The organism is Cellulomonas sp. T2.31MG-18, assembly GCF_964266755.1.
Classification (GTDB): Bacteria; Actinomycetota; Actinomycetes; order Actinomycetales; family Cellulomonadaceae; genus Cellulomonas.
The window spans coordinates 280,680-335,816 of sequence record NZ_CAXWGW010000002.1 but is presented as its reverse complement, the minus strand read 5'-3'; the positions used below and the strand labels follow the sequence as shown (position 1 = coordinate 335,816).

General features: G+C 73.2%; 58 protein-coding genes and 1 tRNA gene (2 of these 59 running past the window's edge). 37 read left to right on the top strand and 22 right to left on the bottom strand.

The features are described 5' to 3' along the window. From ACFQTY_RS09460 to ACFQTY_RS09445, 4 genes are all read left to right on the top strand, one after another. Positions 1–652: the 3' portion of a metalloregulator ArsR/SmtB family transcription factor gene (locus ACFQTY_RS09460; protein ID WP_378099722.1), read on the top strand. 23 nt of this gene lie to the left of the window's left edge; 652 of the gene's 675 nt are visible here — the last part of the coding sequence; the start codon falls outside the window, past its left edge; the stop codon is at positions 650–652. 19 nt (positions 653–671) lie between these two features. Continuing rightward, positions 672–1,088 carry an arsenate reductase ArsC gene (locus tag ACFQTY_RS09455; RefSeq protein ID WP_378099720.1) on the top strand — a complete coding sequence of 139 codons (417 nt, stop codon included), beginning with the start codon at positions 672–674 and terminating at the stop codon, positions 1,086–1,088. 99 nt (positions 1,089–1,187) lie between these two features. Continuing rightward, entirely contained in the window at positions 1,188–1,571 is a 384-nt protein-coding gene (locus tag ACFQTY_RS09450; RefSeq protein ID WP_378099718.1) for a hypothetical protein, read from the top strand. Between the two features lie 60 nt (positions 1,572–1,631). Then, positions 1,632–2,369, top strand: a complete 738-nt coding sequence (locus tag ACFQTY_RS09445) for a class I SAM-dependent methyltransferase (RefSeq protein ID WP_378099716.1) — start codon at positions 1,632–1,634, stop codon at positions 2,367–2,369. Between the two features lie 30 nt (positions 2,370–2,399). On the opposite strand, the gene ACFQTY_RS09440 is transcribed toward ACFQTY_RS09445, so the two are convergent. Genes ACFQTY_RS09440 through ACFQTY_RS09425 form a run of 4 tightly spaced genes read right to left on the bottom strand, consistent with a single transcriptional unit; the run spans position 2,400 to position 5,239 of the window. Further along, the gene (locus tag ACFQTY_RS09440) at positions 2,400–3,563 is read right to left on the bottom strand and encodes a hypothetical protein (RefSeq protein WP_378099714.1); all 1,164 of its coding nucleotides are present in this window, start codon (positions 3,561–3,563) and stop codon (positions 2,400–2,402) included. A 27-nt stretch (positions 3,564–3,590) separates the two neighbouring features. Then, positions 3,591–3,833: a thioredoxin family protein gene (locus ACFQTY_RS09435; RefSeq protein ID WP_337974501.1), complete on the bottom strand. Its 243-nt coding sequence runs from the start codon at positions 3,831–3,833 to the stop codon at positions 3,591–3,593. A gap of 33 nt (positions 3,834–3,866) precedes the next feature. Further along, positions 3,867–4,922: a permease gene (locus tag ACFQTY_RS09430; protein ID WP_378099712.1), complete on the bottom strand. Its 1,056-nt coding sequence runs from the start codon at positions 4,920–4,922 to the stop codon at positions 3,867–3,869. Then, positions 4,919–5,239 (bottom strand): ArsR/SmtB family transcription factor, encoded by a 321-nt coding sequence (locus ACFQTY_RS09425; protein ID WP_378099710.1) that lies wholly within the window; start codon positions 5,237–5,239, stop codon positions 4,919–4,921. The genes ACFQTY_RS09430 and ACFQTY_RS09425 overlap by 4 nt, the downstream gene beginning before the upstream one ends. A gap of 296 nt (positions 5,240–5,535) precedes the next feature. Between ACFQTY_RS09425 and ACFQTY_RS09420 the strand changes: the two genes are divergently transcribed. The 7 genes from ACFQTY_RS09420 to ACFQTY_RS09390 are packed head-to-tail and all read left to right on the top strand — an operon-like array spanning position 5,536 to position 12,727. Next, positions 5,536–5,799 (top strand): sulfurtransferase TusA family protein, encoded by a 264-nt coding sequence (locus ACFQTY_RS09420; protein ID WP_337974498.1) that lies wholly within the window; start codon positions 5,536–5,538, stop codon positions 5,797–5,799. A gap of 7 nt (positions 5,800–5,806) precedes the next feature. Further along, on the top strand, positions 5,807–6,235 hold the full coding sequence (locus ACFQTY_RS09415; protein WP_337974497.1) for a hydrogenase iron-sulfur subunit: 429 nt from the start codon (positions 5,807–5,809) through the stop codon (positions 6,233–6,235). Between the two features lie 53 nt (positions 6,236–6,288). Beyond that, a complete protein-coding gene (locus tag ACFQTY_RS09410; protein WP_378099707.1) occupies positions 6,289–6,768 on the top strand; it encodes a DsrE/DsrF/DrsH-like family protein in 480 nt (159 codons plus the stop codon). Between the two features lie 43 nt (positions 6,769–6,811). Continuing rightward, positions 6,812–9,544, top strand: a complete 2,733-nt coding sequence (locus ACFQTY_RS09405; protein ID WP_378099705.1) for an FAD-dependent oxidoreductase — start codon at positions 6,812–6,814, stop codon at positions 9,542–9,544. Beyond that, positions 9,541–11,307 (top strand): CoB--CoM heterodisulfide reductase iron-sulfur subunit A family protein, encoded by a 1,767-nt coding sequence (locus ACFQTY_RS09400; protein ID WP_378099703.1) that lies wholly within the window; start codon positions 9,541–9,543, stop codon positions 11,305–11,307. Before ACFQTY_RS09405 ends, ACFQTY_RS09400 begins: the two co-directional genes overlap by 4 nt. Next, positions 11,304–11,549, top strand: coding sequence for a hypothetical protein (locus ACFQTY_RS09395; RefSeq protein WP_378099701.1), 246 nt, complete (start codon positions 11,304–11,306; stop codon positions 11,547–11,549). The genes ACFQTY_RS09400 and ACFQTY_RS09395 overlap by 4 nt, the downstream gene beginning before the upstream one ends. Continuing rightward, complete coding sequence (locus ACFQTY_RS09390) at positions 11,546–12,727, top strand: 4Fe-4S dicluster domain-containing protein (protein ID WP_378099699.1); 1,182 nt, start codon at positions 11,546–11,548, stop codon at positions 12,725–12,727. The genes ACFQTY_RS09395 and ACFQTY_RS09390 overlap by 4 nt, the downstream gene beginning before the upstream one ends. A gap of 29 nt (positions 12,728–12,756) precedes the next feature. Here the strand turns inward: ACFQTY_RS09390 and ACFQTY_RS09385 are convergent, their stop codons facing one another. The 3 genes from ACFQTY_RS09385 to ACFQTY_RS09375 all read right to left on the bottom strand — a co-directional run bounded on the left by ACFQTY_RS09385 (position 12,757) and on the right by ACFQTY_RS09375 (position 15,367). Continuing rightward, positions 12,757–13,161 carry a hypothetical protein gene (locus ACFQTY_RS09385; RefSeq protein WP_378099697.1) on the bottom strand — a complete coding sequence of 135 codons (405 nt, stop codon included), beginning with the start codon at positions 13,159–13,161 and terminating at the stop codon, positions 12,757–12,759. Then, complete coding sequence (locus ACFQTY_RS09380; protein ID WP_378099695.1) at positions 13,158–14,462, bottom strand: serine/threonine-protein kinase; 1,305 nt, start codon at positions 14,460–14,462, stop codon at positions 13,158–13,160. The genes ACFQTY_RS09385 and ACFQTY_RS09380 overlap by 4 nt, the downstream gene beginning before the upstream one ends. 140 nt (positions 14,463–14,602) lie before the next feature. Beyond that, positions 14,603–15,367 (bottom strand): DUF2202 domain-containing protein, encoded by a 765-nt coding sequence (locus ACFQTY_RS09375; RefSeq protein ID WP_378099693.1) that lies wholly within the window; start codon positions 15,365–15,367, stop codon positions 14,603–14,605. Between the two features lie 169 nt (positions 15,368–15,536). On the opposite strand from ACFQTY_RS09375, the gene ACFQTY_RS09370 reads away from it, so the two are divergent. Next, entirely contained in the window at positions 15,537–16,229 is a 693-nt protein-coding gene (locus ACFQTY_RS09370) for a response regulator transcription factor (protein ID WP_378099691.1), read from the top strand. Further along, positions 16,226–17,647 (top strand): ATP-binding protein, encoded by a 1,422-nt coding sequence (locus ACFQTY_RS09365; protein WP_378099689.1) that lies wholly within the window; start codon positions 16,226–16,228, stop codon positions 17,645–17,647. Before ACFQTY_RS09370 ends, ACFQTY_RS09365 begins: the two co-directional genes overlap by 4 nt. On the opposite strand, the gene ACFQTY_RS09360 is transcribed toward ACFQTY_RS09365, so the two are convergent. Then, the gene (locus tag ACFQTY_RS09360; protein ID WP_378099687.1) at positions 17,632–18,207 is read right to left on the bottom strand and encodes a hypothetical protein; all 576 of its coding nucleotides are present in this window, start codon (positions 18,205–18,207) and stop codon (positions 17,632–17,634) included. The genes ACFQTY_RS09365 and ACFQTY_RS09360 overlap by 16 nt on opposite strands. A gap of 81 nt (positions 18,208–18,288) precedes the next feature. Next, the gene (locus ACFQTY_RS09355) at positions 18,289–19,215 is read right to left on the bottom strand and encodes an alpha/beta hydrolase (RefSeq protein ID WP_378099685.1); all 927 of its coding nucleotides are present in this window, start codon (positions 19,213–19,215) and stop codon (positions 18,289–18,291) included. A gap of 67 nt (positions 19,216–19,282) precedes the next feature. Between ACFQTY_RS09355 and ACFQTY_RS09350 the strand changes: the two genes are divergently transcribed. The 3 genes from ACFQTY_RS09350 to ACFQTY_RS09340 all read left to right on the top strand — a co-directional run bounded on the left by ACFQTY_RS09350 (position 19,283) and on the right by ACFQTY_RS09340 (position 22,371). After that, positions 19,283–19,753 carry a MarR family winged helix-turn-helix transcriptional regulator gene (locus ACFQTY_RS09350; RefSeq protein ID WP_378099683.1) on the top strand — a complete coding sequence of 157 codons (471 nt, stop codon included), beginning with the start codon at positions 19,283–19,285 and terminating at the stop codon, positions 19,751–19,753. Between the two features lie 44 nt (positions 19,754–19,797). Continuing rightward, on the top strand, positions 19,798–20,721 hold the full coding sequence (locus tag ACFQTY_RS09345) for a pseudouridine synthase (protein ID WP_378099681.1): 924 nt from the start codon (positions 19,798–19,800) through the stop codon (positions 20,719–20,721). Between the two features lie 93 nt (positions 20,722–20,814). Then, on the top strand, positions 20,815–22,371 hold the full coding sequence (locus tag ACFQTY_RS09340) for a methyl-accepting chemotaxis protein (RefSeq protein WP_378099679.1): 1,557 nt from the start codon (positions 20,815–20,817) through the stop codon (positions 22,369–22,371). Positions 22,372–22,427: 56 nt separating this feature from the next. On the opposite strand, the gene ACFQTY_RS09335 is transcribed toward ACFQTY_RS09340, so the two are convergent. Beyond that, positions 22,428–23,033, bottom strand: a complete 606-nt coding sequence (locus ACFQTY_RS09335) for a sugar O-acetyltransferase (RefSeq protein ID WP_378099677.1) — start codon at positions 23,031–23,033, stop codon at positions 22,428–22,430. 297 nt (positions 23,034–23,330) lie between these two features. Here ACFQTY_RS09335 and ACFQTY_RS09330 point away from each other — a divergent pair, with 297 nt between their 5' ends. The 5 genes from ACFQTY_RS09330 (at position 23,331) to ACFQTY_RS09310 (ending at position 29,230) form a co-directional block, all read left to right on the top strand. Beyond that, positions 23,331–24,617, top strand: coding sequence for an extracellular solute-binding protein (locus ACFQTY_RS09330; protein WP_378099675.1), 1,287 nt, complete (start codon positions 23,331–23,333; stop codon positions 24,615–24,617). Positions 24,618–24,702: 85 nt separating this feature from the next. Further along, positions 24,703–25,581 carry a carbohydrate ABC transporter permease gene (locus tag ACFQTY_RS09325; RefSeq protein ID WP_378099673.1) on the top strand — a complete coding sequence of 293 codons (879 nt, stop codon included), beginning with the start codon at positions 24,703–24,705 and terminating at the stop codon, positions 25,579–25,581. Further along, positions 25,568–26,443, top strand: a complete 876-nt coding sequence (locus tag ACFQTY_RS09320) for a carbohydrate ABC transporter permease (protein WP_378099671.1) — start codon at positions 25,568–25,570, stop codon at positions 26,441–26,443. The genes ACFQTY_RS09325 and ACFQTY_RS09320 overlap by 14 nt, the downstream gene beginning before the upstream one ends. A gap of 25 nt (positions 26,444–26,468) precedes the next feature. After that, positions 26,469–28,019 carry a glycoside hydrolase family 5 protein gene (locus ACFQTY_RS09315; protein ID WP_378099669.1) on the top strand — a complete coding sequence of 517 codons (1,551 nt, stop codon included), beginning with the start codon at positions 26,469–26,471 and terminating at the stop codon, positions 28,017–28,019. Continuing rightward, complete coding sequence (locus ACFQTY_RS09310) at positions 28,016–29,230, top strand: ROK family protein (protein WP_378099667.1); 1,215 nt, start codon at positions 28,016–28,018, stop codon at positions 29,228–29,230. The genes ACFQTY_RS09315 and ACFQTY_RS09310 overlap by 4 nt, the downstream gene beginning before the upstream one ends. A 74-nt stretch (positions 29,231–29,304) precedes the next feature. Here the strand turns inward: ACFQTY_RS09310 and ACFQTY_RS09305 are convergent, their stop codons facing one another. Next, positions 29,305–30,306 (bottom strand): adenosine deaminase, encoded by a 1,002-nt coding sequence (locus ACFQTY_RS09305; protein WP_378099665.1) that lies wholly within the window; start codon positions 30,304–30,306, stop codon positions 29,305–29,307. A gap of 145 nt (positions 30,307–30,451) precedes the next feature. On the opposite strand from ACFQTY_RS09305, the gene ACFQTY_RS09300 reads away from it, so the two are divergent. Then, positions 30,452–31,207 (top strand): RDD family protein, encoded by a 756-nt coding sequence (locus ACFQTY_RS09300; protein ID WP_378099663.1) that lies wholly within the window; start codon positions 30,452–30,454, stop codon positions 31,205–31,207. A 116-nt stretch (positions 31,208–31,323) separates the two neighbouring features. Then, positions 31,324–31,396 (top strand) — tRNA-Lys (locus ACFQTY_RS09295). A gap of 75 nt (positions 31,397–31,471) precedes the next feature. On the opposite strand, the gene ACFQTY_RS09290 is transcribed toward ACFQTY_RS09295, so the two are convergent. The 3 genes from ACFQTY_RS09290 to ACFQTY_RS09280 all read right to left on the bottom strand — a co-directional run bounded on the left by ACFQTY_RS09290 (position 31,472) and on the right by ACFQTY_RS09280 (position 34,200). After that, positions 31,472–31,741, bottom strand: a complete 270-nt coding sequence (locus ACFQTY_RS09290) for a hypothetical protein (RefSeq protein WP_378099661.1) — start codon at positions 31,739–31,741, stop codon at positions 31,472–31,474. 291 nt (positions 31,742–32,032) lie between these two features. Beyond that, positions 32,033–32,920: a PQQ-binding-like beta-propeller repeat protein gene (locus ACFQTY_RS09285; protein WP_378099659.1), complete on the bottom strand. Its 888-nt coding sequence runs from the start codon at positions 32,918–32,920 to the stop codon at positions 32,033–32,035. Positions 32,921–33,585: 665 nt separating this feature from the next. After that, positions 33,586–34,200 carry a hypothetical protein gene (locus ACFQTY_RS09280; protein ID WP_378099657.1) on the bottom strand — a complete coding sequence of 205 codons (615 nt, stop codon included), beginning with the start codon at positions 34,198–34,200 and terminating at the stop codon, positions 33,586–33,588. A 140-nt stretch (positions 34,201–34,340) separates the two neighbouring features. On the opposite strand from ACFQTY_RS09280, the gene ACFQTY_RS09275 reads away from it, so the two are divergent. Beyond that, a complete protein-coding gene (locus ACFQTY_RS09275; RefSeq protein WP_378099655.1) occupies positions 34,341–34,709 on the top strand; it encodes a hypothetical protein in 369 nt (122 codons plus the stop codon). A gap of 26 nt (positions 34,710–34,735) precedes the next feature. Here the strand turns inward: ACFQTY_RS09275 and gtfA are convergent, their stop codons facing one another. Continuing rightward, positions 34,736–36,217, bottom strand: a complete 1,482-nt coding sequence (gene gtfA, locus ACFQTY_RS09270) for a sucrose phosphorylase (protein WP_378099652.1) — start codon at positions 36,215–36,217, stop codon at positions 34,736–34,738. Between the two features lie 43 nt (positions 36,218–36,260). Beyond that, the gene (locus ACFQTY_RS09265; RefSeq protein WP_378099650.1) at positions 36,261–36,800 is read right to left on the bottom strand and encodes a TetR/AcrR family transcriptional regulator; all 540 of its coding nucleotides are present in this window, start codon (positions 36,798–36,800) and stop codon (positions 36,261–36,263) included. A 96-nt stretch (positions 36,801–36,896) separates the two neighbouring features. On the opposite strand from ACFQTY_RS09265, the gene ACFQTY_RS09260 reads away from it, so the two are divergent. The 3 genes from ACFQTY_RS09260 to ACFQTY_RS09250 all read left to right on the top strand — a co-directional run bounded on the left by ACFQTY_RS09260 (position 36,897) and on the right by ACFQTY_RS09250 (position 39,389). Beyond that, a complete protein-coding gene (locus tag ACFQTY_RS09260) occupies positions 36,897–37,826 on the top strand; it encodes an SDR family NAD(P)-dependent oxidoreductase (protein WP_378099648.1) in 930 nt (309 codons plus the stop codon). Between the two features lie 100 nt (positions 37,827–37,926). After that, positions 37,927–38,640, top strand: a complete 714-nt coding sequence (locus tag ACFQTY_RS09255; protein ID WP_378099646.1) for a hypothetical protein — start codon at positions 37,927–37,929, stop codon at positions 38,638–38,640. Between the two features lie 80 nt (positions 38,641–38,720). After that, a complete protein-coding gene (locus ACFQTY_RS09250) occupies positions 38,721–39,389 on the top strand; it encodes a 4a-hydroxytetrahydrobiopterin dehydratase (protein ID WP_378099644.1) in 669 nt (222 codons plus the stop codon). Between the two features lie 4 nt (positions 39,390–39,393). Here ACFQTY_RS09250 and ACFQTY_RS09245 read toward each other — a convergent pair whose 3' ends face one another. Both ACFQTY_RS09245 and ACFQTY_RS09240 read right to left on the bottom strand, forming a co-directional pair. Then, the gene (locus ACFQTY_RS09245) at positions 39,394–40,653 is read right to left on the bottom strand and encodes an RNA polymerase sigma factor (protein WP_378100714.1); all 1,260 of its coding nucleotides are present in this window, start codon (positions 40,651–40,653) and stop codon (positions 39,394–39,396) included. 92 nt (positions 40,654–40,745) lie between these two features. Then, positions 40,746–41,162: a YciI family protein gene (locus tag ACFQTY_RS09240; RefSeq protein WP_378099642.1), complete on the bottom strand. Its 417-nt coding sequence runs from the start codon at positions 41,160–41,162 to the stop codon at positions 40,746–40,748. A gap of 134 nt (positions 41,163–41,296) precedes the next feature. On the opposite strand from ACFQTY_RS09240, the gene ACFQTY_RS09235 reads away from it, so the two are divergent. From ACFQTY_RS09235 to ACFQTY_RS09225, 3 genes are all read left to right on the top strand, one after another. Beyond that, positions 41,297–42,151 carry an HNH endonuclease family protein gene (locus ACFQTY_RS09235; protein ID WP_378099639.1) on the top strand — a complete coding sequence of 285 codons (855 nt, stop codon included), beginning with the start codon at positions 41,297–41,299 and terminating at the stop codon, positions 42,149–42,151. A 91-nt stretch (positions 42,152–42,242) separates the two neighbouring features. Then, on the top strand, positions 42,243–42,872 hold the full coding sequence (locus ACFQTY_RS09230) for a LysE family translocator (protein ID WP_378099637.1): 630 nt from the start codon (positions 42,243–42,245) through the stop codon (positions 42,870–42,872). A 186-nt stretch (positions 42,873–43,058) separates the two neighbouring features. Further along, complete coding sequence (locus ACFQTY_RS09225; RefSeq protein ID WP_378099636.1) at positions 43,059–44,135, top strand: 2,3-butanediol dehydrogenase; 1,077 nt, start codon at positions 43,059–43,061, stop codon at positions 44,133–44,135. A gap of 183 nt (positions 44,136–44,318) precedes the next feature. Here ACFQTY_RS09225 and ACFQTY_RS09220 read toward each other — a convergent pair whose 3' ends face one another. From ACFQTY_RS09220 to ACFQTY_RS09210, 3 genes are all read right to left on the bottom strand, one after another. Then, positions 44,319–44,843 carry a hypothetical protein gene (locus ACFQTY_RS09220; protein ID WP_378099634.1) on the bottom strand — a complete coding sequence of 175 codons (525 nt, stop codon included), beginning with the start codon at positions 44,841–44,843 and terminating at the stop codon, positions 44,319–44,321. A 158-nt stretch (positions 44,844–45,001) separates the two neighbouring features. Further along, a complete protein-coding gene (locus ACFQTY_RS09215) occupies positions 45,002–45,841 on the bottom strand; it encodes a hypothetical protein (protein WP_378099632.1) in 840 nt (279 codons plus the stop codon). A 49-nt stretch (positions 45,842–45,890) separates the two neighbouring features. Further along, positions 45,891–46,412 carry an RNA polymerase sigma factor gene (locus tag ACFQTY_RS09210; RefSeq protein ID WP_378099630.1) on the bottom strand — a complete coding sequence of 174 codons (522 nt, stop codon included), beginning with the start codon at positions 46,410–46,412 and terminating at the stop codon, positions 45,891–45,893. A gap of 159 nt (positions 46,413–46,571) precedes the next feature. On the opposite strand from ACFQTY_RS09210, the gene ACFQTY_RS09205 reads away from it, so the two are divergent. From ACFQTY_RS09205 to ACFQTY_RS09175, 7 genes are all read left to right on the top strand, one after another. Beyond that, the gene (locus tag ACFQTY_RS09205; RefSeq protein ID WP_378099629.1) at positions 46,572–46,778 is read left to right on the top strand and encodes a hypothetical protein; all 207 of its coding nucleotides are present in this window, start codon (positions 46,572–46,574) and stop codon (positions 46,776–46,778) included. Between the two features lie 83 nt (positions 46,779–46,861). After that, positions 46,862–48,466, top strand: a complete 1,605-nt coding sequence (locus ACFQTY_RS09200; RefSeq protein WP_378099627.1) for an AlkA N-terminal domain-containing protein — start codon at positions 46,862–46,864, stop codon at positions 48,464–48,466. After that, positions 48,466–48,996: a methylated-DNA--[protein]-cysteine S-methyltransferase gene (locus ACFQTY_RS09195; protein ID WP_378099625.1), complete on the top strand. Its 531-nt coding sequence runs from the start codon at positions 48,466–48,468 to the stop codon at positions 48,994–48,996. The genes ACFQTY_RS09200 and ACFQTY_RS09195 overlap by 1 nt, the downstream gene beginning before the upstream one ends. A 164-nt stretch (positions 48,997–49,160) precedes the next feature. After that, positions 49,161–50,810, top strand: coding sequence for an ABC transporter substrate-binding protein (locus ACFQTY_RS09190; protein ID WP_378099623.1), 1,650 nt, complete (start codon positions 49,161–49,163; stop codon positions 50,808–50,810). Between the two features lie 129 nt (positions 50,811–50,939). Further along, positions 50,940–52,022 (top strand): ABC transporter permease, encoded by a 1,083-nt coding sequence (locus tag ACFQTY_RS09185; RefSeq protein ID WP_378100712.1) that lies wholly within the window; start codon positions 50,940–50,942, stop codon positions 52,020–52,022. Continuing rightward, entirely contained in the window at positions 52,022–53,152 is a 1,131-nt protein-coding gene (locus ACFQTY_RS09180; protein ID WP_378099621.1) for an ABC transporter permease, read from the top strand. Before ACFQTY_RS09185 ends, ACFQTY_RS09180 begins: the two co-directional genes overlap by 1 nt. Beyond that, positions 53,149–54,855: an ABC transporter ATP-binding protein gene (locus ACFQTY_RS09175; protein WP_378099619.1), complete on the top strand. Its 1,707-nt coding sequence runs from the start codon at positions 53,149–53,151 to the stop codon at positions 54,853–54,855. The genes ACFQTY_RS09180 and ACFQTY_RS09175 overlap by 4 nt, the downstream gene beginning before the upstream one ends. A gap of 36 nt (positions 54,856–54,891) precedes the next feature. On the opposite strand, the gene ACFQTY_RS09170 is transcribed toward ACFQTY_RS09175, so the two are convergent. Continuing rightward, positions 54,892–55,137, bottom strand: partial view of an LLM class flavin-dependent oxidoreductase gene (locus tag ACFQTY_RS09170; protein WP_378099617.1) — the 3' end only. 663 nt of this gene lie beyond the right edge of the window; the window shows 246 of its 909 coding nt (coding positions 664–909); its start codon lies beyond the right edge, outside the window; it ends in the stop codon at positions 54,892–54,894.

The following is a 55,137-nucleotide window of genomic DNA, read 5'->3' as shown; positions in this document are numbered from 1 at the left end:
AGTGACGCGCCGCGCCGCCGTGCACGCGGCGCTCGCCGACCCCGCCCGGCTGCAGGTGGTCGACACCCTCGCCCTCGGCGACGCCTCGCCGTCCGAGCTGGCGCACCTGCTGGCCATGCCGTCCAACCTGGTGGCGCACCATCTCGGCGTGCTGGAGCAGGCGGGGCTGGTGAGCCGCCACCGGTCCGAGGGTGACGGCCGCCGCACGTACGTCCGCCTGGTGCCGGGGGCGCTGGCGGGTCTGGTACCCGGCGCCGTCCGTCCCGCGCACCGGGTGCTGTTCGTGTGCACCGCGAACTCCGCGCGTTCGCACCTGGCCGCCGCACTGTGGCGGCAGGCGTCGGACGTCCCCGCCGCCTCGGCCGGCACCCATCCGGCTGACCGGCTGGCCCCTGGCGCGGTCGCCGCGGCGGCCCGCCACCACCTGCCGATGCGCCGGCTGCGGCCGCGAGCGCTGGCCGACGTGCACCGCGACGGCGACCTCGTGGTCACGGTGTGCGACCGGGCGCACGAGGAGCTCCCCGTGCCGGCCGACGTGCACTGGTCCGTACCGGACCCCGTCCGCACCGGCACGAGCGATGCCTTCGACGCCGCCCTGGCGGAGCTGACCGACCGCGTGGAGCACCTGGCACCCCTCGTCGTCCCTGCCTGACCCGACCCTGGAGAGACCGATGTCCGCGAGCACCACCGGCAACCCGTCCGTCATGTTCGTCTGCGTGCACAACGCCGGCCGCTCCCAGATGGCCGCCGGCTTCATGACCGCCCTGTCCGGCGGCCGGGTCGAGGTCCGCTCGGCCGGGTCCGTGCCCGCCGACCAGGTCAACCCGGTCGCGGTCGAGGCGATGGCCGAGGTCGGCATCGACATCGCCGCCGAGCGGCCCAAGATCCTCACCGGCGACGCCGTGCAGGCGTCGGACGTGGTGATCACCATGGGCTGCGGCGACACCTGCCCCTTCTTCCCCGGCGTCCGGTACGAGGACTGGGAGCTGGAGGACCCGGCCGGCAAGGACCTCGAGACGGTCCGCCGCGTGCGCGACGAGATCCGCGGCCGGGTCGAGACGCTGCTGGGCGAGCTCCTGCCGGCCTGACCGGCCGTACGGGAAACAGGTGGCGGGAGCCGGGGGCCGGCGGGTTACGGTCCGGCCCATGTTCACGACCCTGCGCACGCACCGACAGGCGGTGCGACCGTGACCGCCACGCCCACCGACTGGATCGAGCACCGCCGGGCGGGCGACCGAGAGCTGCTCGGCTGGCTGCGCCTGGAGGACGACGGCGCCGTCGCGATCGACCGGCTCGGCCGGACGGCGTCCGGCGTGCTGCCCTGGGACGAGGCGGAGGCGGTGCTCGACGAGCGCGGCATCGGCTGGCTCGCCGACCTGTGGGAGCTGGAGCTGGACGGGCGGCCGGTACGCGTGCGCCTGCGCGAGGTGTCCACCGAGCGGGTCGTCGTGACCTACGACGACCACGGCGACGTGCACACCAAGGTGGACTCCATCGAGCTGCCGTTCCCGGCCCCGGCGGCGCTCCAGCCCTTCAGCGGCGACCGGCACGTGCTCGACCCCACCGGCTGAGGTGGTCCACCGCGGCCGGCGCCGCGATCATGGCGGGGGCCGGAGACCGGAGGGACGGACGTGGACGGCACGACGAGGCACGCGCTGTCGTTCGACGCCGCCGCGGACGTGTACGAGCGGTCGCGCCCCGGCTACCCCGACCCGGTGGTCGACTGGCTCCTCGCCGGCCGGCCGCGGGACGTGCTCGACCTCGGCGCCGGTACCGGGAAGCTGACCCGCAGCCTCGTCGGGCGGGCCGAGCACGTCACCGCGGTCGACCCGTCACCGCGGATGCTCGACCAGCTGAGGCAGGTCGTCCCCGGGGTGACCGCCCTGGTCGGCACCGCCGAGGCCATCCCCCTGCCGGACGCCAGCGTCGACGCGGTGGTGGTCGCCCAGGCCTGGCACTGGGTTGACCCGGCCCGCGCGGTGCCGGAGGTGGCCCGCGTGCTGCGGCCCGGTGGTGTGCTCGGCCTCGTCTGGAACACCCGCGACGAGTCGGTGCCGTGGGTGCGCGCGCTCGGTGCGCTGCTCGCCGCCGATGCCGCGGGCCGCGGAGCCACCGCCGAGGAGCACGTGCCACCGACCACCCTCGGCGCGGTCGAGTCGATGACGCACCGCTGGTCGCAGCCGGTGGACCGCGAGCGCCTGCACGCGCTGGTGCTGTCGCGCAGCTACGTGATCACGGCGTCCGACGAGCGGCGCCGGCAGCTGCTGGCGCAGGTCGACGGGCTGCTGGGCGAGGACCCGGCGCTCGCCGGACCGCCGCCGTGGCCGCTGCCCTACGTCACGCAGGCGTGGCGGGTGCTGCGCCCCTGAGGCCCTGCGTGCCGGCCTCGCGACCCGGGCTCACCGCCGCCAGACCACGCCGCTGCGCGTCCCCGCGACCGTCCGGACCGTGACGGTGACCCAGGTCGCGACCAGCAGCAGGTACAGCGCGGCCCCCAGCACCTCGAGCACCGGCGTCTGCCAGGCCCGGCCGATCGTCAGCGTGGCCACGGTGAAGGCGCCGAGCGGGAAGGTGAACGCCCACCAGCCGAGGTGGAACCCGAACCCGCCGGCTCGCAGGTACCGGACCAGCAACGCTGCGGCGATGCCCAGCCACCACAGGCCGAACCCCCACAGCGCCGAGGCGAACAGGAGCGACACCGTGCCGACCGCCCCGGCGGTCGCGCCGTTCGCCACCGGCATCTGCCGTGCCAGGCCGAGGGCCGCCAGCGCACCGACCCCGACCGGGCCGAGCGCGATCCACACGGTCGGCGCGAGTGCCGCCGGCGGCAGCGGGTGCAGCACCAGCCGGGCGAACAGCAGGCCGAGCGTGAGCAGGAACAGCACGAACCCCATGCCGAACGTCGCGTAGCCCAGCACCAGCAGCAGCCGTGCGTCGCGCGCACCGACGTGCGGCACGAGCGCCGCCGTGGCGACCGGGACGATGATCGTGACTACCGGCGGGATGAACCAGCCGCCGTTCACCGACCCCGCGGCCACCTCACCCGTGAACAGCGTGTACGTGAACGCCACGCCCAGCACCAGCCCGACCACCGCGCCGACCGCCAGCAGCGCACCGGCCAGCGGCACCGTCACCCCGGACGGCAGGAACCGCGGGCCGACGGCGGTGGTCATCACCGACAGCACCAGCAGCCCCGCCGGGAGGGTGGCGTGCATCGCGCCGAGCACGGGATGCCGCAGGTCGGCACGGCACGCGTCCGTGTGCCGCACCCAGCGCACCACGTAGGCCACCAGCAGCACCGCGCCGAGCAGGTACGTGAGCACGGCGAACGCCACGCCGACGGCGTGCGCGGCCGGCTGCAACGCACTCAGGCTGCCTGGGTTGCCGTCGCTGGCCACCGCGACGATGCCGGTGCCCATCACGGCGGCGAACCACCCGGGGTGCAGGTCACGCATCCGCGACGCACGGTCGGTGGGCACGGGTGGCGACATCGGTGCCGAGGTGGCCTCCCGGGCCGCCTCGACCGGCGGCACGGCCGGACCGGCCGGGCTCTGGGTCGTCATGACGAGGCGCCTTCCTCGGCCCGGCGGTCAGGAGGCGAGGGGCGCGAGGAGCTCGCGCACCTGGGCCGCCGTGGGGACCCGACCGGACATGACCACCTGCTCGTCCACCACCAGCCCGGGCGTGCGCATGACGCCGTAGCCGGCGATCTCCCCGTAGTCGGTGACCTTCTCGAACTGTGCGTCCAGGCCCAGCTCCGTGGCGGCCTCGCGCGTGACGCGCTCGAGGTTGACGCAGTTGGCGCAGCCGGAGCCGAGGATCTTGATGATCATGGTCTGTCTCTCCTGTGGTGAGCGGTGCCGGCGTCAGGCCGGCAGGACGGCGTTGAACAGGTAGCCGACGGCGACGATGCCGAGGGCGGTCACCGCGACGAACGCGGCGATGAGCGGTGGCTTGAGCACGCGGCGCAGCAGGATCAGCTCGGGCAGGCTGAGCGCGACGACGGCCATCATGAAGGCGAGCAGGGTGCCCATCGGCAGCCCCTTGTCGTGCAGGGCCTGCACCAGCGGCGTCACGCCGGCGGCGTTGGAGTACAGCGGCACGCCGAGGGCGACGGCGATCAGCACGGCGAACGGGTTGCCCGCACCGGCGTACCGGGCGAACAGGTCGGCCGGGGCCCAACCGTGGATCGCGGCGCCGAGCCCGATGCCCACCAGCAGGTACGGCCAGATGCGCCGCAGGATGCTGCGGACCTCCTCCAGGCCCATCTGGATCCGGTCGTCCCAGCTCAGCCCGACGCTCGGGTCCACCACCTGGCCGCGCAGGCGCGTCTCGAAGACGAACGGCTCCACCCACCGCTCGACGTGCAGGCGGCCCAGCGTGAAGCCGGCGACGACGGCGATCACCAGGCCGGCGACGACGTACAGCGCCGTCGGGCCGATGCCGAACATGCCGAACAGCATCGCGATCGCCACCTCGTTCACCAGCGGGCTGGCGATGAGGAAGCTGAGGGTCACGCCGATCGGCACACCCGCCGCGACGAACCCGATGAAGGCCGGCACCGCGGAGCACGAGCAGAACGGCGTGACCACGCCCAGCCCGGCAGCCATCACGTTGCCGACGCCCTCGCGGCGCCCGCCGAGCAGCGCCCGGGTCCGTTCCACGCTCATGAACGACCGCAGGACGGTGACGACGAAGATGATGCCGACCAGCAGCAGGACGATCTTCACCGAGTCGGTGACGAAGAACAGCACGCCGGAGCCGAGCCGGCTGGTCAGGTCCAGGCCGGCGACCTGACCGACCAGCCACATCCAGAACCGCCCGTTGACGGCGTACAGCGCGAACCACACCACCGCGGCACCCGCGAGGCCGGTCCACCGGCGCACCGCGCTCCCGGCGCGGACCCGCTCTGCGACGCTCATGCCCGTGCCCCCGACCGGCCGCCGGGCAGCGCGGCGGCCATCCGGGACCGTGCGTCGTCCGCGAGCGCGTAGTCGATCCACCGACCGCGCCGGCTGGACGTGACCAGGCCGGCGTCGCGGAGCACCTTCAGGTGGTAGCTGAGCAGGTTGCCCGGCACCTGGACGTGCTCCTGCAGGTTGCAGACGCACGACGGGCCGGCGGACAGCTGCTCGAGCACCGTCCACCGCACCGGGTCGGCGACCGCCTGGAGCACGGCGAGCGCACCGTCGACCGCGGAGGGCGAGAGCGTCAGTTCAAGAACGATTGAATCAGGCACGGTTGAAGTATGACCCATCCCCCGGCCCCCGCCGTCAGGACGTACGTCCCGGCCTACGCAAACGCGACACATACCCGAGGGGGTACAGGACGTTCGACCCCCATGAGGCTGCCCGGCGAGGTCGAACCTTGCTCCGTGGCGACGTCGCCCGACCCGATGGAGGGTCCCCGTCCGGGGGCCCTTCCGCGCGCGGACGCACGTCGCCGCTGGTCCCGGGCACTGTGGCCCGGCGGCCTGCTGCGTCCGGCGTCGTCACCGGCGGACCGGCGCCCACCCGTCCCGGAGGAGGACTGACCATGTCGGTAGCCATCGAAGAGCTCAAGGCCCTGGAGGGCACGACCACCGTCGTCGACGCCCGCGGCACCTCGTGCCCCGGCCCGATCCTCGCGGCCAAGAAGGCGATCGGTGGCGTGCCGGTCGGTGGCGTCATGGAGGTGCTGGCGACGGACTCCGGCACGCTCAAGGACCTGCCGGCGTGGTCGAAGAAGATGGGCCACGAGTTCCTGGGGAACTTCGAGGACCAGGGCTACCTGCACCTGTTCCTCAAGAAGATGAAGTGATCCGCTGATGGACCACAGCGACGCCGCCGGGTCGCTGCCGCGGATCCTCGTCTTCTCGACGAACAACATCTCGGATCCTGGCATCGACCTGGCGGGCAGCCGCCACCTGCACTACCCCGCCACCGTCTCGGTGCTGGCGGTCCCGTGCAGCAGCGGCATCAAGCCGTCGTGGATCGTGCACGCCCTCGAGTCCGGCCAGGACGGCGTGTTCATCGCCTCCGACGGCGAGGAGTGCGCCTACCTGCCGGACTGCGCCGAGCGCACCGCTCGGATCGCCACCCAGGCGCAGGAGCTGATGAAGGCCAGGGGCATCGCGCCGCAGCGCCTGAAGATGGCGGCCGTCTGCTCGGTCTGCGCCGAACCGTTCGCCAAGTACATGCGTGAGTTCGCAGCCGCGCTCGACGAGCTGCGGCCCCAGCCGGCCACCGTCGGCTGACCGCCCCACCACGGGGCTAGGCGCAGTACCAGACAAAGACCAGGAGAGGGACGATGGAGTCCACGAGAAAGACGATCATCGTGTTCAGCGGTGATTTCGACAAGGTGATGGCCGCATTCATCATCGCCAACGGCGCAGCGGCGATGGACGACGAGGTCACCATGTTCTTCACGTTCTGGGGGCTGAATGCGCTCCGCAAGGACCAGCACGTGGCCACCAGCGGGAAGACGCCGCTGCAGAAGATGTTCGGCGCGATGATGCCGCGGGGCCCCAAGAAGCTGCAGCTGTCGAAGATGAACTTCGCCGGCGCCGGTCCCAAGATGATGCAGCGCGTGATGAGGCAGCAGAACGTGATGCCGCTGCCCGAGCTGATCGCCACCGCCCGCGAGCAGGGCATCAAGCTCGTCGCGTGCACCATGTCGATGGACGTCATGGGCCTGCGCAAGGAAGAGCTGCTCGACGACATCGAGTACGCCGGCGTCGCGTCCTACCTCGGCGACGCGGACGAGTCGAACGTCAACCTCTTCATCTGACCAGGCGCGGGCCACAGGCCTGTCCGGAAGCAGGAGCCATCGAATGGACTACGACGTCCTGGTGATCGGCAGCGGGATCGGCGGCATGGAGTCGTCGATCAAGCTCGGCGACATGGGCTACAAGGTGCTGCTCGTCGAGAAGGAGGCGAGCGTCGGCGGCCGGATGATCCTGCTGTCGAAGGTGTTCCCCACGCTCGACTGCGCGAGCTGCATCTCCGGCCCGAAGATGTCGTCGACGATCAACCACCCGAACATCACCACCAAGACGTACTCGGAGGTGAGCGGGATCCGGCGGGACGCCGACGGGCGGTTCCACGCGACCGTCAAGGAGAAGCCGACCTTCGTCGACTGGGCGGCGTGCACCGGGTGCAGCGACTGCCAGACGGCATGCACGGTGGCCGTCCCGGACGAGTTCAACTCCGGCCTGGTCGCCCGCCGCGCCGCGTACATCGCGTTCCCGCAGGCAGTGCCGAAGAAGGCCGTGCTGACGCGAGAGGGCACGTCGCCGTGCATCGGCGCGTGCCCCGCCGGCATCAAGGCGCACGGCTACGTCTCCCTGGTGCGCAACGGCAAGGACGAGGAGGCCTTCCAGCTGGTGCTGGACGCCACCCCGCTGGTCGGCACGCTCGGTCGCGCCTGCTACGCGCCGTGCGAGTCGGAGTGCACCCGCACCAAGCTCGAGGGCACGGTGCCGATCCGCCTGATCAAGCGGTACGCGGCCGACCAGCACTACGCCACCCAGGGTGCGACACCCAGCGGGCCCGCGGTCGAGGTCGAGGCGCCCAACGGGCACCGTGTCGCCGTGGTCGGCTCCGGCCCGGCCGGCCTGACGGCCGCCTGGCAGCTGGCGCGCAAGGGCTACGAGGTGACGATCTTCGAGAAGCGGTCGCAGCCCGGCGGGTACCTGCGGCACGCCATCCCGGCCTACCGGCTCCCGCACGACGTGGTGGACGCCGACATCGCCAACCTCACGTCGCTCGGCGTGCGGATCGTCTGCGACGCCGACGTCGACGACCTCGTCGCGCTGAAGCAGCGGGACGGGTTCGACGCGGTGGTCGTCGCCACCGGCACCCAGGCAGCGACGCCGATGAACGTGCCGAACGAGGGGGTGCGCGGGTCGGTCACCGGCCTGGACTTCCTCGCCGACGTGGCGAACGGGGCGGCACCGGACCTGACCGGCAAGCGCGTGGTGATCGTCGGCGGCGGGAACGTCGCGATGGACGCCGCGCGCGTCAGCCTGCGGCTCGGCGCCGCGGAGGCCAAGGTCGTCTACCGCCGCACGCGCGCGGAGATGCCGGCGCACCACGTGGAGTCGGAGGACGCCGAGGCCGAGGGCGCCGTCTTCGAGCTGCTGGTCAGCCCGCTCGAGGTGATCGCCACCGACGGCGCCGTCACCGGCCTGCGGCTGCAGAAGATGCGCCTCGGCGAGCCGGACGCCTCGGGCCGCCGCAGCCCGGAGCCGATCCCCGGTGCGGAGACCACCGTCCCGTGCGACCTGGTCATCTCGACGATCGGCATGAGCCCGGACTCCTCGCTGTACGAGGAGCTGGTCGGGGTCGGCCGCTCCCGCCGGATCAAGGTGAACGCCCGCACGCTGCAGAGCGACGTGCCGTACGTGTTCGCCGCGGGCGACGTCACGACCGGCGCCACGGACATCACCACGGCGATCGGCGCGGGCCGGCGCGTGGCGCACATGGTGGACCGCTGGGTCACCGGCCGCCCGATGGACGAGTTCACGGCGCTGGACGACAGGCTCCCCACCGTGGGCGCCGAGCAGGTGCTGTCGCGCCAGACGACCTACGGCCACCGCAACCCGGTCAAGGGCGCCGTGGACCTGGTGCCCCGGCCGCGCGACTTCCATGAGGTGGAGGCGGGGTTGACGCAGGCCGAGGCACGCTCCGGCTCCGGAAGCTGCCTGGACTGCGGCGTCTGCTCCGAGTGCCAGGAGTGCGTGCACGCCTGCCCGGCGGACGCGATCCGGATGGACCAGCGGGAGAAGGTCTCCGAGGTGACCGTCGGCGCGGTGGTCGTCTCCACCGGCTACAAGCTGTTCGCGGCCGACGCCAAGCCGGAGTACGGCTGGGGCCGGTACGCCAACGTGATCACCGGCATGCAGATGGACAGGCTGCTGGCGCCGACGCGTCCGTACAACACGGTGCTGCGGCCGGGCGACGGGAAGGTGCCCGAGCGGATCGCGTACATCTCCTGCACCGGCTCCCGGGACAAGCAGGTGGGCAACCCGCTGTGCTCGAAGGTCTGCTGCATGTACTCGATCAAGCAGAACCAGCTGATCATGGGCGCCCTGCCGCTGGCCGACGTGACCATGCACTACATGGACATGCGGGCCGCCGGGAAGCGGTACGACGAGTTCTACGAGCAGGCCAAGGACATGGGCGCGCAGTACATCCGCGGCCGGGTCTCCAAGATCACCGAGAAGCCCAACGGCGACCTGGTGCTGCGGTACGAGGACACGGAGGGCACCGGCGAGATCGTCGAGGCCGAGTACGACCTCGTCGTGCTGGCGGTGGGCATCCAGCCCAACCGCGACGTCGAGCGCCTCTTCACCGACCAGCCGCTCGGGCTGGACGAGTACTTCTACGTCGCCGAGCCGAGCGACGAGCTGGACCCGGGCCAGACCGACATCCCGGGGGTCTTCGTCGCCGGCACCGCGTCCGGCGCGAAGGACATCGTCGACTCGATCGTGCACGCCGGTGCGGCCGTCGCCCAGGTGGCGGCCCATCTCGAGCACGTCAAGGCCGCGGAGGTGCTGGCATGACGCAGACCCAGGACCCGGCGGCCGGCGCGGGCCGGCGCCGCATCGGCGTGTACATCTGCCACTGCGGCGGCAACATCTCCGACTACGTCGACGTGGCCAAGGTGCGCGACGCCCTCGCGGACGACCCGGAGGTCGTCGTCGCCGAGACGACCCTGTTCGCCTGCGCGGACGGCCAGCAGCACGAGATGGTGCACGACATCGAGACGGAGCAGCTCGACGGCCTGGTCGTCGCCTCCTGCTCGCCCAAGCTGCACCAGGTGACGTTCCGCGGGGTCTCCAAGCGCGCCAACCTCAACCCGTACGCGTACACGCAGGTGAACATCCGCGAGCAGGACTCGTGGGCGCACACCGACGACCACGAGGGCGCGACCGCCAAGGCGATCGGCCTGGTCAAGGCGGGCATCGCCAAGACGCGCCTGTCCGTCCCGCTGCAGCCCCTGCGGGTCGACACCGTGCCGGCGACCATGGTGGTCGGCGGCGGCGTCACCGGGCTGCGGGCCGCGATCGGGCTGGCGGACATCGGCATCGCCGTCACCGTGGTGGAGCGCGAGCCGCAGGTGGGCGGCTGGCTGGGCCAGCTGGGCCCCATGTTCCCGCACGACCGCAGCGGCCGCGAGCAGATCGCCCAGCTGCTGAGCGAGATCGAGAAGCGGCCCACCATCACCGTGCTGACCGACGCCGAGCTGGTGGGCAAGTCCGGCACGTTCGGCAACTACACGGCCAAGGTCCACATCCGCAGCGGGGGGGCCGACGAGCTGCGCACCCTGCAGGTCGGCACCTTCGTGATCGCCACCGGTGCGGACGTCTACTCCCCCGAGGTCGGCGAGCTCGGCTACGGGATCGACGGCGTGGTCACGCTCGCCGAGTTCGGCACGCTGGTCGACGCCGCCAAGGGCGGAGGCGTCCTGACCTGGTCCGGCCGGCCGGTCCGCTCCATCGCGTACGTCTACTGCGTCGGCAACCGGCAGGCGGACGGCAACGCGTACTGCTCGAAGTTCTGCTGCACGGCGACGATCCACGCCTCGATCAAGGTCGCGGACATCGACCCGACCATCACGCAGTACCACCTCCACCGCGACGTGCGGGCCTACGGCAAGTTCGAGCTGCTGTACACCGAGTCCCGCGAGCGCGGTTCGGTGTACCTGCGCTACCCGGACGACGAGCTCCCGAGCGTGGAGCAGACCGCCGACAAGCGGCTGGCGGTGACGGTCACCGACAAGCTGACAGCCGGCGCACAGCTGACCATCCCGGCCGACCTGGTGGTGCTGGTCACCGGCATGGTGCCCGCGCAGAACACCGAGCTGTCGACGCTGCTGAAGCTGCCGGTGGGCGACGACGGCTTCTACAACGAGATCCACCCCAAGCTGCGCCCGGTGGAGACCGTGGTGGACGGCGTCATGATCGCCGGTGCCTGCCAGGGTCCCAAGACGGCGACCGAGGCGGTCAGCGGCGGCCTCGCGGCCGTCACGCAGAGCGCCGGCATCCTCAAGAAGGGGTTCGCCGAGCTCGACCCGCTGGTCGCCACCGTCGACGAGGCGGCCTGCACCGGCTGCGACGCGTGCCTGACCACCTGCCCGTACGACGCGATCAGCAGCTACGGGTGCGACTCCGGCACCAAGGCGACCATCTCGGCCGCCACGTGCAAGGGGTGCGGCGGCTGCGTGCCGTTCTGCCCGGAGGACGCGATCGACCTGCTCGGGTACACCAGCGCCCAGATGCTGGCCGCGATCGACGGGCTGTCGGTGAAGGAGCCGGTGGGATGACGCAGACGCTGAGGGACCCGCGGGAGATCATCCGCGAGGAGATGTCGATGCACGGAGTGATCACGGCCGCCCTGGCGGACGGGCCGCTGACCGTGCCGCAGCTCGCCGAGGCGATCGGCCGCCCGGCGGACGAGGTCGTCTTCTGGGTGATGGGGATGCGCCGCTACGGCCACCTCGTCGAGCTTCCCGACGAGGACGACGGCTACTTCCCGTACGCGCTCGCGAAGGAGGCGTCGAAGTGACGACGACCGTCGACACCGGCCTGCTGGCGGACCTGCAGAAGTTCGGCGCGGCCGACGTGACCGCGTGCTTCAGCTGCGGCAACTGCACCGCCATCTGCCCGCTCGCGGACAACGACGCGACGTTCCCGCGCCGGGTGATCCGGTACGCGCAGGTGGGCATGAAGGACGACCTGCTCGGCTCCAAGGAGCTGTGGACCTGCTACCACTGCGGCCTCTGCTCCGAGTCCTGCCCCACCGAGGCGGACCCGGGCGAGTTCATGGCGACGGCACGGCGCTACGCGGTCGCCTCGTACGACCCGACGGGGCTCGCGCGCATCCTCTACACCCGGCCGGTGCTTGGCACGGCGATCGCGGTGCTGGTCGCCGCGTTCTTCGGGACGTTCATGCTCACCGCGGGCGGCCTGGGCAACCAGGACACCACGCAGCTGGCGCTGTTCGACTTCGTCCCCGAGGGCCTGATCCACTGGACGGGCATCGCCGTCATGGTGCTGCTCGTCCTCGCCGGGGTGATCGGCATCGTGCGGATGATGCGGCAGGTCGCCCGGCGGGACGGCGAGAGCCTGGCCACCACGGTGCACGGCCGCGAGGCGTGGCGGCGCACGCTGCGCGCCGCCTGGGACTCGGTCGGTGTGGAGTCCCTGGGCCAGAAGCGGTTCCGCGAGGACTGCCACGACGACCAGCCGGTGGAACCGCTGTACCGGCGCCGCTGGGTGCTGCACGCGCTGAGCATCTGGGGCTTCCTCGGGCTGTTCGTCGCCACGATCAGCGACTGGGGCCTGGCCCTGCTGCACGTGAAGGCGACCGGGACGCCGGTGCCGATCTGGTACCCGACCCGCCTGCTCGGCACCGTGGCCGGTCTGGCGCTGATGTACGGCGTCACCATGTTCATGGTGGGCCGGCGGCGGCGCTGGAGCGCGTCGGCGGCCACCTCCACGGGCTCGGACTGGATGCTGCTGGCGCTGCTGTGGATCACCGGCGCCACCGGGTTCCTCATCGAGGTGGCGCTGTACCTGCCGCCCGCGCCCGCCTGGGGCTACTGGGTGTTCCTGCTGCACGTGTCCGTGGCGATGGAGCTGATGCTGCTGCTGCCGTTCACCAAGTTCGCGCACGTGATGTACCGGCCGGTCGCGCTGTTCTTCTACTCGCTGGCGAAGCAGAAGCGCGCCGCGTCCGCCTGAACCTCTGCTCGCGTGGACGTGGCGGGGTCTCAGTCCCCGCCGCCCTTGCCCTTCTCCTTGGGCTGGTGGGCCGGAGCCGGTGCCCGGGCGGGCGGCGGTGCGGACGCCGGCGTGGACGAGGTCGTCGGGGCGGGCGGCTGGACCGCGGCCGTGACGTCGGCGAGCACCGCCGCTGCCGCACTCTCGATCGTCGCCGCGCGCGCCGCGTCGAGCGTGCCCGACTGGCGCGCGGCGACCACGTCCGCGTTCAGCCGACCGGTCGCCGCGGTGGTCGCCGCCAGGTCGTGGGCGGCGGCGGCCTGCGAGACGGCGAGGACGTCCGTCTGGAGGGCCGTCGGGCGCGGTGGCGTCGCGGAGCAGGCGGCCAGGGACGGCCCGACGACGACCACGAGCGCGACCGCGGCCGCCGCCCTCCGGCTCGTCCGGCCGGTCACGGCCGCACCGCCTGCTGGAGCCGGTTCAGGTCCTGCCCGAGCTGACCGCTGACCGAGGGGTAGGTGATGGTGCCGACGGGCGCACGGTGGCGCGTCGTGGCCGACAGCGCCGCGATGCCGATCAGCACCAGCGCGACGATCACCGTGACCAGCAGCACCGGTCGCCGGCCGCCCAGCAGCGACCGGGTCCCCACACCCCGCCGCACCGTCTGACGGTCCGACGTGGTCGCCGGTCGCACCGCCGTGCGGTCGGCGTCGCGGCCGTCGCCCCCGAGCTCGAACCGGCGGGTCGGCGCGAGCGCCTCCGCCGACGTCACGGGCAGGACCGCGGTGCTCGACTCCGATGCGTCTGCTCGCGCGTCGGCTGAGTCGACCGCGTCCACCGGCAGCGGGAGTCGGACGGTCGCCGCCGACGCTGCTGCGTCGTCGCTCGCCAGCGCCGCCGCCACCTGTGCAGCCGTCGGCCGTTCGTCGGGCTCCAGCGCGGTCATCCGCTCCAGGACCGACCCGGTCGGCCCCGCCGCGGCGGGCAGCTCCGGCTGCCGGTGCAGCCGCGCCACCGCCGACTCCACCGCGCGACCGGGGAACACCAGCTGTCCGCTGAGTGCCTCCATCAGCACCAGGCCCAACGCGTAGACGTCGGTCGCGGGCCCGACCGCCGCGCCGCGGACCTGCTCGGGGCTCAGGTACGCGGCCGTGCCGAGCAGCTGCCCGGTGGCGGTCAACCGGGTGCCGTCCTCCAGCCGCGCGATGCCGAAGTCGGCCAGCCGTGCGTCCACGGCCCCGCTCAGGTCCGCGCCCAGCAGGATGTTGCCGGGCTTGACGTCGCGATGCACCAGACCGCGCCCGTGCACGTAGGCCAGCGCGTCGGCCATCTGCGTGCCGACCCGCCGGACGTCGTCGGCGGACAGCGGCCCCTGCTGCAGCCGCCGGTCCAGGCTCTGCCCCGCCACCAGCTCCATCACGAAGAACGGCTCGTCACCGTCGAGGTGCGCGTCGTAGACCGTCACCAGGTGCGGGTGGCTGAGGGAAGCGAGCAGCCGCGCCTCCGCCTGCTCGCGGCGACCGTCCAGCCCCGTCCCCGTCCGGCGGAGCAGCTTCACGGCCACCTCGCGGCCCAGGCGCTCGTCCCGGGCCAGCCGCACGTCCGACGTCGCACCGTTCCCCAGCAGCGGCCCCAACCGGTACCGGCCGGCCAGCAGGGTGCCCTGCAGGGCGTCGGTGCCGAGGTCGGGGCCGACGCCCGGGCCGGAGCCGACGTCGAAGCCGCCCGGCGACTCGGTCGATCGCGTCGCACGCATCGTTCGAGTATCGGCGAGGCCCTGCAGCCCGGCATCACGACAGCCCGGCATCACGACCCGGTCCACGCCTCGTCCCCTCCGACGGTGGGACGCCTCCCGGCGAAGGCGCCCCACCGTCGACCACAGGGCCTTCCGCCGGCTCAGCCGCCGAACGCCGCCAGGTGCCGCTCGGACGCCGTGAGCAGGTGGCTGTACACGAGCTGCACGTCCGGCGCCGTCACCGACGCCTTCGCGTCGGTCAGGTCCGTGATGTCCGCCTGCTCGACGCTGCGCGCCGCGGCGTAGGCGGCGTCCGTCGAGGCGGAGCCCTCGGCGAGCAGCCGGTCGTAGGTCGCCTGGACGTCGGTCGCGGAGAACCGGCCGGTGGTGTGGTCCGCGCTCGGGTCGGCCACGCCGTACCGCTCGAGCAGGATGCGGATCTGGATCAGGTGCTGGCTCTCCGCGTCGGCGACGTGCTCGAACACCGGGGTGGTCGCATCCGCAGCGAACGCCGTGTACAGGTCGTGCGCCAGCAGCTCCTCCTCGGCCATGGCCGCGAGCTGAGCCTTCTGCGCGTCGGTCAGCGTGCCGCTCTCGACGCCGGTCAGGCCGGTGCCGGTGCCCTGACCGGGCCCCTGACGCATGCCCTGTCCCATTCCCTGCCCCGCACCGCGTCCGGCGCCGTTGCCGTAGCCGTTCGCCGCCCCGAGCCCGCTTCCCGCGCCGGGGGTGCCCTGGCCGCCACGTGCGCGCATGCCGGCGCCCGTGCCGTCGCAGACGCCCGTGCCGGGGCCGGCCGTGCTGCCCGCGCTCGGGCTCGGCGCGGGTGCGTCGCCGCGCGCCGCCGCGAGCGACGGTGCGGCGATCAGCGCCGTGGCGACGACGCCCGTCGTCGCGGCGATCGTCAGTCGGGTCCTGGTTCGCATGATGTGCTCCTCGATGTCCGTCGTGGTCCTTGCGTGCACCTCGAGGTTCGGCGGCCCGGGTGGAGCGCGGCTGCCGCCCGTGTGGAGACGGGATGGAGTTCTGCGCGCTGGGGGCGGCTCGATGCCCGACGGGCACCGGTGACCGGCCGCGGGCGAGAAGGATGAGCCCATGCCCACCGTGCTGGTCGTCGAGGACGAGTCGGACATCCGCGAGGTGCTGCGCCGCTACCTCGAGCGGGCCGGCTACGCGGTGCTGACCACGGGTTCGGGTGCCGAGGCGCTGCGGCTGGTCGAGACCTCCGCCGCCGACCTCGTCGTGCTCGACCTCGGCCTGCCGGACGTCGACGGCGCGGACGTGCTGCGTGAGGTCCGCTCCGGCAGCCGCACCCCGGTGCTGGTGCTCACCGCCCGCAGCGCCGTCGAGGACCGCATCCGCGGCCTGCGGCTCGGTGCCGACGACTACGTGACCAAGCCGTTCAGCCCTGCGGAGGTGGTGCTGCGGGTCGCGGCGATCCTGCAGCGCAGCGGAGGTACCCCTGAGGAGGCGGCGGCACCCACGTTCGGCGGCGGCCGGCTGCGGATCGACGAGGCTCGGCACGTCGCCCGGTTCGACGACCGCGAGCTGGACCTGACGCCCACCGAGTGGGGCGTCCTCGCGGCGCTGGCCGGTGCGCCGGGGCGGGTGTTCTCGCGGTACGAGCTGGTCAACCGGGTACGTGGGTACGAGTACGCCGGCTACGAGCGCACCATCGACTCGCACGTGAAGAACCTGCGGCACAAGCTCGGTGCGGACGGGGGCACGGTCGTGGAGACGGTGCTCGGCGTCGGCTACCGGCTGGGTCTGCGGCGGGACGAGCGATGAGCCGCCGCGGGCGGTTCGGACGGCTCGGGCCCGTCGGCCACCGGCTGCTGCTCGCGTTCGTCCTGGTCACGGCGTTCTCGGTGATCGTCGTGACCGCGGCCGCACTGATCGGCGTGGGCCGCGGGCTGTCGTCGTCGCAGGACGTCACCCGGCAGGACGCGGCCACCGCTGCGGCGGCCGCCGCAGCGCGTGCCTACGCCGCCGCCGGCACGTGGTCCGGTGCGGACCTGTCCCAGGCGTCCGCCGTCGCGGAGGCCGCCGGCGCGCGGCTGTTCGTCATCTCGGCCACCGGTGAGTCGGTGGGTCCGGGTGGGGCGGCCGGCACGGGCGGGATGCCGGGCGGGCAGGGCGGCCCCTCCGGGCAGGCGGGTCAGGGCCGCGGCGCGGCCGGACCGGTGGGCGGGACCGGTGTGTACAGCGCCCCGGTGACGGCGGCCGGTACGGACGTCGGCACGGTGCGGCTCGTCTTCCCGGTCTCGACGCTGACCCGCGCGCGGGACGTCGCCTGGACCTGGGTCGGCCTCGCGGCGGCCGCCGCCCTGGTGCTCGCGCTCGTCGCGGGCTGGGTGGTCACGCGCCTGCTGACCGGTCCGATCGCGCTGACCACTCGGGCGGCACGGTCGTTCGCGGCCGGGGACCGGACGGCCCGCACGGAGGTGACAGGCCCCGGCGAGCTGGCCGAGCTGGCGCAGGCGTTCAACGCGATGGCGGACGCCGTCGGCCGCTCGGAGCGCGACCGCCGCAACCTCACCGCCGACGTCGCGCACGAGCTGCGCACGCCGCTCGCGGCCCTGCAGGCCGGTCTGGAGGAGCTGCGCGACGGGCTCGTCGAACCGGATGCCGGCCGCCTGGCCGGCTTGCACGACCAGGCCCTGCGCCTGGGACGCATCGTCGCCGACCTGGCGGAGCTCTCCGCTGCCGAGGCGGAGGCGAGCGTGTCCGTCGAGCGGGTCCCGGTCGACCTGGTCCGGCTCGCCGCCGACGAGGTCGCCGCTCGCGATCCGCAGCTGCGCGCGGCCGGGCTCGACGTGGAGCTGACCGTCGACAGCCCGGTGGACGTGCTGGCCGACGCCGACCGGCTGCACCAGGCGCTCGGCAACGTGCTGGCGAACGCCGCGCGCTACTGCACCTCGGGTGACCGGGTGGGTGTGCGGGTGGGGACGGCGGACGGGCACGCCGTGCTCGAGGTCGCCGACACCGGCCCCGGCATCCCCGCCGACGAGCTGCCGCACGTGTTCGACCGGCTGTGGCGTGGCCGGGCGGCGGCGCGGGTCGCGGGGTCGGGCATCGGGCTCGCGGTGGCGCGCGAGGTGGTCGTCGCGCACGGCGGGACGATCGAGGTGGCGTCCGACGAGGGTGCCGGCACCACGGTGACGATCCGGCTGCCGCTGGCGCCGAGCGGTCAGCGCCTCGGGTAGGCGCGGCACAGCACCTGTCCACGCAGCCGGACGACGAGCGCCCCGGCGGTCATCGCCACCGCGACGACGGCCAGCACCGGCTGCGCGGGGGCGAACCACCGCATCGTGCCGGCGTAGCCGAGAGCCAGCAGCGCGATCTTGTTGCACACCGGGCAGCCGACGGCGAACCAGGTCAACGCGCCACCGGCCAGGCCCCAGCGGCTCGGCCGGTCGGTGGCTGCCGGCCCGGCCGCCACCTCGGCCGACGTGGCGTCGTCCTGCGTCGGCGTCACCGGCGCACCGCTCTCCAGGATCGGCGCCGGCCGGACGTACGTCGCGGCGAGCATGCCGGCGAGCGCCGAGGACAGCACCCACGTGACGTAGCTCCATGTCTGGGGCGGCACCTCGCGGCCGAACACCGGGTTGGGGATCAGCACGGTCGGGACGCCGAGCAGCACTGCGAAGGCCAGGGTGAGCAGCACCGCGGCACCGGCCTGCCGGGGCGTCCACCCGCGGAGCGCGAGCGCGGCGGCGCGCAGCGTGCGGCGCGGCTCCGTCGTGGCGAGAACGCTGGGGATCATCGGCCCTCCGGGTAGTCGTCGGCCGATCTGGTTCGACCGACCGGACGACGATACCCGAGGGGGTATCCGCAACCGCGCAGCTCAGTGCAGCGTCCCTGCCGGAGCCTCCAGGTGCTGTCGCAGGAACAGCGCCGCACGGTCCAACGCCCGGTCGGCCTCCCCGAGCGTCCCGACGAACGCCGGGAACACGTGCGGCACGCCGGCCGTGACGTCGAGCACCACGTCGACGTCCGCGTCGACCGCCCGTCGGGCCAGGCGCACGGAGTCGTCCAGCAGCAGCTCGTGGGTGCCCACCTGCAGCAGCATCGGCGGCAACCCGGTGAGGTCGGCGTGCACCGCCGGGGCCAGCAGCGGCTGCGCCGGATCCGCCCCCGCGAGGTACAGCTCGCCGGTGCGGCGCATCGCCTCCGGCGTGAAGTACGGGTCGAGGCCGTCCTTCGTCGTCATGCTCGCGCCGGAACGCGTGTGGTCGAGCCCCGGGGAGAACGCCACGATCGCCGCCGGCATCGGCAGACCGGCGTCGCGCGCCGCGAGGCAGGTGGTGACGGTCAGGCCGCCGCCGGCGGAGTCGCCGGCGAACGCGATCGACCCAGCGGGCGTTCCGTCGTCCAGCAGGGCGCGGTAGGCGGCGAGGCCGTCCTCGATCGCAGCGGGGAACGGGTGCTCGGGCGCGAGCCGGTAGTCCAGCGAGATCGCCCGGGTGCCGGTGCGGAGCACCAGGTGCGCCGTCAGCGCCATCGCGGTCCGGGGCGACCCGACGACGAAGGAGCCGCCGTGGAGGTACAGGATCGTGCCACCCGTCCCGCCCGCGGGCTGCGCCTCTGGCTCGACGATCACGGCCGGCACCCCGGCCAGCTCCGTGGCCGTCTGCCGCACGCCGCCCGGCACGGCGAACGCCGCCATCATCGCCGCGAACCCGGCGCGCAGCTGGTCGACCGTCTGCGGTCCCTCCGGCGCCGGGGCGGCGCGCAGCATCGCGTCCAGCGCGGCTCGTTGTGCCCTGCTCATGACCAGCTCCTCGTCTCCTCGCCTCAGCCATCTGTATGCCGCGGCATGCATCACTAGACTGTATGCCGTGGCAACGACATTGCCGGCGGGCGAGCTGTCCGCCCTGTTCGACGACCTGGTCCGCTGCGAGACCCGCCTGTACAACGCCCTCGGCGAGGCGCTGCGCGCCGAGCACGGCATCGTCACCTCGCAGCTCGAGCTGCTGCGTTGGCTCCGCGACCACCCGGGCTCCCGCGTCGGCGACGCGGCCACGGCGTTCGCGGCCGGCGTCGGCGCGATGAGCAAGGGCACCGACCGGCTCGAGGCCCGCGGCCTGGTCTCACGGCAGCCCAACCCCGCCGACGGACGCTCCTCGCTGATCAGCCTGACCGCGCGCGGTGCGGCGCTGGTGGCGGCGGCGGAGCGCACGTTCGACGCCCGGCTCGCCGAGCTGGTCGGCACGGCGCTCAGCGCCGAGCAGGTCCGCTCCGCGGGTGCCGCGCTCGCCGCGCTGCGGCGGAGCCTGGAGGCCGCCCGCGTCGGGCTTCCGGTCGGCTAGGGCCGGCCGCCGGCGGGACCGTCCCCGGCTCCTACCATCGGCGGGTGCCGCCGCGTTCACCCCTGCCGCCCCGCCACGGGCTGGCCGCCGCATGGCTGCGCACCGCGGACCGCGACCCCGCCGGCCGGCAGCCGTGGCCCACCATGGGCGTGTGGCTGCGGCACAAGCTGCCGGAGCACGTCGACGTCGACCGGATGCTCGCGGCGGGCCGCTTCGTGGACCAGGCCGGTCGCGCGGTGCACGACGAGGACCCGTACACGCCGCACACCTTCGTCTGGTTCCACCGCGACCTGCGTGACGAGCCGGAGGTGCCGGGGACCGTCCACGTGGTGCACCTTGACGAGCGGCTGGTCGTCATCGACAAGCCGCCGTTCCTCTCGTCGATCCCGCGTGGTCGGCACGTGACACAGAGCGTCGTCGTGCGCCTGCGGGACGAGCTGGGGCTGCCGGAGCTGTCCCCCGTGCACCGCCTCGACCGGGTGACGTCGGGCCTGCTCATGCTCGCCACCGAACGTCGCTGGCGAGCGCCCTACCAGGGCGTCTTCGAGCACCGGGGCATGCGCAAAACGTACTGGGCGCTCGCGCCGCTGAACCCCGAGCTGCAGCTCCCCACGGTGGTGCGCAACCACCTCCGCAAGGAGCGCGGGCAGTGGCGTGCCGAGGTGGTCCCCGACGCGCCGGTGAACGCCGAGACCCTCGTCGAGCTCGAGCGACGCCTCGGTGAGCACGGTGTGTACCGCCTCTCCCCGCGTACCGGCCGCACCCACCAGCTGCGCCTGCACCTGCACGGCCTCGGCATCCCGATCGTCGACGACCCGCTCTACCCGCAGGTGCGCGCCATTGCGGTCGACGACTTCAGCCGGCCGCTGCAGCTGCTCGCCGGCGAGCTGGCGTTCACCGACCCGGTCGACGGGCGCGAGCGGCGTTTCACCAGCGTGCGGCACCTGCCGCTGGTCGCCGGCGACTGACCGGGCGACGGCGTGGCCGTCTCAGCATCCGGCACGGACCGCCGATGGTACGGCCAGGTGCACCGTGCACCGAATGTCGAGAAAGGCGCGTGAGTGTCCGGGTTCCGTTGTCGACTGGTCACCTGCTCGGCGGTCCTGCTCCTCCTGCTGGTCGGCGTCGCGGTGATCGGCGTGGCCGGCGTCCATTCCGTGGCCGCCGCCGCTCCAGGAGCGTCCGCAGCCGCCGGACAGGCCACGCGGAACCTCACCCTGGGGGTCACCGTCGCGGGGCTGGTCGTCGCCGCCAGCGCGTGGTGGTTGGTCCGCCTCGTGACCACGGGCCTGCGGGAGCTGCACGAGCTGCTCGACGCCGGTGCCGCCGGCGACCTGGCGAAGCGCGGCCGTGACACGCGTCGCGACGAGTTCGGTGAGCTGGTGCGCCGCTACGGCGTGATGGCGGACTCGCTGTCGACCACCGTCGGGACCGTCGCGGTCGGCTCGAGCGGGCTGGCGGCCGGCGCGGAGGAGCTGACCGTCGCGGCTGCGGAGATCCACTCGAGCGCGAAGGAGACCGCCGAGCGCTCCGAGGTGCTGGCCGCGGCCGCCGAGCAGGTCTCGAGCAACGTGCGGACCGTGGCGGCTGCCACCGAGGAGATGAGCGCGTCCATCCGGGAGATCGCGCAGAGCACGAGCACGGCGGTCGGCATCGCGTCCGGCGCCGTCAGCACCGCGCGCACCGCGAACTCGACGGTCGCACGGCTCGGCTCGTCGTCCGCGGAGATCGGCAACGTGGTGAAGCTGATCACCTCGATCGCCGAGCAGACGAACCTCCTGGCGCTCAACGCGACCATCGAGGCCGCTCGCGCCGGGGAGGCGGGCAAGGGCTTCGCCGTGGTCGCGGGCGAGGTGAAGGACCTGGCCCGGGAGACGGCCCAGGCGACGGAGGACATCGGGCGGCGCATCGAGGCCATCCAGACGGACTCGCAGGCCGCCGCCGACGCGATCGCCGAGGTCTCGGGGATCATCGAACGGATCAACGAGACCCAGCAGACCATCGCCACAGCGGTCGAGGAGCAGACGGCGACCACCAACGAGATCAGCCGCAACATCTCCGAGGCCGCGCAGGGTGCGGACGGGATCGCGGAGAGCATCAGCGCCGTGGCGAAGGCCGCGGCGGCCGCCCGCGAAGGGGTCGGGCATACCCTCGCGCTGAGCGACGACCTCAGCAAGACGTCGATGGACCTGGTCCGCACCGCTGCGCGCTTCACCGTGTCGGCCGAGGCCGGAGCGGCAACGGCATCGGTCCGTGGCCAGATCACCAAGGCGATCGGCGCCCACGGCGACTGGAAGCGTCGGCTCGCGTCAGCCGTCGCCCGGCGTTCCCACGACGAGGACGTCGCCACCGTGGCGAGGTCCGACGCCTGCGCGTTCGGCCGCTGGCTCCGCGACCTGCAGCCGGGCGCCGCCGACGAGCACGCGCACCGCGAGGCCGGGTCGCTGCACGCGCAGTTCCACCGGGAGGCCGCCCGCGTCCTCACGCTGATCTCCAGCGGAGACCTGGTGGCAGCGACCACCGCGATCGAGCCCGGTGGCAGCTTCGCCGAGGCGTCACGCCGGCTGACCAGGGTGATGCTCGACTGGCGGCACAGCCAGCCCGCCACGACGGCCTGACCCCGAGCCCGACGTCAGGGACTCCGTCCCGAGCAGCGCGGCGGGCGCCGGGGCGGTCAGTCGCCGGCGTCCGCCAGGGAACGGACGACCCGCGCCGGGTTGCCGGCGACGACGACGTCGGGCGGCACGTCCTTGGTCACCACGGACCCCGCGCCGACGACGGACCGCGCACCGATGGTGACCCCCGGGCACACGACCACGCTGCCGCCCAGCCACACACCGTCCTCGATGGTGATCGGCGAGACCCGCTCCCAGCCCTGCGGCCGCAGCTCGGGGTCGAGCACGTGGGTGGGGGTGTACAGGCGCACGCTCGGGCCGATCAGCACGTCGGCACCGATGCGGATATCGCCGCCGCCGAGCGTGAGGAAGTCGGCGTTGACGAACGTCCGGTCGCCGAGGTGGAGGCGGTGGCCGTAGTCGAGGTAGAACGGCGGACGGAAGTCGACGCCCTCGCCGACGGTGCCGAGCAGCTCGCGGAACATCGCGGCGGCGGCCTCGCGGTCCTCGTCGTACAGCGCCGTGATGCGGCGGCACGCGCGCTGCGTGGCGGTGGTCAGGTCGCCGAGCTCGGGACCGAAGCGGTAGCGGTACCAGTCGCCGGCCACCATCTTCTGGTACTCGGTGCGACCGTCCGCCAGTGCGGCCTCGAGGTCGAGCTCCACCGGATCCTCCTTCGTCGACGACCCCACAGTCTCCCAGGCGGTGAGCGCCCGACCTCTGGGACCGCCAGCGCCTCGAGAGCTGGCGCGCGGCGCAGTCGCCGAACAAAGGGCTTGCGCAGGCTATCTCTACGCCTTAGCCTAAGTCGTGTAATAAGCCTCTCGGCGACGGTGACGACGCCGCGACGCCCATCCGACACAGCTGTCGGCACGGCGACGCGCGACCCGGCCCGCGTCGGGCTGCTGACCGGTCCCACCCCACCCTCGGCGTGCGCTGCACCCACTGAAAGGGATCCTTCGATGGCGAACTCCTCCGTCCGGCGCGCGCTGGTGCCCGCCGGGCTCGCTGCGGTACTGGCCCTCGCGGCCTGCTCGTCCGGCGGTGCGACCACGCCGCAGGCAACCTCCGGCGGCACCGGGTCCTCCTCCGCCGCGCCGACCGGCCCGCTGACCGTCTGGGTCATGGGCGACGCGACCACCAAGTTCGACACGCTGGTCGCCCCGTTCACGCAGTCCACCGGGATCAAGGTCAAGACGGTGGCGATCCCCTGGGACAGCGTCGACCAGAAGATGACGACGGCGGTCGCCTCCGGTGACGGCCCGGACGTGGTGCAGGTCGGCCTGTCCAAGCTGCGCACCTACGCCGACACGGGCGCGCTGCTCACCCTCGACGACGCGACGCTGGCCGGCCACGCGAACCTGGCGAGCTCGAACTTCCTCGACGGGGTCGCCGGCAAGGCCACCGCCGTGGGCGGCAAGGTGGTCAGCGTCCCGTGGATCGCCGACACCCGGGTGCTGTTCTACCGGTCGGACATCCTCAGCGCCGCCGGCATCAGCACGCCGCCGGCCACCTGGGACGAGCTGCGGGCCGACGCCAAGAAGCTGGCGGCCCGCGGTGCCGGCAAGTACGGCTACTACATCCCGCAGTGGGACAGCCCGCTGCCGGTGGAGATGACCTGGGACTTCGGCGGCGACATCATCGGCGCCGACGGCAAGGTCAACTTCGACACCCCCGAGTTCCGCAAGGCGGTCGACCTGTACACCGGGCTGTACGCGGACAAGAGCGTGCCCACCGCCGGTGACTTCGACCAGACGCAGGGCTTCGTCTCCGGCGCCGCGCCGATGCTCGTCTCCGGTCCCTACCTGGCCGCCGCGATCAAGGACGCCGCACCGGACCTGGCCGGCAAGTGGTCCGTCGCGCAGCTGCCGAAGGGCACCACCAACACGTCCCTGCTGGCCGGCTCGAACATGGCCGTCTGGGCCAAGACCGCCCACAAGGACGCGGCGCTCGCGCTGCTGGACTACCTGTCCACCCCGGCCACCCAGGTGAAGTGGTTCCAGCTGAACGGCGACCTGCCGACCGCCAAGGCGGCACTGGCCGACAACGCGCTGACCTCCGACCCGCTCGTGTCGGTCTACGCCGCACAGCTGGCCAACGCCAAGATCGTGCCGCTGGTCCCCAACTGGGACGGCGCCACGGGCAAGGCGCTCCTCGACGCCCTCAACTCGATCGCCCTCAAGGGCACCGACAAGGAGACCGCGCTCACGGCTCTGTTCGCGGCCACCAAGGGCCAGTCGATCGGCTGAGGACGCCGCGGTGGCCCGGTGGTGGGCGCCTCCTCCACCACCGGGCCACCGTCCGTCGACGCACCACCGAAAGGAGCTGAACCCCGTGCGACCCCGTGCGACGCCGTACGTCCTGGTCGGCCCGGCGACCCTGCTGCTGCTGGCGTTCGGCGTGCTGCCGATCCTGGTGGCGGGCGCCGTCAGCCTGACCGACCTGGACGCCGCCGGCCTGGGAGACGTGTCCCGGGTGCGGGGCGTCGGCCTGGCCAACTACGCGGAGCTGTTCGGCGACGCGGCGTTCTGGCAGGCGATGCGGAACACGGCGTTCTACGTAGTGGTCGGCGTGCCGTCGGTCGTCGTGATCTCGCTGGCGATCGCGCTGCTGCTCAACCGGTCGCAGAGCCGGTTCTTCCGGTTCCTGCGGTCCCTGTACTTCCTGCCGGCGATCACCGGCATCGTCGCGATCGCGCTGGTGTGGGGGTACCTGTACAACACCCAGTTCGGGCTCGTGAACTACCTGCTCTCCCTCGTCGGGCTCGGCCCCGTGCCCTGGCTGTCCAGCCCGGGCCTGGTGAAGGTGTCCGTCGCGCTGGTGGCGATCTGGCGCGGCACCGGCCTGAACACCGTGATCTTCCTGGCGGCGCTGCAGGGAGTGCCCAAGGAGTACCTCGAGGCGGCCGCCCTCGATGGCGCGTCGCGCCTGCGCACCACCTGGTCCGTGGTGCTGCCGCTGCTGCGGTTCGCCATCCTCTTCGTCACCGTCACCACCGTGATCGCGTGGCTGCAGTTCTTCGACGAGGCGTTCGTGCTGACCAAGGGCGGTCCGCTGGGCGCGTCGACGTCGATCTCCCTGTTCCTGTTCCAGCAGGGCTTCGCCGGGGCGCGGTTCGGCTACGCCAGCGCCGGTTCCGTCGTGCTGTTCGTCGTCATCGCCGTCATCACGGTGCTGCAGCTGCGCGGGAGGCGGAGCGATGTCGAGTACTGAGACCCTGGCCCGCCCGGTCGTCACGCCGGCTGCCACCCCGGCCCGGCGACGGCGCCGCCGGCACCCCTGGGTCACCGGCGTGGTGCTGTCGGTCGGCGCCCTGGCCACCGCGTTCCCGTTCGCCTGGATGATCGTCTCGGCGCTCAAGCCGCGCCGGGAGTCGATGGCGTACCCGCCGCACCTGCTGCCGCAGCAGCTGACGCTGCAGTACTTCACGCAGCTGGTGCGCCAGCTCGACTTCGGCCGCTACCTGCTCAACACGCTCGGCGTGGTGCTGATCAGCATGGTCGGCCTGCTGCTGATGGCGATGGCCGGGTACGGGTTCGCCAAGTTCACGTTCCGCGGCAAGGAGCCGATCTTCTTCCTGGTCCTGACCACGATGATGATCCCGGTCCAGGTGACGATGATCCCCACCTACCTGATCCTCAACGGGATGGGCCTGACCAACACCCTGGTCGGCATCGCGCTGCCGACCCTGGTCAGCGCGTTCGGGGTGTTCCTGTTCCGGCAGTTCATGACGACCATCCCGACGGAGGTCATCGAGGCGGCGCGGATCGACGGCGCCGGCGAGGGGCGGATCTTCGCCCGCATCGTGCTGCCGATGTCCCGCCCGATCCTGGCGGTCCAGGTGGTGCTGACCTTCATCACCGGGTGGAACAGCTTCCTGTGGCCGCTGGTGATCGCCTCCGACCAGAACCTCTACACGCTGTCCGTCGGCATCGCGCTGCTGAACCAGCAGGTCGCCACCAACCCGTCGCTGCAGATGGCCGCGGCGTCGCTGATGGTCGTGCCGGTGCTCGTCGTGTTCGTCGTCTTCCAGCGCCACATCGTCCAGGGCTTCGCCCTGTCGGGCCTCAAATGAGCCGCACCAGAGCAGGAGCGCACGCGTGAGCACCATCGCAGCAGGGGGCGTCTCGACGACGACGGGGTTCGTCCACGTCGAGGACGGGCAGATCATCGACGGCGCCGGGCGGCCGCTGCTGCTGCGCGGCGTGGCGCTGGGCGGCTGGCTGCTGCCCGAGGGGTACATGTGGCGGCTCGGCGACGGGGCGCAGTCCCCGCGGGAGATCGAGGCGCTGGTGGCGCGGCTCGTCGGGCCCGCCGCCGCCGAGCGTTTCTGGCACGCCTACCGGGACGCCTTCGTCACCGAGGCCGACATCGCGCGGATCGCCGCGAGCGGGCTGGACCACGTGCGGGTGCCGATCAACTCCCGGGTGGTGCAGGACGAGGCCGGCGAGCCGATCGAGGCGGGCTACGCGCTGCTGGACCGGGTGATCGGCTGGTGCCGCACCCACGGGCTGCGCGTGCTGCTCGACCTGCACGGCGCCCCCGGCGGCCAGACGGGCACCAACATCGACGACTCCCCCCGCGGCCTGCCGGAGCTGTTCCTCGAGCCGCGCTACCGCGAGCTGACGCTGCGGCTGTGGCACGACCTGGCCTCGCGGTACGCCGACGAGCCGACCGTGCTGGGCTACGACCTGCTCAACGAGCCGCTGCCCAACGAGTGGCAGCACCAGCTCGCGGACCAGCTGGTCGCGCTGTACCGGGACCTGACGGCGACGGTGCGCGAGGTGGACCAGGCGCACCTGATCCAGTACGAGGGCTCGCACTGGGCGACCAACTTCACGGCGTTCACCCAGCGCTGGGACGACAACGCGGTGCTGCACTTCCACAAGTACTGGTCCGCGCCCGACGTGGCCAGCATCGAGCCGTACCTGCGGGTGCGCGACGAGCTGGGCCTGCCGCTGTACATGGGCGAGGGCGGCGAGAACCACCTCGACTGGCTGTACACCGCGTTCCGGCTGTACGAGACGTTCGGCATCGGCTGGAACCTGTGGACGTGGAAGAAGCTGGACACGGCGACGTCGCCGGTCAGCGTCCACCCGCCCGAAGGCTGGGACAGGTTCGTCGCGAGCGCGCAGGGGCCGGCGCAGCTGACCGGCACCGAGGCGGGCGCGGTGCTCGACGAGCTGGTGCGCAACGTCCGCGTCGAGGCGGCGGACTGGCAGCCGGACGTGCTCGCGGCCGTCACCGGTGAGCGGCCCGCAGTGCTCCCCGCCTGGGGGTACGGGTTCCGGGGTGCCGGCACGTCGTACTCCGTCGCGCTGCCGAGCGCGTTCGAGGTGGCGCGAGCGGACGATGCCTCAGCGCTGACCTGGACCGGCACCGGGCCGCTGCCGGAGAACCCCTTCACGCACGACCTGGACCCCGCGGTGCGCCCCGACCGCGACCTGGGCGTGCGGCTCGCGGCCGGCGACTGGCTCGAGTTCGAGCTGACCGATGCCGGGCCCGCACTGCCCTACGCGCCTGTGCTGCTCGACGGCGGCACCGTCACCCTCGAACCGGCACCGCGAGGGCTGCGGGCGATCGCCCGCACCGACGCGACCCTGCTGCGTATCGTCCGCACAGACGACCAGACCGACGACGAGGCCCGATGACGACCGACCTGCCCGGACGGCCGCGGAACGGTGGCGACCAGGCCACCGTCACCACGCTGCGCCTGCGCAACCGCTCCGCCGTGCTGCAGCACGTGATCCTCAACCGCCGCACCACCCGTGCCGACATCGCCCGCGACTGCGGCCTGTCCCCCGCGAGCGCCGCCAACCTGGTCGCCGACCTGGTCGCCGAGGGTCTGGTGCACGAGACCGGCACGGTCGCCTCCGGCGGCGGCCGCCCGATCGCCCTGATCGAGCCGCGGCCCGACGGCGCGTACAGCATCGGCGCGGACATCGGCGAGCGCGGGGTGGCCGTCGAGCTGTTCGACCTGACCATGACCCCCGTCGACCAGGAGTTCCGCGGCGGTCGCGCCGAGGAGGACCCGGTGGCGATCGGCCGCGACCTGCGCGAGGCGGTGGCCGCACTGCAGCAGCGGCACGCCGACGAGTGGCCGCGCGTGCTCGGCGTGGGGCTGGCGATGCCGGGCATCGTCGAGACGGACGACGGCGTGCAGACGCTGTACGCCCAGAGCCTGGGCTGGCCGCCGGTGGTCATCGACGAGCTGCTGCCGCTGGACGTGCCGGTGTTCGCCGACAACGGCGGCAAGACGCAGGCCAAGGCCGAGCAGTGGTTCGGTGCCGCCCGCGGCATCGACCACGCCGTGGTGGCGCTGCTGGGCCGCGGCGTCGGCGTCGGGCTGATCCAGGAGGGGCGGCTGCAGGCCGGGTCGCACTCCAGCGCCGGCGAGTGGGGCCACACCAAGGTGCAGCGGGGTGGTCGGCTGTGCCGGTGCGGCGGTCGTGGCTGCATCGAGGCGTACGTCGGCGCGCAGGCGATGCTCGACGCGTGGGCGGAGGCCGGCGGCAGCTTCGAGGGCACCGGCTGGCGTGCCGTCGGGCAGCTGCTCGACGCGTCGGCCGCCGGTGACGCGGCCGCGGTGGCGGTGGTGGACGACGCGATCGAGGCGCTCGGCTACGGCCTGGCGAACCTGGTCAACCTCACCAACCCGGCGCGGATCGTGGTGGGCGGCTGGGTGGGCATCCGGCTGATGGACGCGCTCGCCGGTCGCATCGAGACGGCGGTCCGGGCCAGCTCGCTCGAGCGCCCCGGCTCGCAGTTCGAGCTGCTGCCGTCGACCTTCGGCGGCGACACCGTGGCCGTCGGCGCGGCGATCCTGCCGCTCGAGGAGCTGATCCGCGAGCCCCGCCGGTAGCCGGTCGGCCGCCGGTGGCCCCCCCCCCCCGCCAGCTCGTCGGGCGGGGCCGTGCAGCGGGTCAGGCACCCGGGTCAGCGGGCCGCCAGCCACCCGTCGATCTCGTCCTCCAGCGCCCGCTTGCGCTCCGGCGGCAGGAAGCTGGCCTGCACCGCGTTGCGCGCCAGCCCTGCCAGGTCGTCGTCGGTCAGGCCCAGCTGCGCCGCGACCGCCGTGTAGTTGTCCTCGGCGTACCCGCCGAAGTACGCGGGGTCGTCGGAGCTGATCGTCGTCACCACACCTGCGGCCATCAGGCGCGAGAGCGGGTGCGCGGCCAGCGCCGGGACGGCGTGCAGGCGGACGTTCGACAGCGGGCACACCGTCAGCGGCACCCGTTCGACTGCCAGACGGTGCAGCAGGTCCGCGTCCTCGACGGCCCTGATGCCGTGGTCGACGCGCTCGACGCCGAGCAGGTCCAGCGCCTCGCGCACGTACTCCGGTCCGCCCTCCTCCCCGGCGTGCGCCACCCGGTGCAGGCCGAGCTCCGCGGCACGGGCGTACACGGCGGCGAACCGCGACGGCGGGTTGCCCACCTCCGCCGAGTCGAGGCCGATCCCGATGATCGGCGCGTCCATGGCGACCAGCTGCTCCAGCACGTCGACGGCCTCCACGGCGCTCCGGTCCCGCAGGAAGCAGGCGATCAGCGCGCTCGTCGTCCCCGTCTCGACCGCCCCCGCGCGGCAGCCCTCCACGAGCCCGTCGACCACGTCACGCAGCGGCACACCGCTGGCCAGGTGCGCCTGCGGGTCGAAGAAGATCTCCGCGTGCCGCACCCCGCCGGCCGCCGCCCGCCGCAGGTAGGCGCGGGCGAGCTCGGCGAAGTCGTCGGGCGTGCGCAGCACCACCAGGTTGGCGTAGTAGAGATCGAGGAAGCTGCTCAGGTCCTCGAACTCGTAGCGGGACCGCAGCGCCGCCAACGAGCCGAACGGCACCTCGATGCCGTGCCGGGCGGCCAGGTCGGCGATCAGCTCCGGCTCCAGCGTCCCCTCGATGTGCAGGTGCAGCTCCACCTTGGGCAGCGCCGCGATGCGGTCCATGCGTCCTCCCGTCCGTGGCGGTGGATCAGAGGCTGCCACGCCCGCACGCACCCACGCGGCGACGTACCCCCGTGCCTCGCGACCAGGGGCTCGGCGCGCTGCCATACTCGCGCCGGATGCCCGCCCGACGCCCCAGGGAGCAGCGATGACCCCGCACGACGAGCACGCCCCCGACCGGCCGGCCGACGGCACCAACCCGTTCGCGCCGCAGCCGAGCGGGCCGCCGCCGTACCCGGCGGCACCGACGGGATACCCGGCCGCCGGCCCCTATCCGCCGACCCAGCCCTACCCACCGGCCCAGCGCTACCCGTCCGCCCAGCCCTACCCGCCGACGAACGCGTACCCGCCAGCGCCGGCCTACGGCACTCCCTACGGCTACCCGTCGGCGGCCTACCCGTTCGTGCCGCTGCCCCCGCTGGCCACGTGGCCCTACCGCGTCGCGGCCCACCTCGTGGACCAGGCCGTCCCGGGCCTGCTCGGCCTCATCGGTGTGGCTGTCTGGCTGCCGGGATACATCACGTTCATCCGCACCATGGCCGCGTCTGCCGAGCAGGGAACCGCCTCGATGCAGACCTTCCCGATCTTCGGGACGGCCTACCTGGTCCTGGTGCTGTGCAGCCTCGCCGGTCTGGCGTTCACCATCTGGAACCGCGCCTTCCGGCAGGGCCGCACCGGCCAGTCGCTGGGCAAGCAGCTGGTCGGTCTGCGCCTGGTCAACGAGCAGACGATGGCGCCGATGGGCGCCGGCATGGCGTTCGTGCGGGACCTGGCGCACTACGTCGACGGGGCCGCGATGTACGTCGGCTACCTCTGGCCGCTGTGGGACCCGAAGCGACAGACCTTCGCCGACAAGATGTGCCGCACCGTGGTGGTGATGGACGGCCGGCGCGGACGCGGCTGACCCTCGACGCCGCGCTGCGTCGACCGGAGCGGCCCCCGGGCCGCGGATAGGCTCGGACCGCGTCATCGCGGCACGGCGCGGGCGTCCGGGCCGCAGTACGGCAGAGGACGCATCCGGGGCCTCTAGCTCAATTGGCAGAGCAGCGGACTTTTAATCCGCGGGTTGTGGGTTCGATCCCCACGGGGCCCACCGAGCACCGAGCACCGAGCACCGAGCACCGAGCACCGAGCACCGAGCACGCTGTTGCAAGCTGAGCCGATTGGGCTAGTTGAAGTAGTGCCCGGTCGACCAGGCCTTGCTCACCGGCGCGTGAAGGAGCAGCCGGTCACCGAGTGGCGCGGCGAGCCCGACCGTGGCGAACGTGAACGACAGGCTGGCGGCACAAGCACCAGTGCCCGTGACCGCCCAAACCGTCAGCACCACGGTGTTGGCCGACTCCTCGCGCTGCACACCCTTCACCGACACGCACGAGGCGGGGAAGACCACGGTCAGCGTGCGTCCGTCGGCGCTGATGCCGTGCAAGCTCCACGGCAAGCTCGTGGCGCCTCGCGATGGCAGCTTGGTGAGTACCGGGAGAGGGGCCGGCGTCGGCTGGATGCCGTCTGGTTCCGCGGGGAGGGCGGTGGCTGTGAGCGGGTCCGGCATCGGCGTCCCAACCTGCGCGAGCTGTGGGTTGGAGGCACAGCCGGCCAGGGCGAGCGCAAAGCAGGCACTGACTGCCGCGGCAACCGCGCGGCGACCGTCCACGACCGCCCCCAAGGTCAGTTGGCCAACTGACGACGACGGTAGCCGCGTCGGCCTGCGCCGAACAACGAGAAGGGCTGTTCAGCCCATGACGTCCGTGCTCGATCCGTCCGGGGTGCGCGCGACGAGGAGGCCGCCGAACGCCATGACATCGGTGTGGCCGGACGGCAGCGCCGCACGCCACAGCACGGCGCCCGTGCGCAGGTCCAGCGCCGCCAGGTCCGCGCCGGTCGCGACGAGCAGCACGCGCCCGTCGGTGAGGGGCGTCAGCAGCGGGCCCCGAAGGTCCGTTCGCCAGCGGACCGTTCCGGTCGAGCCGTCGACCGCTGTCACCCCACCGTCACGGGTGACGTAAACGACCCCACCCAGCACCACGACGCCGGCCGGCGAGGCACCCGCCAGCTCCCAGCGCTGGTGTCCGTCGGCGTCGTAGGCCCGCATGGTGCCGGCACTCACCAAGGTGAGGCCGGGGAGGCTGCCGTCGTCGGACGCGATACCGACCTCGGTGCCGTCCAGCCGGACGTCGCGGTCCGGGCCGACAACCAGGGTGGCCGCCTCCTGCGGTAGGACGAGCCGTCCGTCGCTGCGCGGCATCGCACCGGCGTAGCTGGTGAGGGAGACGGAGCGGTGGATCGCCCCGTCAAGGCCGAGCACGTCGAGCCCGGTGACACCGACCACGGCCACCAGGTCGCCGAACCCGACCGCACCGAAGCCACCGAGGCCCCCCGCCGCGGGCACCGCGGCCCGCCAGCGCTCGGCACCGGAGGCGGCGTCCACCGCGACGACCTCCGGCCGCCCGGCCCGCGACGTGGCGATGACGGTCAGCCCTCCGCGAAGCACGGCCTCGAGGCTGGACAGCTCGGCGCCGAGCTGGTGCTCCGCCAGCACCCGCCCGTCCTTCGGGTCCACCACGACCAGGTGCACCTGTGACGCGTTCGTCGTGTTCGCCTGCTGATCGGTGATCCTCACGACCGAGTCCGTGACCAGGCACACGACCTGTGAGGCGTCCTCAGGCACCCGGTGGCACGACGCCCGCGCCATGACCTGACCCTGTGCCCCGGCCCGGCTCGCGTCGGGTCCCAGCACCGGGATGGTCCAGCGCCGGTGACCGTCACGGTCATCGAGGCTTGCGATCCCGATCGAGCCGTCCGACGCCAGGAGCGGCCCCACGACCGTCCCCCGCCAGGTCGCGCCCTGGTTCACCGCCATGAGCGTGGACGGGTCGAGAGACCAACGCACGCTCACCGACCGGGCAACCGGCTCCACGACAGACGTGCGGTCGGACAGCCGGTCCCAGCTCGCCTGCGCCTGGGCATCCGCCACCCGCTGGCCGGCGACGAGTGCCAGGACGACCGCGACCGCGCCGGCCACCCACCATCTCCAGTTCCGGCGTGCGGGGCGTTCCTGGCCCCCGCCGGGAACCGGCCGCGTCTGGTCGTCGAGCTCGACGGGAACCTTCGCGGAGGGCACCCAACGACGGTAGCCAGCCCGGGATGCTGCCGGAGCGGAACGGCATGCGGACCTTCGGGCCGTCACCCGTCGGCTGACCGGCCTGATCGGCGGCGCCGTGGCGACCGGCGGGCTGGTGGTCGTCTCACCGCACCAGACGACGAGCGGCTCTTGCGCGGAGCGAGTCAGTGCCGGGTGCGGGCGGGAGGGCGGTGAGCCTCGATGTCGGCGGCGAGCACTGCGACTGCGGACGTACCTGCTCGGTCAGCGACCTTCCGAAGTCCGCTCGTGGCGATCGCCCGCATGTCCTGATGGCTCCCATCGGCCAGGGTGATGCGCAGCCCGGTGGTGCGCGCGTCCCGGCCGAATGGCATGCCCGGGAGAGCACGGACGTCGGCGACGTCCGCCCAGGGCATCTGCAGGACCGGTACCAGGCTGCCGTTCCGGTGCCGGGCCCAGAGCTCGATGCCACCCGGCCCGTACGCCAGGGTCACGGCGGCTTCGCGACGAGCACGCCCGCGGGCCGCCCGGAGCAGCTCAGCCTGCGCCGGTGTCGTCACGGCACTCGTGACCGCCCACCCCGGATGCGTGGCCGCCACCTGCGCGTTCCTGCGCTTGTTTCGCCCGATCAATACGCTGATGAACGCCCCGAGCCACAAAGCTGTGACGGTCAACGAAGCGAGCAGCACGCCGACGCCGGACCATCCGAGAGAAGCGATGACCACGGTCATCGCGCCGCCGAACACGAGGAGCCACGCTGCGAAGAGCACCTTGCGGTAGGTGGGCAGCTGCACGTCCACGCGCGCTCGCACGACTGGAATCTAGAGGCCGCCGACCCGGCAGCACCCGGTTCGCGGACACGTGGCGCGCCTTCGGTGTGGCTCGACGTAGCCGCACCGGCCCGATGGCGGTCAGGGTTGCGCTCCTCACGATCGCCGCCATGATCGCGGTCGGCGGCTGCAGCCAGGTCAACGGTGCGGGGAGCTTCACGGTGTGCGGTCAGACGTTGTTCACCGCCCCGGACACGCCCGCGCAGTTCGACGTCAGCTCCGGACCCACCAGCATCCACACGTCAGGCATCGTGCTGCTGGGCGTCTCGGCGGGCTGCACCCACGGCGTGGACGTGACGGTGATACCAACGTCAACGCAGGTCGTCTCCCGTGCGAAGGCGAAAGACGGTCGGACAGCCGCCATCGTCCTGAAGTTGGATCGGCTGAGCGTGCGTCTGACGATCACACGCCCGGACGGAGTGAGCTACTACGTCTGGGTCTTCGACGAACCAGCGCCCAGCTCCTCTCAGCCCAAGTAGCAGCGAGTTCCGGCCGGGCGCGTCCGCTACACGGACCGCTCGGTCAGCACCACCCGCGTGCCGGCCTCGTCGGACGCGGTCAGGGTGAACGACGCGTCCTGCACGTCGAACGACAGCGCCACCCGGTCGACCCCCTGCTGCCACGACATCTCGGCAGCCGTCCCGTCGAGCGTCCACGCGAACTCCCCGGCGAACGCCGGGTGGCTGTTCCGCAGCCGTAGCGCGGCCAGCTGCGCCTGCACCACCGGCCTGGCGAGCTCCCGCTCCACCTCGTCGGCCGAGTAGTGGTGCCGGTTGACGTCGCGTCCCACGCCCGTGCGCCGCAGCAGGTCCAGGTCGTTGGAGCCGGCCAGCAGCCCGACGTAGTACACCTGCGGGATGCCGGGCAGCAGCACCTGGATCAGCCGCGCCAGCAGGTACCGGCGGTCGTCGCCGCCCAGCGCGTCGTAGAACGTGCAGTTGACCTGGTAGAGGTCGAGGTTGGACGCCGCAGCGCCGGTCGCCTGGAGGCTGCCTCCTCGGCTGTTGGCGTGGATGGCGTCGACCAGGGTGCTGATCTGCTCGGGCTCCATCAGGCCGGGAACGCCCGGCACCAGATCGCTCGCGCCGACGTCCACCACGCCGATGCCGTCGTGCGTGTCCAGCACGGTGATGCAGTTGGCGGGCCGCACCGCCAGCCACCGGTCCAGCGGTGCCAGGTCGGCTGCCGTCAGGGCGTGCAGCACCAGCGGCGGCAGCGCGAAGTCGTAGACCAGGTCCACCTGCTGGGCGATCTGCAGCTGCTGGCGGTAGTGGCCGTGGACCTCCACCAGCACCTGAGCGCCCCGCTCGTGCGCGTAGGCGGTAATGCGGTCGGTCAGCGCGTGCGCGGACGGGGTCATGAAGCAGTCCGTGCCGGCTTCCTTGCCGGTGTACCCGACGGCGTCGAGCCGCAGCATCCGCACGCCGGCGCCGGTCAGGGCGTCGATCACCGAGGTGAGGTACTCCCAGGCGAGCGGGTTCCGCACGTCGAGGTCCACCTGCTCGGCGGTGAACGTGGTCCACACCAGGCGCCGGCGGCCGCCGAGCACCATCGGCGTGAGCGGCAGCCCGGGACGGGGCCGGTAGATGGCGGCGAGCTCCGCCTCGGTGACCCCGTCGGGGTACACGGACGACAGGGTGAGGAACATGCCGGCCCACGGCGACCGGTCGCCCTGAGCCACCACGTCCAGGAACTGCGCCGACTGCGCGGACATGTGGTTGACGATCACGTCGGCCATCACCGTGTGCGTGGAGCTGATCGCCCGCACGTCGTCCCACCCGCCCAGGCGCGGGTCGACGGCGGTGTGGTCGCGCGGGTCGAAGCCAGCGTCGGCGCCGTCGTACGGCGTGAAGAAGGGCAGGACGTGCACGCCGCCGAACGCGCCGGCCAGCGGGCCGGTCAGCAGCTCGTGGAGTCCGCGAAGGCCACCGCCGAGCCGGTCGGCATAGGCGATCAGCTGCGGTCCGGTGCCTTCGGTGGTGGTCATGTCAGGTCCTTCGTCGTGCAGGAGACGCCGCAGGTGGGTCGGGCTAGGCAGGCCGGACGCCGGAGACGAGGACGTCCAGCAGCAGCTCGCGGTCGGCGGGCGAACCGAGCCGGACGGCCGCCTCGATGCCGCACACCAGGTTCTGCAGGTGCCCGACGGTCAGCTCGGGTCTGACCGCCCCGGTGGCGCGCGCGCGGTCGAACACGGTGCCGAAGCTGTCGAGGATCTCCCGCTTCACCGCCGTGACCTCGGGGTCCTCGTCCGCCGGTGAGACCAGCACCGTCTTGAGGCCGCCGTCCTCCAGCTGCAGGGCCAGCGCCCACCCGAGGAACGCCGCGAGCGCCTCCCCGGCGTCCGGGATGCCGGCCGCCTGGCGGGCGAGGTCACGCAGGCGCAGCAACGTCTGCTCCGACAACGCCTCCTGCAGCGCGTGCACGGTGGGGAAGTGCCGGTAGACGGTGCCGACCCCGACCCCCGCCTCGTGGGCGACCTCGTTGAGCCGCAGGGCTGACCCGTCCAGCGCGCGGGCGGCGCCGAGGATCTTCTCCCGGTTGCGCTCCGCATCAGATCTCCGGCCGGCCACGGCACCAGCCTAGGCCAAAGCGGATCGCTCATCCACTTATGGTGCTACCGTGATTCGGATAGTCCATCCGCCTACGGACCACCCGGAGGAACGCCCATGCCTGGGGACCCCGCCCACCTGCCCGACCAGACGGGACGCACCCTCGCGGTCACCGGCGCCACCGCCGGGATCGGCTACTTCGCCGCCGAGCAGCTCGCCGCCGCGGGAGCCCAGGTGGTGCTCGTGTCACGGTCGGCTACCAAGCTGGACCGAGCGCGGACCACGCTGCTTCGGCAGGTGCCCGGCGCCGCGGTGAGCACCAGGGTGCTCGACCTCGCCTCGCTCGCATCGGTGCGCGAAGCGGCCGACGAGCTGTCCCGGCTGCCTGGCCTCGACGGCATCTTCCTCAACGGAGGCGCCATGAGCCCCCGGCGGGGCGAGCTGACCGCCGACGGCCTGCCGGTGGCGGTCGGCACGCACGTGGTGGCCAACGTCGCCCTGGTCGCCGGCGTCCTGGACCGGCTCGCCTCCACCGGTGCCGAGCACGGGACCGTCGGCCGGATCGTGCACGCGTCCACCGGGTTCGTCCGCAGGTTCGCCCTCGCCCCGGACGACGCCCTGGCTACGCCTCACGTGCTGATCGCGGCCTACGTCAAGGCCAAGACGTTCACCGAGATCTTCGCCTTCGAGCTCGACCGCCGACTGCGCGCCGCCGAGGTCCCCGTCGCCTCGATCGTCAGCCGCCCCGGAGTGGGCGTCGACGCCAAGACCCCCGAACGGGCCGGCGTCCGGGACGCGACGACGCCCTACCGGCGCAACCCCTACACGCCCTGGGCGCAGGGGAAGGACTCGGCCGCCTGGTCGGCGGTGCGCGCGCTGACCGACCCCGACGCCACCGGCGGGCAGTACTACGCACCCAGCGGTGCTCTGCGCGGTCTGCCGGTCCGGGTCGAGCCGCTGGCCCGCACCGCCGCACCGGATGCCGCGACGGCGCTCCGCGTCTGGGACCAGCTCCAGCAGCTCGCCGGCGTGCAGCTGCCGGTGTAGACCCAGCGCCGCCGGCTCGCTCCACCGGACATTTCCGCTCAAGTGCACCCACGTGCGCGCCGATGACAGTCCCCGACCGCATCATCGCGAAGGGGGCTCCGTGTCGACCAACGACTCCTACCCGCCGGCCGGTCAGGCCGCACCGGACGGTGAGGCCGTGGGCCTGACGTCGTGGCAGCCGGCACAGCCCGACCCGTACGCCTCCCCGGCTCCCGCACCCCAGTGGGCCGCACCGGCGCAGCCGTGGTCGGCCACGGCACCGGCCACGGCCCCCGCGCCGCCCACCCCGGACCACCAGGTGCCGAACCCGTACGGTGCACCGACCTACGGAGCGCCGACCTACGGCACCGCCCCCTACGGCAGCCCGACGTTCGGTGCCCCCGCCGGTACCCCGGGCTACGGAGCGCCCACCGGTGCACCTGCCTACGGCTCGCCGACCGGTGGCCCGTCGTACGGCAGCCCCTCGTACGGCACCCCGTCGTACGGTGCCGCCGGCTACCCCGCAGGACCCGTCTACCCCGCACCGCCGATCGGCGCCCCGATGTACGCCCCGGCCCCGGTGGTGGCACCGAAGAACGGCATGGCGGTGGCGTCCTTCGTCGTCTCTCTCGTGATGCTGGGTGCCGGCCTCTTCACGGGGTTCTACATCGGGTCGTTCGTCGTCGTCTGGCTCGGTGTCGCCGGCCTGCGCAAGGCGAGCTCCCTGGACGCCGCCGGGTACGGCCCCCGCGGCCGCGTGCTCGCGTGGATCGGCATCGCCATCGGCGTCGTGAACCTGGTCATCGTGTGGGGGCTGCGTTTCGGGGCGTTCTGACCGGCACGCCGGGCAGCCGGGAGCACCCCCGGCTTACCGTGAGGTCGTCCTGCCCCGAAGCACCACCGAGGGAGCGCACGATGGCTGATGCCCTGCTGACCACCACCCAGGTGCGTGACGCCGGTCTGGCCGACTGGCGGCAGCTGCTGGGACAGCTCAAGGCCCGGTTCCGCACCGGCGACTTCGCCACCGGGCTGGCGCTCGTGAACCGGATCGGCGAGCTGGCCGAGGCGGCGAACCACCACCCCGACGTCCAGCTCACCTACCCGGACGTGATCGTCACGCTGACCAGCCACGACGCCGGCGGGATCACCGACCGGGACGTCGACCTGGCGCGCCGCATCAGCGAGGTCGCGGCAGCGCAGGGCATCGCCTCGGACGTCGTCGGGCTCACACAGCTCGAGCTGGGGCTCGACACGGCCGCGGGGTCCCGGCTCGCGCCGTTCTACGCCGCGCTGCTGGGCGGCACGGTCGCGGACGGCGAGGCGGTGGACCCGTCCGGACAGGTCCCGACGCTGTGGTGGCAGGAGCCCGGAGACGCGGACGACCCCCTGGCGCTGCCGGCGCAGCCGTTCGAGCAGCGCTGGCACCTCGACGTGTGGGTGGGCATCGACGAGGGCGAGCGGCGGCTCGCGGCGGTGCTCGACGCCGGCGGCCGCCTGGTCAGCGACCATGCGGCGTCGCGCTACTGGGTGGTCGAGGACGCCGACGGCAACCGGTCCTGCATCTGCACGGCCGCGGACCGCTGAGCGATCAGGCCAGGTCGGCGGCCTTGCGCTCCAGCAGCTCCCGCTCGCGCCGGTTGGTGGTCAGCTCGGCGGCGCGCAGCAGCTCCGCACGTGCCTCCGTCGGACGGCCGAGCCGGGCCAGCAGCTCGCCCCGGACGCTGGGCAGCAGGTGCGAGGCGGCGAGACGCCCACCCGCCGCCAGCTCGTCCACGATCGCGAGCGCGGTCAGCGGGCCGTGCAGCATCGCGACGGCGACGGCCCGGTTCAGCTCCACCACCGGTGACGGCGCCACCCGCCCGAGCGCCTCGTAGAGCAGCACGATCCGCTCCCAGTCGGTCGCCTCGACCGACGGCGCGGCCGCGTGGCACGAGGCGATCGCGGCCTGCAGGCCGTACGGCCCGAGACCCCGGCCCACCTGCACCGCTCGCGCCAGGGCGGCCTGCCCGCGTGCGACGGCGGCGCGGTCCCACAGCCGCCGGTCCTGGTCCTGCAGGCCGACCGCCGCGCCGTCCGGTCCGGTGCGGGCCGGGAACCGGGCGGCCGTCAGCTCCATCAGCGCCAGCAGACCGTGCACCTCCGGCTCCGCCGGCAGCAGCCGCGACAGCACCCGGGCCAGCCGGAGCGCCTCGCGGGCCAGGTCGACCCGCAGCAGGTCGTCGCCCGCGGTGGCCGTGGAGCCCTCGGTGAAGACGACGTACAGCACGCTCAGCACGCCGCCGAGCCGCTGCGGCCGCTCGTCGGGCGCGGGCAGCTCGAACGGCACCTTCGCGGCGGCCAGCGTCTTCTTCGCACGGGTGATCCGCGCCTGGACCGTCGCGCTCGGCACCAGGAAGGCGCGGGCGATCTCGTCCGTGGTCAGGCCCGCCACCACGCGCAGGGTCAACGCGACGCGCGCCTCGGCGGAGAGCACCGGGTGGCACGCGATGAACACCAGGGCGAGCACGTCGTCGTCGATCTCGTCCGAGTCCGGCAGCAGCGCGTCCAGCCCGTCCTGCGTCTCCGGGCCGCCCGACGACGACACCAGCTCCCCCTCGCGCAGCCCGTGCGCCAGCGCCGCGTAGCGCTCGTCGAGGGCCGCCCGACGCCGGAAGCCGTCGATCCCCCGCCGCCGCCCGACGGTCAGCAGCCACCCGCCCGGGTTCGCCGGGACACCGTCCCCCGGCCAGCTCTCCAGCGCCTCGGCCAGCGCCTGCTGCGCGAGGTCCTCGGCCAGCGGGAAGTCGCCGGTCCACCGCGCCAACGCTCCGACGATCCGTGCGGACTCGATCCGCCAGACCGCCTCCACCGCCGCCCGGGACGCCTCGTGAGGGTCACGAGGCGTCCCGGCGACGGCCGGTCGGGCCGCGGCTGCGGCCGCGTCGTCAGCGGCGTCGGGCGTCAGAGCTGACCCGTCTGCTCGCGCCACGCCCGCTCCTTGGCCACCCACTCGTTGTCCTGCGGGAACTCGTCGATCTGGGTGACGCGGCGGATCTCGGTCTTCGCGCCCGGGAACGGCGGCATGCGCTTGGCCCACTCGACCGCCTCTTCGAGGCTCGCCACGTCGAGCACGTAGTACCCGCCGAACAGCTCCTTGGTCTCGCCGTACGGCCCGTCGGTCACCAGCGGCGGCTCGCTGGAGTAGTCGACGACGACGCTGACCTCCGGGTCCAGCCCCTCCGCCGCCAGCAGCACGCCCGCCCTGATCAGCTCGTCGTTGAACCGCCCGACGGTCTCGAGCATCTCCTCGAACGGCCGGGACATCATCGCGGCGAACGTCTCGTCCGACGGACGCATGATCAGCATGTACTTCGCCATGGTGGTCACCTCTCGGTTCGGGGTCGGTCGTCGACCCTCTCATCTGGTGGTCGAACGGGACAGGCCCGGATCGACATCACGGCCCGGCGAGTCGCGCAGCCGGTGCGGGCCGACGGCGCGGTTGAGTCGGCGCCGTGACCGTCCGCGCCTCCGCCCCGCCCGCTGCGGCAGCCGGTCGTCGCGCGGCTCGGAGGGGACGTGCCGGGGCCCTGGTGGTGGCGCTGTTCCTGGTCGGCATCGGCGTCGCCGCCGCGACGGCGGCACCGCACACCGAGCCGACGGCGACGACGACGACGCGCACGGGCATGCCGAGTCCGACGGCGACGGATCGCCCGTCCACCGCACCGGGCGCCGACAGCTCGACGGCGCTCCCCGCGGGACAGGGTCGGGGTGCGCTCGTCGCCCTCGCGGCGCTGCGCGTGAACGACTCCCCGACCAGGGCCGGCTACCAGCGCGACCTGTTCGGCTACCGGGCCGTCGACCTGGACCGCAACGGCTGCGACACCCGCAACGACATCTTGCGGCGCGACCTGCACGACGCGGTGATCAAGCCCGGCACCCACGACTGCGTGGTGCTGTCCGGCATGCTCGCCGACCCCTACTCCGGGACGACGATCGCCTTCACGCGCGGCACCCGCACCTCCGACGACGTGCAGATCGACCACGTCGTCGCCCTCGCGGACGCCTGGTCCAGCGGCGCGGCCGCCTGGGACCCCGCCAACCGGTTCCGCCTCGGCAACGACCCGCTGAACCTGCTGGCCGTCTCCGGCCCGCTGAACACGCAGAAGTCCGACGGCGACGCCGCGCAGTGGTTGCCGCCGAACGTCGCGTACCGCTGCACGTACGTGGCCCGGCAGGTCGGCGTGAAGTACACGTACGGGCTGACCGTCACGACCGCCGAGCGCAGGGCGATGGCCGGCGTGCTCGCCGGTTGCCCGGACCAGCCGCTGCCGCCGGGGTCCACCCTGCCGGCCCCGGCAGCCGGCTGAGCCGGCCGGCTGCGGCGACGTCCCGCCCGACCACTGACCGACTGCCGAACACCCCCTGGGAACCGCGCCCGCCGGCTCGCACACTGTGCCCATGCTGAGCCACCTGCTGGTCGCCACCGGCGTGCTGGCGCTGCTGACGGTGCTGCCCGGACCGGACATGGCGGTGATCACCCGGGCCGCGCTGGCCGGTGGACGGCAGGCCGCCACCCGTGCCGCGGCCGGCATCGTCACCGGTCTTCTGGTCTGGGGCTCGCTGGCCGTCCTCGGGCTGACGGCGCTGCTGACCGCGTCACCCCGGGCTTACCTCGTCGTCAAGGTGCTCGCGGTGCTGTACCTGCTCTACCTCGGTGTCCAGGCCTTCCGGACGCAGCACGCGCCCGTCGCGGGCACCGACGTCGAGCTGACGCCGCCTCCCAGCACGACCGCGCGAGCGCCGTTCCTCACCGGCCTCACCACCGACCTGCTCAACCCGAAGATCGCGGTGTTCTACACGGCGATGCTGCCGACGCTCGCTCCCCCGTCCCTGCCGGGCGCCCGCGGCCTGGCGGTGCTGGTGGTCATCCACGTCGCCCTGACCTTCGCCTGGCAGGTCGGCTACGCCCACCTGCTGACCCGTGCTCGGCACGTCGTCGGGCGGCCCGCGGTGCGCCGCGCGCTCGACCGGGTCACCGGGGTCGCCCTGATCGGGTTCGCCGTCCGGCTCGTCACCGAGCACGCCTGAGCCCACTCCCGGTGTCGCACCGCCACTCCTAGGACCAACGTCCCCGGCGCGGCCTCCACCTCGGAGAACGAATCGGTCGAGGTGGCCCGTCGGCGCCCTTCACGGTCTGGAGCACCCCACGGCCGGGCGCAGGATGGACGTACGGCCGGGTCTTCCCAGGCCCGGCCTCATCAAAGGAGATGAGCCATGAAGGCAGCGCGCTACTACGACCGCGGTGACATCCGCATCGACGAGATCCCGGAGCCCCCGGTCGCACCGGGCGAGGTCGGCATCGACGTGGCGTGGTGCGGGATCTGCGGATCCGACCTGCACGAGTACGCGGAGGGACCGATCTTCGTCCCGCCCGCGGGGCACCCCCAGCCGCTCAGCGGCGAGTCGGCGCCGATCACGCTGGGCCACGAGATGTCGGGCGTCGTCAGCGCCCTCGGCGAGGGTGTGACGGACCTGGCCGTGGGCGACCACGTGGTGGTCGAGCCGTACATCGTCGCGGACGACGTCGACACCGGCCCGGACAGCCGCAGCTACCACCTGTCGAAGGACATGAACTTCATCGGCCTCGGCGGCCGGGGCGGCGGCCTCGGCGAGAAGATCGCCGTGAAGCGCCGCTGGGTGCACAAGATCGCCGACAGCGTCCCGCTCGACCAGGCGGCGCTGATCGAGCCCCTCTCGGTCGGGTACCACGCGGTGGAGCGCAGCGGGGCCAAGGCCGGGGACACCGCCCTGGTGGTCGGCGCCGGCCCGATCGGGCTGCTGACGTCCGCCGTGCTCAAGGCGATCGGCGTGACCGTGATCATCAGCGAGCCGAGCCCGCTGCGCCGGCAGAAGGCCGTGGACTCAGGGGTCGCCCAGCACGTGCTCGACCCGCGGTCGGAGGACGTCGTCGCACGGGTGCGTGAGCTGACCGGCGGGGCCGGGGCCGCCGTGGGCTTCGAGTGCACCTCGGTGCAGCCGGCGCTCGACACGCTGGTCGACGCGCTCGCACCTCAGGGCGTGCTCGTCGTGATCGCCATCTGGGCGCACCCGGGCACGTTCGACCTGACCAAGATCGTGCTCAAGGAGCTCGACGTGCGGGGCACCATCGCCTACGTCAACTCGCACCAGAAGGTGATCCCGCTGGTGGAGCAGGGCGAGATCGACCTCGCCCCGTTCATCACCGGTCGAATCGGCTTGGACCACCTGATCGACCAGGGTTTCGACACCCTGATCCACCACAACGAGACGGCCGTGAAGATCCTCGTCTCGCCGTCCGGCCGCGGGCTGTGACGAACCGCTCCCGCTGACCGGTCCTCACCAGGCACAGCCTGAGCGCACGAACGCCGCCCGGTGGCAGGGGGTCCACCGGGCGGCGTCCGTGATGGGCGACCTACGAGGGCCGTCCCGTGCTGTCGCCCGGCAGCAGGGGGTCCGCCGGGCGACGTGTGTGAGCGGCCTCGAGGGCCGCTCGGCTCAGTGGTGCGAGTCGACGGCCGCGGTCGGGACCGCGGTCGGCAGCACGCGAGGCGCGTGCACGTCCGCCGACTCGGTGGCGTCGGCCGTCTCGGTCGGCTCCGGCGAGGCCGCGTCCTTGCGCAGGTCGTTGCGCTCGTGCGCGCGGAGCGCGATCTGCGGGCCGTCGACACCGCCGTCGCGCGCATCCGCGGCGACGCTCTGGCCGAACGCCGCGGCGGACGGCAGGTCCGTCGGCAGCGGACGAGCGGTCTCGCTCGCCTCCGGGGTCTCGCTCGCCTCGGGGGTCTCGGTGGCCTCGGGCTTCTCGGTCTCCACGGCCTCGGCGGACTCGCTCGCGTCGGCGGAGCTGGTCACGCCGGGCACCGGCGCGGTGGCCGAGCCGGTGAACTGGTCGGCGATGGCAGGCGCGCTGGCAGCGACACCGACCACGCCCGCGGCGATGACGACGCCGACGGTGGCCTTGCCCGCGGCGCTGAGCCCGGCGATCTTGGCCAGAACGGCCGCAGCTGTCGAAGTGCTCACGTACTTCCTCCGGTTCGCAGGGACGCGGTCGGCTCGACCGCGTCGTCTGTCCGGCGACTCGTGCCGCCCTCACCCCCGCAATCGCGGCTGCTCCGCGGAGGGTTACGGGCTCCGTCGAGATTTCTCCGTCGGGATCCGCGCGACGCGCCCGGGTCGGCTCAGTGCTCGGACGGCGACGGGCTGCCGCTGGGCCGCGGCGACGGGGTCGACGACGGCTCGGGCGACGGCGCGGGAGCGGCGTCCTGCTTGCGCGTCATCCACTCGTTCGAGCTGGTCGCGGGTGCCTGGTCGCTCGACGAGCGGTCGCCGGACGACCCCTGGTCGGACGACGTGCGGTCGCCGGACGAGGTGCGGTCGGTGGACGTCCCCTGCCCGGCCACGGCGGGCGACCCGGTCCCGGCGACGGCCGGCGAGCGCCCCTGCTCCGGACGTGCACCGTCCCGGCCGTCCTTCATGTCGGCACTTCCCGCCGACGTCGCGGTCTCGGCGCCCGGGTCGCCGACCGCACCGGCGGTCTTCCCGGCGACGTCGTCCGGCAGCCCCGTCCGGCGCGTGTCGTCGCGGTGCGGGGCGGTGGTGGAGCTGCTGGGGGCCGGCGCGGGTTCGACGGCGCCGCCGAAGACGCGGCCGACGTCGACCAGCACGGTGTGGGCCGGCTGCTGCACCACGTCCGGCACCGCCGGGATGGTGGCGGCACCGGTGACGCCGGCCATCGCGATCCCGGCGCCGAGCACCACCTTGCCGGTCAGCCCGAGGCCACCGACCCACCGGCTGGCGGTGCTGGCGCGCCGCCGGACGGCCCGTCCCACCAGCACCGGGAACGGCACCGGCGCGACGCGCGGCGGCAGCCCGGCCTCGAGCAGCGCGGCCAGCTCGGCCGTCGGAGCCGGCGCCGGCTCCTGGGCCATGGCGCGCAGCGAGTCGAACAGGTCGACGAGGGCGCCGTCGCCGGGCACAGGGTGCCCGGTCAGCAGCCGCTCGTCGTCCTGAGACCTCATGCCCTCGTAATCGTCGAAACCGGTCATAGGGGCACGGTCTCCGTCTCGATCATCTTGCGCAGCGTCGCCAGCCCCGCCGCTGCAGCGCCTTGACCGCCCCCTCGGACCGTCCGACCACCTCCGCGACCTGCTCGACGGTGAGGTCGGCCACCACCCGCAGCACCAGCACCTCCTGCTGCTCCCCCGTCAGCCGGCCCAGCAGCGCGAGCACCCGCTGGTGCCCCAGCACGTCCATCGCATCGGCCTCGGCGCTGCCGACGGCCCGGTCGTCGTCCGCCGGCTCGTAGGGCACCTGCGGCACGGTGCGGGCGCTGCGGCGCCAGTGGTCCATCACCCGACGGTGCGCGATGGTGAACACCCACGAACGGAAGTGCGCCTGGTCCCCGGTGAAGCCGCTCAGCCCGGTGAAGACGGCGAGGAACACCTCGCTCGTCACGTCCTCCACCTCGCGCACGCCCTGCGCGCGGACGTAGGCGGCGACGGGCTTCGACAGATCGCCGTACAGGAGGGTGAACGCCTCGCCCGCTCCGCTGCGGGCGCGGCTCAGCACCCCGTCGAAGTCGTCGAGCACGGACCCAGCATGCCCGATGCTCCGGAGCTCGCCGACGCCCACCCGGCCGGACGCGGAACGGTTCTGTCCGCTCCTTGACACGCCCACGTTCGAGTGGTTCGCGGGTGAGATGTCCACAACTCGGCCAAACGCCCGGCACCTTCCGGGCACTATATGCCGGTGACCAGCGACGAGACCGCGGACGAGCCGTGGGTGACGGTGAGCGACGACGACGTGCACGCGGCGCGGCGTGCGTGGCTGGCCGCCGTCGAGGAGTGCGCAGGCTCACCACGCGAGCAGCTGCTGCACGACTCGTTCCGCCGCATCGTCCACACGCAGGCGCAGCAGACCGCACTGGAGTTCCGTCGGTCGCACCGGAGGTCCTGACCGCGGGCGCGAGCACCACAAGCAGCACCGCGATGTCGGATTCTCGCTAGCCTCAGCCGCCGCCCAGGGCGCACCATCGACGGGTGCCCGCCCCGATCCCTCCCGCGGCCGCCGCGCCGCCCGCGGTGCGACCGGCCACCACCGCCGCACCCCGCCCCGGCATCCCGGACGCCGACGCCTGCCTGGCGGCCGTCCGCAGCCGCGACCCCCGCTTCGACGGCTGGTTCTACACGGCGGTGCTGTCCACCGGCATCTACTGCCGTCCCAGCTGCCCGGCCCGCACCCCGCGGGACGACCGCATGCGCTTCTACCCCTCGTCAGCGGCCGCCCAGCAGGCCGGCTTCCGCGCCTGCAAGCGGTGCCGCCCCGACGCCAGCCCCGGCTCACCTGCGTGGGACGTGCGCTCGGACGTGGTGGCCCGAGCGATGCGGCTGATCGAGGACGGGCTGGTGGACCGCGGCGGCGTGCCCGCACTGGCTGCCGCGCTCGGCTACAGCACCCGCCAGCTCGAGCGGCTGCTGCAGGGTGAGCTGGGCGCCGGCCCGCTGGCCCTCGCGGCGGCCCGCCGCGCGCAGACCGCCCGCACCCTGGTCGAGTCGACGCAGCTGCCCATGACGGAGGTCGCCTTCGCCGCCGGCTACGCCTCCGTACGGGCGTTCAACGACGCCGTCCGGGCGACCTACGCGCTGACGCCCACCGAGCTGCGCGCCGCGGCCTCCCGCCGTGCACCGAGCCGTCCGGGGGCGCTGTCGTTGCGGCTCCCGTACCGGTCGCCCCTCGACCCGTCGAACCTGCTGGGTCACCTGGTGGCGACCGCGGTCCCGGGCGTCGAGGAGTACCGCGGCGGCGCCTACCGCTCCACCGTGCCGCTGCCGCACGGCCCCGGGGTGGTCGCCGTGCACCCGCCGCGGGAGGGCGCCTTCCCGGTCACCGTGCGCCTGACCGACCTGCGCGACCTGCCGGCGGCGGTCGCCCGCACGCGCCGGCTGCTGGACCTGGACGCCGACCCCGTGGCGGTCGACGGGGCGCTGTCCGCGGACCGCCGGCTGCGGCCGCTCATCCGCTCGTCCCGGGGACGACGGGTACCCCGCACCCTGGACCCCGAAGCGATGGCGCTGCGCGCGGTGATGGGTCAGCAGGTGTCCACGTCGGCGGCCCGCACGCACGCCGGCCGGCTCGTCACCGCGCTCGGGACCCCGGTCACGGACCCCGACGGCGGCCTGACCCACCTGTTCCCGCGGCCGGCCCAGCTCCTCGCCGACGAGGCGGTCACCGCCGGGCTGCTCGCCATGCCGGCGTCCCGGCGCGACACGCTGCTCGGCCTGGCCCGCGCGCTGGCCGACGGCGACGTGGTGCTCGACGCGGGCGCCGGCCGCGCGGCCGCTCGCGCGGCGCTGGCGGCGCTGCCGGGCATCGGGCCGTGGACCGTCGAGACCGTCGCCATGCGGGCGCTCGGCGACCCCGACGCCTTCCTGCCGGGCGACCTCGGGGTGCGGCAGGCCGCCCGGCGCCTCGGGCTGCCGACGTCCCCGGCCGCCCTCGAGCAGGACTCCCGCGCCTGGTCACCGTGGCGCGCCTATGCCGTGCAGCACCTGTGGGCGACCGGCACCCACGCCGTCAACCAGCTCCCGGACACCGATCTGCCCGACCGGCCCCGGAACCCGCTCCACGCATCGGAGGTCCTGTGATGATCCACACCGTCGTCGACTCCCCGCTCGGCCCGCTCACCCTGGTGGCGGACGACGAGGGACGCCTGGCCGGCCTGTACATGCAGGACCAGCGCTACCGCCCCGCCGACGAGCGGTTCGGCCCGGCCGTCACCGTCCCCGCCGGCCCGGACGCCGATCCCGCCGAGGCGGTCCTCAGCGAGGCGGCCGACCAGCTCGAGCAGTACTTCGGCGGCACCCGCCGCTCCCTGGACGTGCCGCGTGCACCGCTCGGGACCCCGTTCCAGCGCGAGGTGTGGGACGCGCTCGCACGCATCCCGTACGGCGAGACGCGCACCTACGCCGACGTGGCGCGGGAGCTGGGCCGACCGACGGCGGTCCGAGCCGTGGGCGCCGCCATCGGCCGCAACCCGCTGTGCGTCGTGGTGCCGTGCCACCGGGTGGTCGGCACCGGTGGGGCGCTCACCGGGTACGCCGGCGGGCTGGTCCGCAAGCAGCGGCTGCTGGAGCTGGAGAACGCCCCGGCCGGTCGCGCCGCGTCCGGATGTTGAGATTTCCGGCCTCGGATCGCGGACCGAGACCTGTTCGTGATCATCGGGTTACCGGTCGGTAAACCTCCCGTGCTCTCCTGAGGCGGTGCGCGCCCGCTCGGGGCGCGTCGGGACGCCGTCGCGCGGGACGCGAGGCGATCGAGCAACGACGAAAGAGGTGGCGGATGGCATCCGCGACGACACGTCGCCGTGTGTGGGCGATCACGGCTGGGCTTGCGGCGACCACGCTCCTGCTCGCTGCGTGCAGCAACGGCAAGAGCGGCGCGAACGCGACCACCGGTTCCACCGGTGGCTCCAGCACCGCGCTGACCATCGGGACGACGGACAAGATCACCACGATCGACCCGGCGGGCGAGTACGACAACGGCTCCTTCGCCGTCATCAACCAGGTGTTCCCGTTCCTCATGAACACCCCGTACGGCAGCCCGGACGTCAAGCCCGACATCGCGCAGTCCGCCTCGTTCACCAGCCCCACCGAGTACACGGTCAAGCTGAAGCCGAACCTGAAGTTCGCCAACGGCGACCCGCTCACCGCCACGTCGGTGAAGTTCTCGTTCGACCGCGTGCTGAAGATCAACGACCAGAACGGCCCGTCCTCGCTGCTGTTCAACCTGGACAGCACCGAGGTGAAGGACCCGACCACGGTCGTCTTCCACCTGAAGTCGCCCAACGACCAGACGTTCCCGCAGGTCCTGTCCAGCCCCGCCGGCCCGATCGTCGACGAGAAGGTGTTCTCGCCGACGGCGCTGACCCCGGACGCGGACATCGTCAAGGCGAACGCCTTCGCCGGCCCGTACGTGATCACCAGCTACACGCTCAACGAGCTGATCTCGTACAAGGCCAACCCGGACTACCAGGGCATCTACGGCGCCCCGAAGACGGCCAACGTCAACGTCCAGTACTACGCGGACTCGTCGAACCTGAAGCTGGACGTCCAGCAGGGCAACATCGACGTCGCGTTCCGCAGCCTGTCGGCGACCGACGTCGACTCGCTGCGCTCGGACAGCAAGGTGCAGGTGGTCGACGGTCCCGGCGGCGAGATCCGCTACATCGTCTTCAACTTCGACACCCAGCCGTACGGCGCGAAGACCCCCCAGGCCGACCCGGCCAAGGCTCTCGCGGTCCGTCAGGCCGTCGCCGACGTCGTCGACCGCAAGGCGATCGCCGACCAGGTCTACAAGGGCACCTACACGCCGCTGTACTCCTACGTCGCCCAGGGTCTGACCGGTGCCACCGAGTCGCTCAAGGGTCTGTACGGGGACGGCAAGGGCGGTCCGGACAAGGACAAGGCGACCAAGGCGCTGTCCGACGCCGGCGTCACCACCCCGGTCACGCTGAACCTGCAGTACACGCCGGCCCACTACGGCCCGTCGTCCGCCGACGAGTACGCCCTGGTCAAGGACCAGCTGGAAAGCTCGGGCCTGTTCAAGGTGAACCTGCAGAGCACCGAGTGGCAGCAGTACTCCAAGGACCGCACCTCGGACGTCTACCCCGAGTACCAGCTCGGCTGGTTCCCGGACTACTCGGACGCCGACAACTACCTGACGCCGTTCTTCCTGCAGGGCGGCTTCCTGAAGAACCACTACGACAACCCGACGGTGGACCAGCTGATCCAGCAGCAGGCCACCACGACGGACGCGTCGGCCCGCACCGCCCTGATCCAGAAGATCCAGGACACGGTGGCCCAGGACCTGTCCACCGTGCCGCTGCTGCAGGGTGCCCAGGTCGCGGTGGTCGGCAAGAACGTGCAGGGTGCGAAGGACACGCTCGACGCGTCCTTCAAGTTCCGCTACGGCGCCCTGTCCAAGAGCTGACGGACGACTCCCGGCTGACGGGGGCGGTCTCCTCGCACGTCGAGGGGGCCGCCCCCCTGCCCGTCCTCCAGCACGTCCGCGCGGCATCGCGCCGCCTGCTTCCTCGAGGTCCTCGTGTCCACAACCGACGTGGCGACGGCTGAGCCCGCCGCCGACCCTGCCCCGGCCGCCGGGGCGTCCCGCCACCGCGGCGGCGGGCTGGGCCGCTACCTGCTGGTGCGGTTCCTGCTGATCTTCCCCACGGTGCTGATCCTGGTCACCGTCGTCTTCGTGCTGATGCGCTCGACGGGTGACCCGATCACCGCGGCGCTGGGCGGCCGGCTCGGGCCGGAGCAGCTGAAGGAACGCATCCACGCCGCCGGGTACGACAAGCCGATCCTGGTGCAGTACTGGCACTACGTGTCCGGCATCGCCCACGGCGACTTCGGCACCACGATCACCGACCACCGTCCGGTGACGCAGGTGCTCACCACGTTCGGGTCGGCGACGCTGGAGCTCGCCGTGTACGCCCTGGTGGTGGCGTTCCTCATCGGCATCCCGCTGGGCCGCATCGCCGCGGCACGGCGGGACAAGGGCCCCGACGCCGTGCTGCGCGTCTCGGCGATCCTCGCCTACGCCACCCCGGTGTTCTTCGCCGGCATGGTGCTCAAGCTCGTGTTCGCCGTGTGGCTCAACGTGCTGCCGGTGGCGGGTCGCGCGACGACGCGCTCGATCCTCACCATGAAGACGCAGGGCGCCGGCACCGGCGTCTACCTGATCGACGCGATCTCCACCGGCGACCCGGCGGTGGTCGGCGACGTGCTGCAGCACGCGGTGCTGCCCGCGGTGGCCCTCGGCCTGCTGACCGCCGGCGTGTTCCTGCGGCTGGTCCGCACCAACGTGATCGGCACGCTTCAGACCGGGTACGTCGAGGCGGCGCGCTCCCGCGGCGTCTCGGAGCGGCGGCTGCTGCGCACGCACTCCTGGCGGCCCGCGCTGGTGCCGATCATCACGGTGATCGGTCTGCAGGTGGCCATGCTGCTGGGCGGCGCGGTGCTGACCGAGACCACGTTCGAGTGGAAGGGCCTGGGCTTCCAGCTGGTGCAGTACCTGCTGGCCCGGGACTTCGTGGCGGTGCAGGGCATGGTGGCCCTGCTCGCCGTCATCGTGGCGGTGACCAACTTCGTGGTCGACGTCATCGCCGCCCTGGTCGACCCGAGGATCCGTTACTGATGACCGCCGACGTCTCCGTCCCCAACGACACCCCGGCCGACCCCGCGGACATCCCCGTCGACGCGCTGCCGAGCCGTGGACCGCTCTGGAAGCGGCTGCCCGTGGTGCGCCAGCTGCGCACCAGCGTCGGGCTGCAGCGCGGCATGCTGGTCACCGGCGTGGTGATCACCGCGATCTTCCTGGTCACCGCGGTCTTCGCGCCGCTGATCGCGCCCTACGGCGGTTCCCAGCTGCGCAGCGGCTCGGTCGCGTTCGGCGCCCAGAAGGCGCCGTCCGCCGCGCACCTGCTCGGCACCACCGTCGGGGGCTACGACGTGCTCTCCCGGGTGGTGTGGGGCACCCGCACCGCGCTGCTGGTGATGATCGCCGCCGTGGTGCTGTCGATCTTCCTCGGCATCTTCCTCGGCCTGGTGTCGGGGTACTTCGGCGGCTGGATCGACCGCGTGCTCGTGGTGGTCGCGGACGCCATCTACGCCTTCCCGTCGCTGCTGCTGGCGATCGTCGCGGCCATCGTGATCAGCAAGGGGCAGTCCTCGATGTGGGGCGGCATCCTCGCCGCCGCCATCTCCATCACCGTCGTCTTCGTGCCGCAGTACTTCCGCGTGGTGCGGTCCGAGGTGGTGCGCGTCAAGGCGGAGGCGTTCGTCGAGGCCGCCAAGGTGATCGGCACGCCGCCGGCCCGGATCATGGTGCGCCACGTGCTGCGCAACTCGGTGCGGACGCTGCCGCTGATCGTCACGCTCAACTGCTCCGAGGCGATCCTCACGCTGGCCGGCCTGGGCTTCCTCGGGTTCGGCATCGAGCCGTCCGCGGCGGCCGAGTGGGGCTACGACCTGAACAAAGCCCTCTCGGACGTGACGAGCGGCATCTGGTGGACGTCAGTCTTCCCCGGTGTCGCCATCGTGCTGACGGTGCTCGGCGTGACGCTGGTGGGCGAGTCGCTCAACGACCTGGCCGACCCGCGGCTGCGCACCCGGCGGGCGGCCGGTCGGCGCGGGGCGCGGGCGGCGGTGCAGTCCGAGGCGGACGTCGTCGAGGTCGATCCGCTGGACGGGCCGCCGGTGGCCGACGAGGCGGCCTCGCACGACGAGACCGGTTCGCACGACGAGACGACGGGAGGTGCCCGATGAGCGCGCAGGAGCCCGTCATCGACGTCCGGGACCTGAAGGTCACGTTCGCCACCGACGCGGGTGACGTCGCCGCCGTGCGCGGCGTCAGCCTGCACGTCGACCCCGGTCAGGTGCTCGCCATCGTCGGCGAGTCGGGCTCCGGGAAGACCGTCACCGCCCGCTCCATCCTGGGCCTGCTGCCCGAGACGGCGCTGGCGTCCGGTGCCGTGGTGCTGCGCCGCAACGACGACGCGGCGTCCTCCGACGTGCTCTCCCTCAGCCCCTCCCGGCTGCGCGAGGTCCGCGGCCGCGACGCGGCCATGGTGTTCCAGGAGCCGTCCACGGCCCTGAACCCGGTGTTCCCGGTGGGCTGGCAGATCGCCGAGGGACTGCGTGCCCACCGCCGGCTGACCCGAGCCGAGGCCCACCGCGAGGCGGTCGACGTGCTGCGCCGGGTCGGCATCCCGGACCCGGAGGAGCGCACCAAGCACTACCCGCACCAGTTCTCCGGCGGGCAGAAGCAGCGCATCGTCATCGCGCAGGCTCTGGTGCTCAACCCGGGCCTGGTGATCGCCGACGAGCCGACCACCGCCCTGGACGTCACGGTGCAGGCCGAGATCCTCGACCTGCTGCGGCGGCTGCCCGAGGAGTTCGGCACCGCGATCGTCCTGATCACCCACAACATGGGCGTGGTGGCGGACCTTGCCGACCAGGTGGCGGTGATGTACCACGGCCGGATCGTCGAGCAGGCGGACGTCCGCACGCTGTTCTCGGCGCCGCAGCACCCGTACACGCGGGCGCTGCTCGACGCGGTCCCGCGGGTGGGTGGGCCGCGGCTGCGCCCGGCGCGGACGGCCCCGGTCGGCGACACCGCGCTGACGGCGGCGCCGTCGACCGCGGCGCCGGTGGTCGAGGCGAGGTCGCTCACCATCACCTACCCGGGCCGGTTCCGCCGTCCGGGGTTCACCGCGGTGGACGGTGTCGACCTGTCGATCCACGCCGGCGAGGTGCTCGGCCTGGTCGGCGAGTCCGGCAGCGGCAAGACGACGATCGGCCGCGCCATCGCGGGCCTCACGCCGGTCACCGGCGGGGAGCTGACGGTGCTCGGCACCCAGGTGCGCGGCATCCACGAGCGCGACTTCCGGGCAGTCCGGCGCCGCATCGGCTTCGTGTTCCAGGACCCGGCCACCAGCTTCAACCCGCTGCTGACCATCGCGGCCTGCGTGGCCGAGCCGCTGCTGGTGCACGGCGTCGCCAAGGACCTGGACGCCGCCCGTCCGCGGGTGGACGAGCTGCTCGAGGCCGTCCAGCTGCCCAAGGCGTACGGCGACCGGTTCCCGCACGAGCTGTCCGGCGGCCAGCGTCAGCGCGCCTCCCTGGCACGCGCCCTCGCGCTCGACCCCGAGCTGCTGATCGCCGACGAGCCGACGTCCGCCCTCGACGTGTCGGTGCAGGCCCGCGTGCTGGACCTGTTCGCGCGGCTGCAGGAGGAGCTCGGCTTCGCGTGCCTGTTCATCAGCCACGACCTGGCGGTGGTGGACCTGCTGGCCGACCGGATCGCCGTGCTGCACCACGGGAAGCTGGTGGAGCAGGGCACCGGGGCTCAGGTGCTCGGCGCGCCGCAGGACCCCTACACCCAGCGCCTGCTGGCCTCCCTGCCGGTGCCGGACCCGGTGGAGCAGGCCGAGCGGCGCGAGGCGTGGCGGGCGCTCGTGACGCGCTGACGGACCGGTCGCGTCACCGAGAGCAGACGACGGGCGTCAGCGCCGCGGCGCGGTCTCCACGCGCTGCAGCTCGGGCAGCCGCTCCGCGAACGCCCGGTACGTGTCCAGCGAGCCCGCGTAGATGCCGTCGGCCCGCGGCCGGTGCAGCACCACGTCGGTGAACCCGAGCTCGGCCGCCCGGTGCACGCCCTCGACGGCGGTGTCCACGGACTCCAGCGAGAACACCGGCGCCCCGTCGATGCTCAGGTACCGGCGCGCCGGCTCGCGGCGCCCCGCCGCCGC

Excerpts from the sequence above, each read along its gene's own strand:
- ACFQTY_RS09455 (WP_378099720.1), top strand. The coding sequence starts at position 672 with ATGTCCGCGAGCACCACCGGCAACCCGTCCGTCATGTTCGTCTGCGTG.
- ACFQTY_RS09180 (WP_378099621.1), top strand. The coding sequence starts at position 52,022 with ATGACCGCCGACGTCTCCGTCCCCAACGACACCCCGGCCGACCCCGCG.
- ACFQTY_RS09420 (WP_337974498.1), top strand. The coding sequence starts at position 5,536 with ATGTCGGTAGCCATCGAAGAGCTCAAGGCCCTGGAGGGCACGACCACC.
- ACFQTY_RS09330 (WP_378099675.1), top strand. The coding sequence starts at position 23,331 with ATGGCGAACTCCTCCGTCCGGCGCGCGCTGGTGCCCGCCGGGCTCGCT.
- ACFQTY_RS09215 (WP_378099632.1), bottom strand. The coding sequence starts at position 45,841 with ATGAGGTCTCAGGACGACGAGCGGCTGCTGACCGGGCACCCTGTGCCC.
- gtfA (WP_378099652.1), bottom strand. The coding sequence starts at position 36,217 with ATGACCACCACCGAAGGCACCGGACCGCAGCTGATCGCCTATGCCGAC.
- ACFQTY_RS09365 (WP_378099689.1), top strand. The coding sequence starts at position 16,226 with ATGAGCCGCCGCGGGCGGTTCGGACGGCTCGGGCCCGTCGGCCACCGG.
- ACFQTY_RS09355 (WP_378099685.1), bottom strand. The coding sequence starts at position 19,215 with ATGAGCAGGGCACAACGAGCCGCGCTGGACGCGATGCTGCGCGCCGCC.
- ACFQTY_RS09395 (WP_378099701.1), top strand. The coding sequence starts at position 11,304 with ATGACGCAGACGCTGAGGGACCCGCGGGAGATCATCCGCGAGGAGATG.
- ACFQTY_RS09415 (WP_337974497.1), top strand. The coding sequence starts at position 5,807 with ATGGACCACAGCGACGCCGCCGGGTCGCTGCCGCGGATCCTCGTCTTC.
- ACFQTY_RS09410 (WP_378099707.1), top strand. The coding sequence starts at position 6,289 with ATGGAGTCCACGAGAAAGACGATCATCGTGTTCAGCGGTGATTTCGAC.
- ACFQTY_RS09275 (WP_378099655.1), top strand. The coding sequence starts at position 34,341 with ATGATCGCGGTCGGCGGCTGCAGCCAGGTCAACGGTGCGGGGAGCTTC.
- ACFQTY_RS09320 (WP_378099671.1), top strand. The coding sequence starts at position 25,568 with ATGTCGAGTACTGAGACCCTGGCCCGCCCGGTCGTCACGCCGGCTGCC.
- ACFQTY_RS09375 (WP_378099693.1), bottom strand. The coding sequence starts at position 15,367 with ATGCGAACCAGGACCCGACTGACGATCGCCGCGACGACGGGCGTCGTC.
- ACFQTY_RS09190 (WP_378099623.1), top strand. The coding sequence starts at position 49,161 with ATGGCATCCGCGACGACACGTCGCCGTGTGTGGGCGATCACGGCTGGG.
- ACFQTY_RS09230 (WP_378099637.1), top strand. The coding sequence starts at position 42,243 with ATGCTGAGCCACCTGCTGGTCGCCACCGGCGTGCTGGCGCTGCTGACG.
- ACFQTY_RS09195 (WP_378099625.1), top strand. The coding sequence starts at position 48,466 with ATGATCCACACCGTCGTCGACTCCCCGCTCGGCCCGCTCACCCTGGTG.
- ACFQTY_RS09310 (WP_378099667.1), top strand. The coding sequence starts at position 28,016 with ATGACGACCGACCTGCCCGGACGGCCGCGGAACGGTGGCGACCAGGCC.
- ACFQTY_RS09250 (WP_378099644.1), top strand. The coding sequence starts at position 38,721 with ATGGCTGATGCCCTGCTGACCACCACCCAGGTGCGTGACGCCGGTCTG.
- ACFQTY_RS09440 (WP_378099714.1), bottom strand. The coding sequence starts at position 3,563 with ATGACGACCCAGAGCCCGGCCGGTCCGGCCGTGCCGCCGGTCGAGGCG.
- ACFQTY_RS09430 (WP_378099712.1), bottom strand. The coding sequence starts at position 4,922 with ATGAGCGTCGCAGAGCGGGTCCGCGCCGGGAGCGCGGTGCGCCGGTGG.
- ACFQTY_RS09380 (WP_378099695.1), bottom strand. The coding sequence starts at position 14,462 with ATGCGTGCGACGCGATCGACCGAGTCGCCGGGCGGCTTCGACGTCGGC.
- ACFQTY_RS09400 (WP_378099703.1), top strand. The coding sequence starts at position 9,541 with ATGACGCAGACCCAGGACCCGGCGGCCGGCGCGGGCCGGCGCCGCATC.
- ACFQTY_RS09305 (WP_378099665.1), bottom strand. The coding sequence starts at position 30,306 with ATGGACCGCATCGCGGCGCTGCCCAAGGTGGAGCTGCACCTGCACATC.
- ACFQTY_RS09370 (WP_378099691.1), top strand. The coding sequence starts at position 15,537 with ATGCCCACCGTGCTGGTCGTCGAGGACGAGTCGGACATCCGCGAGGTG.
- ACFQTY_RS09300 (WP_378099663.1), top strand. The coding sequence starts at position 30,452 with ATGACCCCGCACGACGAGCACGCCCCCGACCGGCCGGCCGACGGCACC.
- ACFQTY_RS09225 (WP_378099636.1), top strand. The coding sequence starts at position 43,059 with ATGAAGGCAGCGCGCTACTACGACCGCGGTGACATCCGCATCGACGAG.
- ACFQTY_RS09435 (WP_337974501.1), bottom strand. The coding sequence starts at position 3,833 with ATGATCATCAAGATCCTCGGCTCCGGCTGCGCCAACTGCGTCAACCTC.
- ACFQTY_RS09240 (WP_378099642.1), bottom strand. The coding sequence starts at position 41,162 with ATGGCGAAGTACATGCTGATCATGCGTCCGTCGGACGAGACGTTCGCC.
- ACFQTY_RS09405 (WP_378099705.1), top strand. The coding sequence starts at position 6,812 with ATGGACTACGACGTCCTGGTGATCGGCAGCGGGATCGGCGGCATGGAG.
- ACFQTY_RS09175 (WP_378099619.1), top strand. The coding sequence starts at position 53,149 with ATGAGCGCGCAGGAGCCCGTCATCGACGTCCGGGACCTGAAGGTCACG.
- ACFQTY_RS09360 (WP_378099687.1), bottom strand. The coding sequence starts at position 18,207 with ATGATCCCCAGCGTTCTCGCCACGACGGAGCCGCGCCGCACGCTGCGC.
- ACFQTY_RS09260 (WP_378099648.1), top strand. The coding sequence starts at position 36,897 with ATGCCTGGGGACCCCGCCCACCTGCCCGACCAGACGGGACGCACCCTC.